The following is a 54,789-nucleotide window of genomic DNA, read 5'->3' on the forward strand; positions in this document are numbered from 1 at the left end:
CCAAGAAGCTCTTACGTTCGATGACGTATTACTCGTGCCCGGCTACTCCGAGGTCCTGCCCAAGGACGTCAGCCTCAGGACCCGCCTGACCCGCAACCTCTACCTCAACATCCCGCTCGTCTCGGCCGCCATGGATACCGTGACCGAAGCCCGCCTGGCCATCGCCATGGCCCAGGAAGGCGGCATCGGCATCATCCACAAGAACATGACCATCGCCCATCAGGCCTCCGAGGTGCGCAAGGTCAAGAAGCACGAGAGCGTGATCGTCAAGGATCCCGTCACCGTGGGCCCCAAGGCCAAGCTGGAGGACCTGCTGGCGATGGCCCAGGAGCACGGCTTCAGCGGCTTCCCGGTGGTGGAGGGCGAGACCCTGGTGGGCATCGTCACCGAGCGCGACATGCGCTTCCAGCCCAACCACGGCGACAGCGTCTCCGACATCATGACCCCCCGCGAGCGCCTGGTCACCGTGCCCGAGGGCACCGGCCTCGACGTGATCAAGGGCAAGATGCAGGAGCACCGCGTCGAGAAGATGCTGGTGGTGGACGACAGTTTCCACCTGCGCGGCCTGGTCACCTTCCAGGACATCGAGAAGGCCCGCACCTTCCCCCACGCCGCCAAGGATGCCGATGGCCGCCTGCTGGTGGGCGCGGCGGTGGGCACTGGCCCCGAGACCCCCGATCGCATCGCCGCCCTGGCCGAGGCCGGCGTCGATGCCATCATCGTCGACACCGCCCACGGCCACTCCAGGGGCGTGATCGACCGGGTCCGCTGGGCGAAGGAGCACTTCCCGCAGATCCAGGTGATCGGCGGCAACATCGCCACCGCCGCCGCGGCCAGGGACCTCGCCGAGGCCGGTGCCGACGGCGTCAAGGTGGGCATCGGCCCCGGCTCCATCTGCACCACCCGCGTGGTGGCCGGTGTGGGCGTGCCGCAGATCACCGCGGTCTCCAACGTCGCCGCCGCGCTCGAGCCCTACGACATCCCGCTGATCGCCGACGGCGGCGTGCGCTTCTCCGGCGACCTGGCCAAGGCGATCGCCGCCGGCGCCAGCTGCGTGATGGTCGGCGGCCTGCTGGCCGGTACCGAGGAGGCGCCAGGCGAGGTCGAGCTGTTCCAGGGGCGCACCTACAAGGCCTACCGCGGCATGGGCTCCATGGGCGCCATGGCCCAGAGCCAGGGCTCCGCGGACCGCTACTTCCAGGACAAGAACGCCGGCGCCGAGAAGCTGGTGCCGGAGGGCATCGAGGGCCGCGTCCCCTACAAGGGCGTGATGAGTGCCATCGTCCACCAGCTGATGGGTGGCCTGCGCGCCTCCATGGGCTACACCGGCTGCACCGACATCCAGGAGATGCGCACCAAGCCGGAGTTCGTGCAGATCACCGGGGCCGGCTTCGCCGAATCCCACGTGCACGACGTGCAGATCACCAAGGAAGCCCCCAACTACCGGGCGGGTTAACCCCGCCCGAGACGGAAGAAGGAAGAGGCCAGAGAGAAGAAACCCCTTCCTTCTTCACCCTTCCTTCTTCCTTCTGTCGTCCGTTTTCATACCGGCAGCTCGTGACACATCTCACAGCCGCTGGCATTGCAACCCCCGGTGGCCCATTCATGACCGATATCCACGCCCACAAGATCCTGATCCTCGACTTCGGCTCCCAGTACACCCAGCTGATCGCGCGCCGCGTGCGCGAGATCGGCGTCTACTCCGAGGTCCGCGCCTTCGACATCACCGAGGCCGAGATCCGCGAGTACGCCCCCAACGGCATCATCCTCGCCGGCGGCCCGGAGTCGGTCACCGAACTGGACTCGCCCCGCGCCCCCCGGTGCGTGTTCGAGATGGGCCTGCCGGTGCTGGGCATCTGCTACGGCATGCAGACCATGGCCGAGCAGCTGGGCGGCGCCGTGGAGGGCTCCCATGTCCACGAGTTCGGCTACGCCCAGATCCGCGTCGACGAGGAGACGGCGCTGTTCCGCGACATCTCGGACCATATCGACCACGAGACCGGGCGCAACCTGCTCGACGTGTGGATGAGCCATGGCGACAAGGTCGCCCGGGTGCCCGACACCTTCACCGTCACCGCCTCCACGCCGAGCTGCCCCATCGCCGCCATGGCCTGGGAGGAGAAGCGCTTCTACGGGGTGCAGTTCCACCCCGAGGTGACCCACACCCTGCAGGGCCAGCGCATCCTCGAGCACTTCGTGCTGGGCATTTGCCAGGCGGAATGTCTCTGGACCCCGGCCCAGATCATCGAGGACCAGATCGCCCGCGTGCGTGACCAGGTGGGCGACCGCCACGTGCTGCTGGGCCTCTCCGGCGGCGTGGACTCCTCGGTGGTGGCGGCCCTGCTGCACAAGGCCATCGGCGACCAGCTGACCTGCGTGTTCGTCGACAACGGCCTGTTGCGCAAGGCCGAGGGCGACCAGGTGATGGAGACCTTCGCCCGCCACATGGGCGTGAAGGTGATCCGCGTGGACGCCGAGGCGCAGTTCCTCTCCAGGCTCGAGGGCGTGGCCGACCCCGAGGACAAGCGCAAGATCATCGGCAACACCTTCATCGACGTCTTCGATGACGAGGCGAGCAAGATCGAGGGCGTGGACTTCCTGGCCCAGGGCACCATCTACCCGGATGTGATCGAGTCCGCCGCCGCCAAGACCGGCAAGGCCCACGTGATCAAGTCGCACCACAACGTGGGTGGCCTGCCCGAGACCATGAAGCTCAAGCTGGTGGAGCCGCTGCGCGAGCTGTTCAAGGACGAGGTGCGCAAGCTCGGCCTCGAGCTCGGCCTGCCCTACGACATGGTCTACCGCCACCCCTTCCCGGGGCCGGGCCTGGGTGTGCGCATCCTCGGCGAGGTGAAGAAGGAGTACGCCGACATCCTGCGCGAGGCCGACGCCATCTTCATCGAGGAGCTGCACAAGGCGGACTGGTACCACAAGACCAGCCAGGCCTTCGCCGTCTTCCTGCCGGTGAAGTCGGTCGGCGTGGTCGGCGACGCCCGCCGCTACGAGTGGGTCATCGCCCTGCGCGCCGTGGAGACCATCGACTTCATGACCGCCCGCTGGGCGCACCTGCCTTACGAGCTCCTTGAAACGGTCTCCAACCGCATCATCAACGAGATCACCGGCGTCTCGCGGGTGACCTACGACGTCAGCAGCAAGCCGCCTGCGACGATCGAGTGGGAGTGAAGTAGTAGGAGAGAGCGAACTTACTCATACTGACTGGCATCAGGGGTCTACCAAAGGGTAGGCCCTTTTTCTTTGCAATCCGTTACAAGGTCCGGTGTACTGGGGCTAAGGTCGCTGAGATGGCCGCCGATAATCATAAGCAAGGAACACGGGGACTATCGAAGGGAGGTGGCATGCAGGGCTATAACACTATGCCGAGCAGGGCGGTAGCCTGTGCGAGAGAGCATTAGGCGGGACAGCGGGATGCATAGGGCTGCCCTCCATCAGCAGCTGGCCCCGGAAGCTTGGCATCTCCCGGGGTTATCGCCGTCCAACAAGCTCATTTGTGCACTGATTCTGCTCGCTTCGCTGGCCGCCATCCTCGAGACCGAGCCGACCCTGCGCCGTCTGGTGCCGAGGCTGTTCTCTTCCCTCGAGGTGGTCTTCGTCACCCTCTTCATCCTCGAATACCTGCTGCGCCTCTATTCAGTAGGGGAAGACCCACGCTATCGCGGCATTGGCGGCCGCATACGCTATGTCTTCTCCATCTGGGCACTGATCGACTTGGTTGCCATCCTGCCTTTCTTCCTGGGTTTTCTCACCCATAGCAACGCCTTTTTGCTGCGGCTGCTGCGAATCCTTCGCATACTACGTCTTTCACGTCTGGGGCGATTCAGTCGAGCCTGGTCGGCACTGGCCGAAGCCCTGAAGGCCCGCATCCATGAACTGCTGCTCAGCGTGGGAGTAGCAGGTCTTTTGTTGTTATTTTCCTCTGCCTGCCTGTACGTGGTGGAAGCCGCCGATCAGCCCGAGGCCTTCGGCAGCGTACCAAGGGCCCTCTGGTGGAGCATCGCCACCCTGACCACCGTTGGTTACGGCGACGTCACGCCTATTACCGCCTTGGGCAAGGTGTTTGCCGGCATGACCGCCGTCGCAGGCATCGGCATCATCGCCATGCCCACCGGCATCCTAGCCGCTGCGTTCAGCGATGCCTTTCAAAATAAAGACAATATGCAAGGAGAGTGACCATGGAGCGTCCCGATTTCGCCAAGCGTGGTGATCCAGCCAGGCTGATTCCTGTCGTTGCCGATACCAACCGCGAACAACGTGCGGCCTCGGTACTGCTTGCTGCCCTGCGAGGGGTACATGAGTTCCGACAGCAGATGCTCCTGTCTCTGGGGGTGCGCGTGGGAAGCCGAGCGGTATTGGGTGCCTGGACGGAAATCGTGCTGGAAGCCGATCCCGGCGTGGCCAAGAGTGATCGCCCGGATGGGCTGATCGTGCTGCAGACGGGGCGCAAGACATGGAGTGCCCTGGTCGAGGCCAAGATCGGCAATGCTGAAATCGGCGAGGAGCAGCTCAAGCAATATCTGCAGCAGGCCAAGAAGCACAAGGTCGATGCGGTCATTACCATTACCAACCAGTTCGTCGCCATGCCCTCGCATCATCCGGTGAAGGTGCCAAAATCGATGCTCAAGGGCGTCGAACTCTATCACTGGTCCTGGATGTACGCGGTTACCCAGGCGACGCTGTTGCTGGAATCCGGTGAAATCCAATCTCCGGACCAACGCTTCCTGTTGGAAGAAGTGCTCCGTTACCTCGGTCACGAATCCAGCGGCATTTCCCGCTTCGATAGCATGAACCGGGAGTGGAAGGAGATTGTGGGCAAGGTCAAGAGTGGCGCCGTGCTGGGCAAGAGTACCGAGGAGGTGGAAAACACCGTCTCGAGCTGGCATCAGGAGCAGCGTGACCTCTGCCTGGTAATTAGCCGAAAGCTGGGCCGGCCCGTCAAGCTGAAGCTACCCAGGGCCCACCGTACCGACCCAGTCCAGCGGCTGAAGGATGATTGTGAGGTACTGGCCAAGGAGAAGGTGCTCAGGTGCTGCCTGGAAGTGCCAGATGCTGCTGCGGATCTGGAGGTAACGGCCGACCTGACCCTGCGAACCATTGTCTGCTCCATGCGGCTCTCCGCACCACAGGACAAGAAGCGCAGCACAGCGCGAGTGAATTGGCTGACTAAGCAGCTGGCCAAGGCCGAAACGGAGGGCATGTTTGTCAAGGCGGTTCGACCGGGCCGTGCCGAGGAGACCCAGGAGCCACTCGCCAAGGTGATCGAGGACGCGGCAGTGATGGAATCGCCGGCAACCAATGTGGTGCCCAGTGCCTTCGAGGTGTTCTATATGGCCGACCTCGGCCATCGCTTCTCCGGTAACAAGATATTTATTGAAGAATTGGAGAAGGCGGTGCCGCACTTTTATCAGCAGGTCGGACAAAAGCTCAGGGCTTGGGTAGCGCCCCCGCCCAAGCTGCAGCGGAGCGATCCAGTGCGGGAGAAAAGTGACACTGGAGACGATGACGTTGAGGCAAGGCAAGATGATAGGGAAGGGTGGGAAGCGGCTGAGTAGAGGTTCTGGCTGCCGCTGCGAATGCCACATCGCCCTGCACGTCGTGGAGATAATCGTTTTCAGTGGGGTGTTATCCCTTGTTCAGAATATATAAGAGAAAACAATGAAGAAATTTAGGGGTTCTACTTTATGCGCTTTATTATTTCTTATGCCGCAAGTTATTGCGCAAGAAGTTGTTAAAAACTCTGCTGGTGAAGAAATAATATTAAATGATGACATGACATGGGAGTATGTGCAGTCTGATGTGTATGATTTTGAAAAATCGGGTAGGGATGTCATCGGGTTTGCTATGATGGGGGATTTTGAAGCTGCATTGGAAGGTGCTGATAAAGTTGTAAATGCTGCGGATAGGGATATGCTTCTTTTGAATATTTGGAATTTTGCGATTATTGATTCGAACTGTGTTGTGCAGGAAAAAATCGTGGAAAAAATTAGTGATGCTGGTACCAAAGGGCTGTATTCATTAAATCTTAGGAATCTCTGTCCGGGCGAAGGGAAATGAGCTATGTGCTCTATTGAGTAGTGCTGCACGGTTGTTGGGATCTGCTTACAGTGACTGCTCTATCAGTTCCCTTGCCCTGGCTAGTCTGTTGCTATTTCCTTCTGCTATGCCGAAGGCGACTTCTTCGTTGGCTTGCCTTTGAAGCTCGACAGAATCGCCATGAATCGCATTGCTCATGCCTTCCTGGCAGGCCGATACAAGAAAGGCTAACGGCAGGATGAGGAATATCTCCTTCAGCATGCTATTGCTCTACCACCTGAATGGAAATCGTCTTGCTGGTGCTGGGGGAGTGCCCACCCTGGCGATGGGAATGCCATCCACCATGGCCGTGGACGCACCGGAAATAATGTGATGCGGCCCGTCCTTGCAGGAGCAGGCCACCTTGTCGCCGATCTTCGCCAGATCCATGGGGGATTCCTTGCTCCATCGCGATGTAGTGAGTTTATGGGCATTGTCCATGACCGTGCCACCCGTTGGAGCAATCGCCACATATCGCTTACGCGTAGGTAGGCGATTGTCCATACAGGCTGGTCTCAGGCGAAGGACATGGGGGCGGCCCCGGTTCCGAGAGCCTCCAATCCATCTGCGGTGGACCGACGTAAACACATCATTAGGGAGCCGACCGACGAATCACCACCCTGCGCCTGCTCATCCGCTTCAGCCGACGGATGGCCGTGTTGCTTTTCTCTGCGGCGATCGTGATCCTTCACGATCATCCCAGCGATCCAACAGGAAGGGAGGGTGCCATGAAACTCGATCTCTACCAGGTGGACGCCTTCGCCCGTCGCCCCTTCGAGGGAAATCCCGCGGCGGTATGCCCGCTGACCGAGTGGCTGGACGATGCCACCCTGCAGGCCATCGCGGCGGAGAACAACCTGTCCGAAACCGCCTTCTTCGTGCGCGAGGGGGCGGGGTATCGCCTGCGCTGGTTCACGCCCACGGTCGAGGTCGACCTGTGCGGGCACGCCACCCTGGCAAGCGCCTGGGTGATCTTCCACGAACTGGGCGAGGCGGGCGAGACGCTGTGCTTCGCCACCCGCAGTGGCGAGCTGCTGGTCAGCCGTACCGAGGAAGGCCTGGCGATGGACTTTCCCGCCAGGCGGCCCGAGCCGATGGCCGATCCCGAGGCGGTGCTGGCCGCCCTGGGCTTGGCGCAGGGCGACGTCGTCATGACCGACGACATTCTCGTCGCGGTGGAACACGAGGACATCGTCGCGGCGCTGGCGCCGGACATGGCCAAGCTGGCGGCGTTGCCGGGGCGCGGTGTGGTGGTCTCGGCGCCGGGGCGGGAATTCGACTTCGTCTCGCGCTGGTTCGGGCCCAAGGTCGGCGTCGAGGAGGACCCCGTGACGGGCTCGGCCCATACCACGCTGGCGCCGTACTGGGCCGGGCGGCTGGGCAAGACGAAGATGACGGCCCGGCAAGGGGGCACCCGCCAGGGGCAATTGACCTGTGACTGCCAGGGCGACCGGGTCATCCTCACCGGGCAGGTGGCCCCCTACCTGCGCGGGACGATTCGACTCTGAGGGACTGCCCTGACGACACCGCACCCTGGGCATCGGGATGTGGCCGGCTACTGAGTGTCCGTACACCGCACCGGTGCCGGCAGCCTGATCGGGGCGAGTGCCCTGGTCGCCGCCATGCGTCGACCCTGATGGCTGTCCACGGCACGCCACTGAGGCGGTGGGGCTATACCGGAGGGTTCTGCTGCGCTTTCAGCCGTGTTTCCACCTGGGCGATGATGTCGCGGCCGAGCTTGTGGAGCAGGGGTTTGGCAGCGAGGTTGACGGCCTTCTCGAGTGAGGGCGGCTGCAGGCTGTAGTCCAGCGTCAGGTGGATGCGGGTGCCTCCCTCGATAGGCGTCAGGAGGTACTCGCCCTGGTTGGGCACGCCGTTCACCGAGCGCCAGGCGAATCGCTCCGGGGGCAGGAACTCCGTGATTTCCACATCGAAGTCCAGTGGCACGCCTGCGATGCGTACCCGCCAGCGGTAGCGACGCTCCCCCAGGCGAACTATGGTGTCAATGGCGTCGCTGAAATCGGCAAATGTTTCCACTCGGCCGACGAGGGCGAACACTTCCCGTGGGCTGGCCGCGATATCGGCCTCGTGCTCGATGACGGGCATGGCCTTCTTCACCTCCGCAAGACAACGCGATGACAACGTAAGGGTATGACAACGTTCAGGACGAACGACGCGCCGGTCGACGGCGGAGCCCAGCTTCGGTCGCCGATCAGGGTGCTGGTCATCCTCGGGCACCCGCGCAGCGACAGCCTCTGCGGCGGCCTGGCGGATGCCTTCTGTGAAGGGGCCCGCGCCGCGGGCGTGCAGCTGCGCCGCGTGAATCTCGCGACGCTGGAGTTCGACCCCCATGTGCGCACCCCGTCGCCCAACGATCAACCCCTCGAGGACGACCTGAGGCTGGCGCAGGAGTTCGTCGCCTGGGCGGATCACCTGGTGTTCGTCTATCCCACCTGGTGGGGCGGGGCGCCCGCACTCCTCAAGGGGTTTCTCGACCGCATCATGGCGCCGGGGTTCGCGTTCCGGACCTGCGAGGGCGGGATCGGCTATCAGGGATTGCTGGCCGGGCGCTCGGCACAGCTCATCACCACCATGGATACCCCGCCGCTGATCCATCGGCTGCTCTATCGTGAGCCCGGCCGGAATGCCCTGGCACGGGCGACCCTGGGCTTCTGCGGCATTCGCCCGGTGCGCAGCCTGGTATTCGGTTCGGTCAAGGATGCCTCCTCGACGCAGCGCCAGGCCTGGCTGGCCCGTGCCCGCCACCAGGGCCGGCAGTTGGCGCGGGGCCGGATCACCCCCGCGGAGCGGTTGGGGCACAAGGCCGGCGCCTGGCTGCGGGCGCTGCGGCTGCAGTTCTACCCCATGACCTGGGTGGCCTATGCGGTCGGGGGGCTGGCCGCCGCGCCGACCGGGGGCGTATTCGGCAACCCGGTGTTCTGGCTGGGCTACCTCTGCCTGTTCCTGCTGGAGGTGGCCACCGTGCTGATCAACGAGGTGGTCGACCTGGGTACCGATCGGGCCAATCGCTTCTACAGCACCTTCACGGGGGGCTCCCGCGTCCTGGTGGAGGGCCGGCTGGGCCTGGGCGAGGTCAAGGCCGGGATCCTCGTTGCGCTGCTGGGCCTGGTGGGCGGCACGGCCTGGCTGCTGGCCGTGACGCCGGGGTCACCGCTGGCGGTGAGCGCCGTGCTGGGCGTGCTGGCGGTCCTGGCCATCGGCTACACGGCGCCGCCCCTGATGCTGAGCTATCGTGGCCTGGGCGAGCTCGATGTCGCGGTCACCCACAGCATCGGGGTAATGCTGTGCGGCTTCGTGTTCCTGGGTGGGGCCCCGGGCGACCCGCTGCCCTGGCTGCTGAGCCTGCCCCTGCTGCTGGGCATCCTGCCCTCCATCACGCTGTCGGGCATCCCGGATCTCGAGGCCGATGCCGGTGCCGGCAAGCGCACCCTGGCGGTGCGCCTGGGGCGCCGGGGCGCACTGCGGGTCGCGTTCGTCGCCACGCTGCTCGCCGCTGCCTGCGCCCTGGCCTGGCAGGTGACGGGGCTGGCGGGGGGAGCCTATGGCGGCATCGCCTGGGTGGTCGTTCCCCATGGCGCCTGGCTGGCCTGGCTGCTGGCCCGGCACCTCCGGGACGACCGCCCGCCCGGGCGGATCGATGGCCTGATGGGCGCCTCGCTGGGCTATGTGCTGTGGTTCGGGCTGTGGCCACTGTTCCGGTTGGCATGATCGCGCCCCGTCGGCCTGCCCTATGCCGAGGGTGAGTCTCCCGGCCACCGCCTGGCCAGCAGGGCCAGTCCGGCGGCCAGCATCGGCAGCCAGGCGCCCGGCGCTGCCAGCAGCTGCAGGGTGGCAGAGCTGACCAGGCACCACAGGAGGGGAATGACGAGCAGTATCCAGCCGTATCGCGCCGGTTGGACCAGGGCCGCTACGCCCAGGGAGGCGATGGCGAGCGGGTCCGGCGTGAGCCCGATGACTTCGGCACCCAGCAGCCCACGCCCGGTGGCCAGGGCCATGAGCGGGTGCAGGGCCAGGGCATGGACGAACAGCACGACCCCCAGGGCGCGTCGCACGCCCCAGCGCGTCGGCAGGTCGAGCCCGCCCTTCCAGGCGCCGAGGGCGATCAGCAGCAGCGCCTGCAGCACGAACAGCGGCACCAGGTAGCGGATTGCCCAGTTGATCGGCACGTAGCGCTGCCACAGGAAGGCCCAGGCCACGAAGCCCCAGCCGACGGCGAGCAGGGCGGTGATCAGGCGGGAGCTCCAGGGGCGTGGGCGCAGCAGGGCGAACAGCATCGCGCCGCCCAGCATCAGGGCGAGCGCCTGCAGGGGCCACAGCGCCTGGTTGTGCAGCACGAAGAGGCGCTCGTAGGTGCGCAGCGAGAACATCAGGAAGTCCTCGGGCCGGTAGGTCCACCATTCGCTCATCGGCTCGACTCGTTACAGGGCCCGGACGTGGTCGGCCATGCGTCGACGCAGCTCGGCGTCGGGCAGCGGCTCGCGGGCCGCGGCCAGGTTCTCGCGCACGTGCTCGACCCGGGTGGTCGCGGGGATGGCGCAGCTCACCGCGGGGTGGGAGACGATGAACTTGAGGATGAACTGCGCCCAGGTCCTGGCGCCGATCTCGGCCGCCCAGTCGGGCAGTGGCTCGCCCTCCAGGCGGCGGATCAGGCGCTTCTGCTGGAAGGGGCGGTTGGCGATCACCCCGATGCCACGCTCTCGCGCCAGCGGCAGCAGGCGTGCTTCGGCCTCGCGGTCGACGATGTTGTAGGTGAGCTGCACGAAGTCGATGTCGGCCTCGCGCATGATGCGTTCCATGGCCGCATGGCGCCGGCCGTGGGAGGTGGTGATGCCGATGTGGCGTACCTCGCCGGCCGCCTTCATCGCCTGCAGCGTTTCCAGGTTCGCCTCCCAGGCGACCAGGTTATGCACCTGCAGCAGGTCGAAGCGTGGCACGCCCCAGTCGTGCCGCGAGGCCGCGACTTGCGCAGGCCCCTCGCCGGGGCTGGAGGTCCAGACCTTGTCGGCCGCGTAGACGCGGTCGGTGGCGTCGAGCTCGGCGAGGCCATGGCCGATGGTCGCCTGGGAGGAGCCGTACATCGGCGAGGAGTCGATCATCCGCCCGCCGCCGCTGAAGAAGGCTGCCATCACCGCCGTGCACGCCTCGAGCAGTACCGGGTCGTCGCCGACGTTGAAGGTGATCCAGCTGCCGAGTCCCACCAAGGGCAGCGATTCCCCGATGCCGGGCACCTCGCGAGTCAGGATCTCGCCGGGCTCGCCGCCTGCGTCGAGCGGCGGCAGCACCGAGCCGGCCGCGAGGGCCAGCAGGCCGCCGAGCAATCTTCGACGCGACAGGGGCGGGGGGGCCGGAGACATGGGCACTCCTGGGGGGGCTTGCTGTGAGCAGTGTAGACGGCCTGCGAGAACGCGGGAGAGGCCCTCGCCGACCATCAGGCACCGGTCGAGCAGAGCCCGGCGGGGCGTGATGTATCATGGTGATCGTCGTTACCGGAGTGAAGGCCTTCCCCATGACACACCCCGACCGCACCGCCTGCCCCTGCGGCAGCGGCCGGCCGCTCGCCGGCTGCTGCGGGCGCTATCACGCCGGCGAGCCGGCACCGAGCCCCGAGGCGCTGATGCGCTCCCGCTACAGCGCCTTCGTGCTTGAGCTTACCGACTACCTGCTGGCGACCTGGCACCCGAGCACCCGGCCGTCGCGCCTGGAAGCGGACGCCGCGACCACCTGGAAGCGACTCGAGGTGCTCGAGAGCGGCGAGGAGGGCGAGCGGGGATGGGTGCATTTCCGTGCCACCTTCCGCGAGGGGAGGCGCTGGTCGGTGCTGGAGGAGTCGTCGCGCTTCGTGCGCGAGGCGGGGTGCTGGCGCTATCTCGATGGCAACCCCGCCGTCCACCGGCTCAAGCCCGGCCGCAACACGCCCTGTCCCTGCGGCAGCGGGCGCAAGTTCAAGGCCTGCTGTGGCCAAGCATGAGGGAGCGCCATATGATGATGCGACGACCATCGCTGCCGGTGCGGGTGGGCAGGGGCGGCTACGCGGGGCTTATCGGGAGAGCTCGATGAATGACGATGACAAGGTGACCCCCCAGGCGCCCAGGCTGCTGCATGACGAGCTGCCCGAGGAGCATGAAGACCCGCTGATCCGCTGGCTGCATGTCGTCATCCGTTTCGCCATCAAGGTGCTGGCGGTGATGATGGTGCTGGTGATCATCTGGGGCGTGCTGGACGTGGTCTACGTGCTTTATACCAAGTTCATCTCGCCGCCGGTGCTGCTCTTTGAAGTCGGCGATATCTTCGTGATCTTCGGTGCCTTCATGGTGGTGCTGATCGCCGTGGAGATATTCATCAACATTCGGCTCTACCTGGGCACCAATGTCCTGCCCATCCGGCTGGTCATCGCCACGGCGCTGATGGCCATCGCGCGCAAGGTGATCATCCTGGACATCGAGACCATCACCGCGGAGGAAATGCTGGCCATCGCGGCGGTCGTGCTGGCGCTCGGCGTGACCCACTGGCTGGTGGGCAAGCAGGAGTAGGGTGAGCCCCCGGGTCGAGGGCCGGGCCCTGATGGGCGGCGGCTGGCAAGGGGGCACGGTGAGTCGCCGGTTCCATGGGCTTTCGAGGGCATCACGTGAAATCCATCACCGAAGCACAGCAGCTCGATGCCGTCCTGGCGTCCCACCCCGCGGTGCTGGTGCTGTACGGCGGCCGGACGTGTGGCGTGTGCCAGGCGATCAAGCCTCGGCTCGAGGCAATGCTGGCCGAGGCGTTCACCGGGATGGCGGCCCGCTACGTGGATTGCCAGGCCGGGGCCGCGGCGCTGTGTGCGCAGCAACGCGTGTTCTCGCTGCCGGTGGTGCAGCTGTGGTTCGAGGGACAGCTGTTCGAGGAGTTCGTGCGGGTCTTCTCCATCGGCGATGTACGCCGTGCCATCCAGCGCCCCTATGCGGCGCTGTTCGACCAGGCGTGATCGGGCAGGCCTCCCCATTTTCTCCTGTGGCCCCCGGTGGCTATCTTGACAGGTGACGCCCGCCATTCCCGAACATCGCGGGTCGCCGCGTTCCGGTGGCCGCCGGCCTCGCGTCGGCCCCTCTTCTTCCGGCGTCATACCGACCAGGAGCCCATCACCATGAGCAAGCCCGTCATCGCCGACAACAAGCCCGCCAAGGTGACCCTGACCAAGGGCAAGGAGTATGCGTTCTGCCGCTGCGGGCGGTCCGCCAGTCAGCCGTTCTGCGATGGTTCCCATGCCGGCACCGGCTTCTCGCCCAAGAGCTTCGTGGCCGAGCAGGATGGGGATGTCTACCTCTGCCAGTGCAAGCACACCGCCGATGCGCCCTTCTGTGACGGCACCCACAAGCAGTTCGGCGCCGACCGGGTGGGCAAGGAGGGGCCCGGCGATACCGAGGAGGCCTCCGACAAGGCCCCGGAGGCCAAGGCCACCCGCGAAGAGCCCACGGTGGCGTTCATCCACCAGCTGGCCCGGGAGGGGCTCGAGCAGATGGGGCCCCACGGCCCGACCACCGCCATGGGGGTGCCGCGTCACACCCTGCCGCACTGGGACGAGCTGCAGATCATGGCCGCCCAGCTGGCGACCCAGCCCCTGATGGAGGACGCCGAGGTCGCCACCGAGCTGGTCATCGGCCCCGAGGCCGCCAAGCCGCTGACCCTGAGCATGCCGCTGTTCGTCTCGGACATGAGCTTCGGCGCCCTCTCCGAGGAGGCCAAGATCGCCCTCGCCCGCGGCGCCGAGCTGGCTGGCACCGGGATCTGCTCCGGGGAGGGGGGCATGCTGGCCGAAGAGCAGCAGGAGAACTCCCGATACTTCTACGAGCTGGCCAGCGCCCGGTTCGGTTACCGGGAGGCGCTGCTCGAGAAGGTCCAGGCCTTCCACTTCAAGGGCGGGCAGGGTGCCAAGACCGGCACCGGCGGCCACCTGCCGGGCAACAAGAACACCGGCAGGATCTCCGAGGTGCGCGGCATCCCCGAGGGCGAACCCGCCGTCTCGCCTCCCACCTTCACGGACCTGCACTCGGTGCAGGACTTCCGGCGCTTCGCCGACCGGGTGCGGGAGGTGACCGGCGGCATTCCGGTCGGCTTCAAGCTCAGTGCCAACCACATCGAGCGGGACATCCAGTTCGCGCTCGATGCCGGTGCCGACTACCTCATCCTCGACGGCCGCGGCGGGGCCACCGGGGCGGCCCCGGAACTCTTCCGCGACCACATCAGCGTGCCCACCATCCCGGCCCTGGCCCGTGCCCGGCGCCACCTGGATGACCAGGGCGCCAGCGGCCGGGTCACCCTGATCGTCACCGGCGGGCTGCGGGTGCCGAGCGACTTCGTGAAGGCCATGGCCCTCGGGGCGGACGGCATCGCCATCGCCAACAGCGCCATCCAGTCGATCGGCTGCGTGGCCGCCAGGATCTGCAACACCAACAACTGTCCCGCCGGTGTCGCCACCCAGCGGGCCGACCTGCGCCAGCGACTGGACGTCGACAAGTCCGCCCGCCAGCTGCAGAACTTCCTGGAGGCCTCCGTCTCGCTGATGCAGGTCATGGCACGGGCCTGCGGCCACGACAGCCTGAGCCGCTTCAACCGCGAGGACCTGGCCACCTGGCACCGGGAGATGGCGCTGCTGAGCGGGGTGCGCTATGCCGGTGTGCGGGATCCCGCTTCCTGAGGTCGGCGACGCTCGTCCAGGGCGCCTGTCGTCTCCGGCCCGCCCTGTCCGTCCAGGCAGCGAACGGCCACCATCCGGGGAGAGGCGGACATGCGGCTCAGGGTCATCGTGAAGGCAAGCGGGGAACCGGAGGCAGGAACTCCCGGAGGCGATGGGCAGGTACCACGAGGCACTGGTCGACGCCGCGCGTGGAACCTTAACAGGCTATCGTTTGTCAGACCGTGATTGTACAACCAGCCGCCCCTGTACGGGGCGCTGCACAGTCACGATGCCTGACAGGAGGCTTGATGAGCTATACCCCGCCGAAAGTCTGGAAATGGGAGAAGGCGAGCGGCGGCAAGTTCGCCAGCATCAACCGACCCATCGCCGGCCCCACCCACGAGAAGTCGCTGCCGGTGGGCAGGCACCCCTTCCAGCTCTACTCCCTGGCCACGCCCAACGGGGTGAAGGTCACGGTGATGCTGGAGGAGCTGCTGGCGCTGGGCTACCAGGACGCGGAGTACGACGCCTGGCTGATCGATATCGGCGAGGGGGACCAGTTCGGCAGCGGCTTCGTCGAGATCAACCCCAACTCGAAGATCCCGGCGCTGGTCGACCAGGGCGCGTCCAAGCCGATCCGGGTCTTCGAGTCGGGCTCGATCCTGCTCTATCTCGCGGAGAAGTTCGGGGAATTCCTGCCGGGCAGCCTCGCCAAGCGCACCGAGGTGCTGAACTGGCTGTTCTGGCAGATGGGCAGCGGTCCCTTCCTGGGCGGCGGCTTCGGCCACTTCTACGCCTACGCGCCGGAGAAGATCGAATACGCCATCGACCGCTACGCCATGGAGGCCAAGCGCCAGCTCGACGTGCTCGACCGCCGCCTGGCCGAGGTGCCTTACCTTGCCGGCGACGACTACACCATCGCCGATATCGCCTCCTGGCCCTGGTACGGCCAGCTGGCGCTGGGACGGCTCTATGACGCGGGCGAGTTCCTCCAGGTGCAGGAGTACGCACACGTGCAGCGCTGGGCCAGGGAGATCGACGCGCGCCCGGCGGTGCAGCGCGGGCGCATGGTCAACCGCACCTTCGGCGACCCGGCGATGCAGCTCCACGAGCGCCACGACGCCAGCGACTTCACCCACAGGACCCGGGACAAGCTCGAGTCCATGGCCTGAGGCGTTGCCGGGCGCGACATTGACGGGGCCCGGCACCGGTTGTGGTGTCGGGCCCTGTGCGATGGCCGATCCTGGGGTGCCGAGGCCGGCGAGGGGCAACCGGCGGCCGGTGACGACCGGCCCGGCGTGTCCCGGGAAGGGGGCTCAGTTGACCTGGGTGACCAATACCGGGGCGACGCCCCGATTGAGCATGCCGAGCTCCCGGGCCGCGCGCTTGGAGAGGTCGATGATGCGCCCCGGGACGAAGGGACCGCGGTCGTTGATCAGCACTTCCACTTCCTTGCCCGTGTCCGGACGGGTGACCAGCACCTTGGTGCCGAAGGGCAGGGTGGGGTGTGCGGCCGTCAGGGCCTGCTGGTCGAAGGGTTCGCCGCTGGCGGTGGTGGCGCCCTGGAAGTTGTCGCTGTAGAAGGAGGCGATGCCCTTCTCGGCATCGGCATCGTGCGCCTGCACGCTACCCGCCATGGCGATCGTCAGCAGGCCGGCCAGCCAGCAGGCAAGGGTCAGTCGTATTCGGGCTCCCATTGGGGTACCTCATGGTTCTCGTGCAGCGGATCGCGCGTCCATCGATGCGATGAGGTGCCGGTAGGCATCGGGATGGTAACCGCCCTGGCCGCCTCTGGCAACCCGGCGTGAAGATCGGCGGAGTTGGCGCCAGGATCACGCCATTTCAGCGAGGGAGGTCGCGTGCACGACAGTGGCGCGCCTGCCGACAGGCGCGCTCATCCCCGGCGAGACGGCCCCGGCGACCTGTGGCATTCTGGGGATTTCCCGCCGGAGAGGCCGATATGGCAAGCATCTTTACCCGCATCATCCAGGGCGAACTCCCGGGCCACTTCGTCCGCGAGGACGCGCATTGCGTGGCGATCATGACCCTCAACCCGATGAAACCCGGCCATGTGCTGGTGATACCACGCCAGGAGATCGATCACTGGGATGACCTGCCGCCCGAGCTGGCCGCCCACCTGATGCAGGTGTCACAGACGCTGGCCAGGGCGCTCAAGCGTGCCTTCCCCTGCGAGCGGGTGGGGATGCTGATCGTCGGTCTCGAGGTGCCGCATGTGCATGTGCACCTGGTGCCGATCGATGCGATGCAGGATATTCGGGTGGAGGGGCTGGACCAGGCGAAGGCCGAGGACCTGGCGGACGCCGCTGCGAGGATACGCGCCGCACTCGATTGACCCCTCCAGGCGGCGCTCCCGCACCCTGTCCCGGGTGGGCCGCTTGATTTTGTAGACGGACGGTCTATATTGGTCGCCATGACGACATCTTCCACCAGGCCACGCCGCGGCCGGCCGCCCAGGGTGCCCCGCGACGACCCGGACACGCGAGCCGCGCTGATCCGCGCCGGTACCGAGGTGCTCACCGAGCAGGGGTTCACCGCCTCCGGCATCGACGGCATCCTCAAGCGAGTCGGGGTTCCCAAGGGGTCCTTCTACTACTATTTCGACAGCAAGGAAGCCTTCGGCCGTGCCGTGATGGAGCACTACGGCGCCTACTTCGCCCGCAAGCTCGACCGTCACCTGCTCGATACCTCGCTGCCGCCGCTGGCACGCATCGAGGCCTTCGTGGCCGATGCCAGGGCGGGCATGGCCCGGCACGGGTTCAAGCGGGGTTGCCTGGTGGGCAACCTGGGGCATGAGGCGGCCGGCCTGCCGGAAAGCTACCGGGAGTGGCTGCTGGCGACCCTGGAGTCGTGGCGCCGGCGGCTGGCCCGGTGCCTCCGCGAGGCGCAGGCGGCCGGCCAGCTCGACGCCGCCGCCGACTGCGATACCCTCGCCGAGGCGTTCTGGATCGGCTGGGAGGGGGCGGTGATGCGGGCCAGGCTGGTGGGCGATGCCGCTCCCCTGGATACCTTCATCACCACCTACATGAGCGGGCTGCCGCGCTGAGACGGCGCCCGTCCGGTTTTTTCCGGGTAATTCGATAGACGATCGGTCTAAAAAAGGAGGCACCATGTTCGATGCGATTCTGATCGAGAAGAACGACGAGGGGCAGCAGGTGGGCGTACAGCGCCTGGACGAGGCTCAGCTGCCGGAAGGCGACGTCACCGTGCGGGTCGAGTGCAGTACGCTGAACTACAAGGATGCCCTGGCAATCACCGGCAAGGGGCCGGTGGTACGGAAGTTCCCCATGGTGCCCGGTATCGACCTGGCCGGTACGGTCGAGAGCTCGAGCTCTCCGCACTACCGGGAAGGGGATGCGGTCCTGCTCAACGGCTGGGGCGTCGGCGAAGGGCACTGGGGCGGGCTGGCGCAGAAGGCACGCCTGGACGGTCGCTGGCTGATTCCCCATCCCGCGGCCTTCACGGCACGCCAGAGCATGGCCATCGGCACGGCCGGCTACACGGCGATGCTGGCGGTGATGGCGCTCGAGCGCCAGGGCGTGACGCCGGACAAGGGCGAGATCCTGGTGACCGGTGCCAACGGCGGCGTGGGCAGCTATGCCATCGCGCTGCTTTCGCGGCTGGGCTACCAGGTGGTCGCCTCGACGGGTCGCCCCGACGAGAAGGCCTACCTCGAGTCGCTGGGTGCCGTGGAGATCATCGACCGGGCCACGCTCTCCGAGCCGGGCCGTCCGCTGGCCAAGGAGCGCTGGGCCGGCGCCATCGATGCCGTGGGTAGCCATACCCTGGCCAATGTCTGTGCCAGCACCCGCTACGGCGGCACCGTGGCGGCCTGCGGCCTGGCCCAGGGCATGGACCTGCCGGCCACCGTGGCTCCCTTCATCCTGCGGGGCGTGACCCTGGCCGGGATCGACAGCGTGATGCGCCCCTACGAGGACCGTGTCGAGGCCTGGCAGCGCCTGGGTGATCTGCTGGTGCCCGAGCAGCTGGAGGCGATCACCCGCTCGATCTCCCTGGAGGAGGCCATCCCCGTGGCCGGCGAACTGCTCGAGGGCAGGGTGCGCGGACGGGTCGTGGTCGAGATGGCGCGCTGAGCCGACTAGCGTTCCCGGCGGCGCGTCGTTCGCCCCCGCAGGTCGGTGAAGGCGGTCTCCAGTTCGTCGACACTGGTGATGCCCCGTATCACGCCGGTGCGCTGGCCCTGTGCATCGAAGAGCACGATGGTGACATGGTCGACCAGCTGCTCACTGGCGAACCGCGCTCCCTGGGTGGTGTTGATGTTCACCACGCGCCAGGCCGGTGGCTGTTCGATATTGGCCAGCGCCTGTTCGGCGTTGTCGCGCAGGCGGCGGCAGTCGGGGCAGCCCCGGTCGAAGACCTGCACCGCCACCGGCTCGCCGCTGCCGATCACGCTGAGGTCGGCCAGGGCGCGCGCGTCACGCTCCTCGACGATGAGCCAGGCCACCGGCACGGCGAGGAGCGCCAAGGCGATCAGGATGCCTCGCACCAGGCGGCGCGGGCGAAAGCGCCGGGCGCCGGAGCGGGGCTTGCGCGGGTGGGCGGTGGGCTTGCGACGCTTGTTCCGGGTCTTCGCCATGCGCGGCACCTCCAGCGGGAAAGGGGACCTTGCCCCTACAGCCTAGCCAATCCGTCCGGGAGGATGAGGGAATGGCGGTCCGCCGGGGCCGTGATCATCTAGGCTGAAGTGACGACCCGTCGATCCCCCGATGCGAGAGCGCTCCATGGATGACCCTGAACGCTATGCCTACCCCCACCGCGTGCTGCACTGGCTGGTCGCGGCCGTCCTGCTGCTGTCGCTGGCCAGCGGCCTCACCCTGGGCTTCCTCGGCTTCGAGGGTGCCATGGAGCGATTCGGTGGCCTCCTGACCGACCTGCTCTACACCGCCCACAAGACCTTCGGCGTGACGATACTCGCCCTGATGACGGTGCGGCTGGCCACCCGGCTGCTCTTCGTGGTGCCCGACCATGAGCCGCCCCTGCCTGCCTTCCAGAGGGTGCTGAGCAGCAGCGTGCACCACCTGCTCTACCTGGCCCTGCTGGCCATGCCGGTGCTCGGCTGGATGGCCACCGCCAGTGGCGGCTTTCCGGTGCAGTTCCTCCACTGGAACCTGCCGGGACTGATCGGCGAGGACGAGGCACTCTCCGAGCGGTTGTTCCTGTGGCATGGCCGGCTGGGCTGGGCGATCCTGGGCCTGGTGGTGCTGCATGTCGCCGGGGCGCTCTATCACTGGCTGATCCGCCACGATGGCGTGATGAAACGCATGAGCCTGTTCTGAACCGGGCGCCAGGACAGGCCCGCGTCGCGGGGCCACCAACGAAAACACCCCATTCGCCAGGAGCCGAATGGGGTGCGGTGACTGCCGGGCAGGTCGCGCCCTCAGTGTTGGCGTTCTTCCTCGAAGAGCTCCGCCTTGGCGTCGCGCATGACATCCTCGCAGGCGGCCTGGTGGGCGAGTTGCGTGAGCAGGCTCTGGGTCACGGCGAATCCCTTGCCCAGGCAGCTGTCGACTTCCTCGCGGCTCACTTCCGGGGTGACCTTGCAGTCAATCTTGATCGTTCTTCCGCCACCGTCCAGCCTGTCGGCAAAGCCCCTGATGCGCCAGGCGATGCGCTCTTTCCAGCTGGCTGATACCTCAGCGCCTTCGTTCACGCTAAACGTGCACTGCCATTCAGGTTTGTAGACCTTCATGAGAACCTCCGGTGCTGGCTTGGAAAGAATGATCGATCGTGGTGTGTACTCCGTATCCAAAAGCTGTTGCAGGGCCATCATACAGGCTTTCGGCCAGCGCGACAGTGCCCCGCACGTCGCCTGGAGAGGCAAGCCTGTGGACGTCAGGCGCGGTATGATGCGGGGCGTGACGTCAACGGCAAGCGCGAGGAGGGCCAGGTGGGTTCATCGATCGAGCGGTACGAGGACAGGCGCTGCCTGTGCGAACGGGCGGCAGTGGCGGCGCGCCTGCTGCTGGTCGCGGGCGTGCTCCTGCTGTTCACCGGCTGTGCCATGATGGCACCGTCGCCGCCCCAGCAGCAGACCAACATCTGCGAGATCTTCCGCGAGCAGCCGACCTGGTACGACTACGCCCGTGACTCCCAGGAGCGCTGGGGCACCCCCATTGCCACGCAGATGGCCTTCGTGCAGCGCGAGTCCTCCTTCCGCAGCCATGTCCGCCCGCCGCGCAAGCGCATCCTGGGCTTCATCCCGGGCCGTCGCCCCTCCTCCGCCCGGGGCTATGCCCAGGCCCAGGACCCGGTCTGGGGCGAGTACAAGGCCGATGCCGGCAGTACCCTCGCGCGCCGCACCCACATGAAGCATGCCACCGACTTCATCGGCTGGTACAACGCCCGCACGCACCGCCAACTGGGCATATCGCTGCACAACCCCGAGCACCTCTACCTGGCCTACCACGAGGGCGCGGGGGGCTATCGGCGCGGCACCTACCGCAGCAAGCCCCAGGTGATGCGAGCCGCCCGGCAGGTCAGCACCCAGGCGAGCCGCTACCACGCCCAGCTGGCCGCCTGCGAGGCCGAGTTCCGCTGTCGGCGCTTCTATCAGGTCTGGCCCTTCTGTCGGGCATGAGCTCCCGGGCAGCGGGAGGCCTTCATGCCACCGGCGAGGTGATCAGCCCGTAGGTCTCCGGCCGGCGGTGCAGGGCGAAGTTGAAGATATGCTCGCGGATCTCGCGGGTGCGGTCGAGGTCGCACTCATGAGTGATCAGCTCGTCTTCCTGGCTGGCGGCCATGGCGACGATCTCCCCGGTCGGGGCGATGATGCAGCTCTGGCCGAGCAGCTCGCAGCCCTCCTCCCTGCCGGCCTTGGCCACGCCCACCACCCACATGCCGTTCTGATAGGCACCGGCCTGCATGCAGAGGTGGTTATGGAAGCCCTGCAGGTGGTCGTGTTCCGGCACCGGGGGGTAGTGGATGGGGGTGTTGTAGCCCAGCATCATCAATTCGACGCCCTGCAGGGCCAGCATGCGGTAGGTTTCCGGCCAGCGACGGTCGTTGCACAGGGCCATGCCCATGGTGCCGCCGAAGGCCTGCCAGGCGCCGAACCCCCGGTCGCCGGGCTCGAAATAGCGCTTCTCCAGGTGCTGGAAGGGGCGCCAGGGCTCGTGCTGGGTGTGGCCGGGGAGGTGGACCTTGCGGTACTTGCCGACGATCCTGCCGCTGGCATCGACCAGGATGGACGTGTTGAAGTGGTGCGGCTGCCCGTTTTCCAGCGCCAGCTCGGCGTAGCCCAGGTAGAAGCCGATGCCGAGCTCGCGCGCGGTGTCGAACAGCGGCCGGGTCTCGGGGCCGGGCATCTCGCGCTCGAAGAAGGCGTCGACCTCGGCCTGGTCCTCGAAGTACCAGCGCGGGAAGAAGGTGGTCAGGGCCAGTTCCGGAAACACCACCAGGTCGGCACCGCGGCCGTGGGCCTGGTGCATCAGCGCCACCATGCGTTCGACCGCCTGGGTGCGGGTCTCGTGGCGGGTGATGGGGCCGAGCTGGGCGGCCCCGATGATCAGTTTTCGGCTCATGCGGCGTTCCTTGTTCGATTACTCGGCGAGGTCCAGCAGGACCTGCAGCAGCACGTTGGTACCCGCTTCCAGGTCCTCCGGTGCGGTGTACTCGTGAATGTTGTGGCTGATGCCATCGACGCTGGGGACGAAGATCATGGCAGTGGGGCAGACCCTGGCCAGCATCTGGGCGTCGTGGCCGGCGCCGCTGGGCATGCGCATCACGGAGTGCCCGAGCGCCCTGGCGCTGGCTTCCACGCGGTTGACCATCTCCGGGGCGAAGGGCACCGGGTCGAAGCGCGCCAGGGTGCGGTGCTCGACATCGATGCCCTCCCGCTCGGCCAACTGCTCGACGAACGCCTTCAGCTCGTCCTCGGCCTGCTTGAGCCGGTCGTTGTCGGTGTTGCGCAGGTCGACGGTGAAGCGGGCATGGTTGGCCACCACATTGACCAGGTTGGGCTTGATGTCCAGGGCGCCGACGGTGCCCACCTGATCGCCGCCAATGCGGTTGACCAGTTCGCGCACGAAGGCGCCGGTGGCCATGGCGGCGTAACCGGCATCCTGGCGCAGGCGCATGGGCGTGGTACCGGCGTGGTTGGACGTGCCGGTGAAGGTGAGCTCCTGCCAGGAGATGCCCTGGACCTTTTCCACCGCGCCGATGGTGATGCCCGACTCCTCGAGCACCGGCCCCTGCTCGACGTGTATCTCGACGAAGGCATGGACCTCGGGCCGGCCCACCGGCGCCTCGCCCCGCGCGCCGATGGCGTCGAGACAGTCACCCACGCGCTGGCCATCGATGCCCTCCGTGGCGCGCGCCTCCTCCAGCGACATGCCGCCGACATAGACCAGGCTGCCCATCATGTCCGGGGCGAAGCGCGCGCCCTCCTCGTTGGTGAAGAAGGCGATGCACAGGGGGCGGCGGGTGGTGATGCCTGCCTCGTTGAGGGTCTCGACCACCTCGAGCCCGCCCAGGACACCCAGGTTGCCGTCATAGATGCCGCCGGTGCGCACGGTGTCGATATGCGAGCCTGCCATCACGGGCGGGCCCGCCTCGGTACCGGGACGCAGGCCGAACGCGTTGCCCATGGCGTCGCTGGTCACCTCGAGCCCCAGCTCGTGCATCCAGCCGATGACCAGTTCGCGACCCTGGCGGTCTTCCTCGGTCAGCGCCAGGCGGCAGCAGCCGCCCCCCGGCAGGGCGCCGATCTCGCCGAGCCGCTCCAGGCGGCCGAGCAGGCGCTGGCCGTTGATTCTCAGTGTGTCATGCATGATCGCTTGCCTCCGCTTCTATCTCGGCCGACGGACGGCCGACCAGTTGCCGATAGACATCCTCGTCGGTGGCGCCTTCGCTGCCGATCAGCAGCACGCGGCTGTCGGGGCCGAGGCCGAGGGCCTCGCTCAGTGCCGGGTCCTGCCGGGCGATCAGCAGCCCGGCAAGCCCCGCCACGGCACTCTCGCCCGCCACCAGTGGCGCATCCTCGCCGACGCCTCGTGCCAGCAGCCTCATGGCCTCCACGGCTGCCTCGTCGCTGACGGTCATGAAGTCATCGATACCCTCGTCCAGCACTTCCCAGGCCAGCAGCGAGACTTCCCCGCAGGCCAGCCCCGCCATCAGGGTGTCCAGCTCGCCGGGGACGGCGGTGGGGCTGCCGGCGCGGGCACTCTCGTACAGGCAGGCGGCCCGGTCGGGTTCGACGACGATCACCCGGGGGCGATCGGGTCCGAAGGCCTCCCACAGCTGGGCCAGGGCCGCCGCGGCGAGCCCGCCGACGCCACCCTGCACGAAGCAGTGGGTCGGGGGGGCGGGGAGTTGCTGTACCGCCTCGTCGATCATCACGGTGTAGCCCTGCATGACATCGCGGGGCACCGTCATGTAGCCGGGGTAGGACGTGTCCGATACCACGTACCAGCCGTTGGCCGCGGCATCCCTGGCCGCCTGGCGCACCGAGTCGTCGTAGTTTCCCGGCACTCGCCGGACCTCGGCGCCGAACCGGGCGATGGCCTCCTCGCGGCCCCGGGAGACCGTGGCATGGAGGTAGATCACGCAGTTCGCACCGAACTGCTGGGCGCCCCAGGCCACCGAGCGGCCGTGGTTGCCGTCGGTGGCGCAGCACACCGTGATGCGGGCGGCCTCCTCACGGTAGCGGCCGGCGAGCAGGTCGGCGGAGTGGACACCTTCCGGCAAGTGCTCCTTGAGCAGTCGCAGCACGGCATAGGCGCCGCCCAGGGCCTTGAAGCTGTTGAGCTCGAACCGCTTGGCTTCGTCCTTGTAGTAGAGGTGGTCGATTCCCGCGGCCGAGGCCAGCCCGGCCAGGTCTATCAGCGGGGTGGGGGCATAGCCGGGCCAGGTGCGAATCTCGTCACGGGCATCGCGCATCGCTGCCTGGGAGAGGATGGCGCGCTGGCGCTCGCCGATGGGTACGCCGCGTCGGGCCCTGGGGTTGGCGAAGTGCCGGATGGCGTCGTGGGTCAGGAGCTGTTGCATGGCGGTCCTTGATGCGGGCTTTCGGGTCGATGGGGTCCGGTCGACCTCTTCGGGCCGACGGCGTCGGGTAGAGGGGCGGGGACCGGGGCCCCCGCCGGTCGGGTCTACTGCGAGGCGTTGTCGATGGCATCGAGGAAGGCGGTGAGCATCTCCTCGCCCTCGTCGCCGTACTTCTCGGCGATGACCTCCTTGACCGCCGGTTGGGCGGCCTCGCGGAAGGCCTCCATCTCCTCGGGGGTCAGGGCGTAGACCTCCATCTTCTCGGCCAGGTGTGGCAGGCCACGGTCCGAGGCCTCGATGATGCGGCTGATGCCGCGGCCGGCCACGATGGCCGAGCGGGCGGCGGACTCCACCACCTGCTGTTCCTCCCCGTCCAGGCTCTCCCAGAAGTCGCTGCTGACCACCCACACATAGGGAGCGAAGAGGTGGTTGGTCAGCGAGAGGTACTGTTGCACCTCGTCGAAGCGTGCGAAGGAGATGATCGGCACGGGGTTCATCTGGCCGTCGGCGACACCGGTCTGCAGTGCGGTATAGACCTCCGACCAGGCGATGGCGGTGGGCTGGCCGCCCAGTGCACTGATCACCTCCTGGTGGGTGTCGAGCCCCATGGTGCGGATCTTGAGCCCATCCATGTCGTCGGGGCTGCGGACCTGGCGCTTGGAGTTGGTGATGGCGAACAGGCCGCCGGAATCACCGAAGCCCAGTACCTTCAGGCCCGTCTTCTCCTCGATGTCGGTGGCGAGCTTGTCGCCGAAGGGGCCATCGAACACCTCGTAGGTAGTGGAGACGTCGGGAAAGGCGAAGGGCACGTCGAGCACGCCGATCATCGGATAGGCCGAGGCGAAGCCGCCCACCGAGTGGATGCCGGACTGCACCACGCCGGCCCGCAGCTGGCTGAGCACCTGATCGTCGTCACCCAGCTGGCCGTTGGGGTAGGTGTCCACGGTGACGGAGCCGTTGGTGCCGGCCTCCACCAGGTTCTTGAAGACCGTGGCCATGGCCCCGGAGGCGTTGTCGAAGGGATCGTCGTTGTTGAGGTGGTGAAGGCGCATTACCTTCTCGGCGTGGGCGGTGCCGGCCAGCGCCAGGCTGGCCGCGGCGATGGCAGTGATGAGGGAAGTCCTGAAACGCATCATGTCGGTTCTCCATCTTGTGCTTGTCGTTGGGATTGAAGCGGGTGCCTAGAAGCCCAGCAGGCGTGGCACGAACAGGGTCAGGTCGGGCCAGAAGGCGATCAGCATCAGGACACCGACCTGGACCAGCAGGAACGGCCAGAGCGAGGCGCTGATCCGTTCGATCTTCTCCCCGGTGACCGACGACAGCACGAACAGGCAGGCGCCGACGGGTGGGGTCATCAGGGAAATGTTGAGGGCGAGGATGATCATCACGCCGGCGTGTACCGGGTCCATGCCGATGGCCTTGGTCAGCGGCACCAGCACCGGGGCGAGGATGATCAGGGCGGCATTGATGTCCATGAACAGGCCGACGATCAGCAGCAGCAGCAGGATCATGCCGATGATGGCGCTGGGGTTGGAACTCAGCGCCAGGAAGCCGGAGGCGATCATCTGGGGCAGCTGCACGAAGGTCATCCACCAGCCGAGGATCGAGGCCGAGGCGATGATCAGGAACACCACGCCGGTGATGCGCGCGGTGCGCTCGAGCATGTCGATGATGTCGCTGAACTTCAGCGAGCGGTAGATCGTCGCGCCCACCACCAGGGCATAGAGCACGGCCAGGGCGGCGGCTTCGGTGGGGGTGGTGACCCCGCCGAGGATGGCGCCGAGGATCATCACCGGCATCAGGATCGCCAGCAGGCTGGAGCGGAAGGTGGAGAGGATCAGCTTCAGGCTGGGCCCACCCTCGGCCTTGGGCAGGTTCAGCCGGCGACCGAGGGCGGCGATCATGCACATGCAGAGCAGGGCGATCAGCAGCCCCGGCAGGATGCCCGCGGCGAACAGGCCGGCGATGGAGACGCCCATCAGCGAGCCGTATATCACCATCAGGTTGGACGGCGGGATGGTCGGGCCGATGATCGACCCGGCGGCGGTGACGGCACAGGCGAAGGAGCGCTTGTAACCCTGCTTCTCCATGGCCGGGACCATGGTGTTGCCGAAGGCGGCGGCGTCGGAGACGGCAGCACCGGTCATGCCGGAGAAAAGCACCGAGGCGACCATGTTGGAGTGGGCGAGCCCGCCGCGCAGGTAACCGACCAGCGCATTGGCGAAGTCGATCAGTCGGGCGGTGATGCCCGAGCGGTTCATGATCTCCCCGGCGAGGATGAACAGCGGCATGGCCATGAAGGTGAAGAGGTCCAGCCCCTCGAAGAAGCGTCGCGGGGCCATGGTCAGGAACTCGGGACCGCCCAGCTGCACCAGGCCGATGACGCCGGCGATGCCGAGCACATAGCCGATGGGCAGGCCGAGGACGAGCAGGCCGAAGAAGGCCAGGGCAACGATCATCATTGGGCGTTCTCCATCGGCAGCTCGATGGCCGCCACCTGGGGTGGGTGCAGCAGGTCACGCAGCATCACCACCAGGGTCTGGAAGGCGGCGAGGCCGGCCGATACCGGAACCGAGGCGAAGGGCACCAGCATGGTGATGCCGAAGATGGTGGCGAACTGGCTCATGCCCTGGACGGCCATGCCGATGCCGTACCAGGCGAGGAACAGGAAGAAGCCCAGGCCGATCAGGTCGAGCAGCAGCCGCATCAGCCGCTGCTTCCAGGGCGACAGCATGCTGAAGAGCATGACGAAGCCGATGTGCTCACGGCGGAAGACGCCCACCGGAATGGCCAGCAGGGCGGCCCAGATCATCACGTAGCGGGCCAGTACCTCGGTCCAGGTGACGCCCAGCTGCAGGCCGTAGCGCGACAGGATGCCGAACCAGACAATCAGTACCATCACGCCGACCAGTACGGCGCAGAGCTTGATGATGACGGTATCGAGCCAGTGGCCGGCGGCGAACAGGGCGCGCAGCAGGGGGTGGGGTGGGCGGGGTCTTGTGGTTGTCGTGGGCATGATGCCTCCCGAGGAGTAAACCTTGCCGAGAACGCGATGCGTGATCGGCATCCCACGATCAACTTGGAACAGTATTTTTATTTCGTCAAGTTAGTGAAAATTGAATTTCAACCTTTCCCGGCCCATGCCATCATGGTAAGCATGGACACCATGAAAGAGCCCCAGTCCCTAGAGGCGCGCATCCAGGCGCATTACGAAGAGCTGCCCCCGGCAGAGAAGCGGCTGGGCGACCTGCTGCTGGGCTTTCCCGGGGATATCGCCACCTACAGCGCCGGTGAGCTGGCAGAGGCCGCCGGAACCTCGCGCGCGGCGGCGACCCGCTTCTTCCAGCGACTGGGCTACAAGGATTTCAACGAGGTCCGGCTTCAGGTGCGTGAGGCCAAGCGCTGGGGTTCGCCGGTCTATCTTTCCTCGGCATCCCGACTCGACGGACAAGGCGCCGACAAGGTCATGCCGAGCCAGTCCGTGGCCGATCACCTGGATCAGGAAGTCGACAACCTGACCCGCACGCTGGAGGCGATCCGGCCGGATGCGCTGCGCGATGTGGTGGATGCCATGGCCGGCGCCAGGCGCGTGCATGTGGTGGGCTTTCGCAACAGCCGCATGCTGGCGCTCTACCTGCAGCGACAGCTGCTGTTGATGCGCCCCGATGTGTCGCTGCTGCCGCAGTCCGGACAGACCCTCGGCGAGGATCTGGTGGATATCGGCGAGCAGGACGTGCTGGTGATGATCGGCATGCGACGGCGGGTGGGTGCCGTCACGCGGATCATGGAGATCGCCCGGGCACAGGGGGCGAAGATCCTGCTCATCACCGACCCCTCGGCCACCCGGACCGCCCGGCTGGCCACCTGGACGCTGACCTGCCAGGTGCGCTCGCCGTCGCTGCTCGACAGCTATGCGGCCGCCATGAGCGTGCTGAACCTGCTCTGCTCGCTCCTGTTCCGGCGTGCCATGAAGGAGGGGTACGAGCGGCTGCGCCGGGTCGAGACCCTGCACGAGGAACTCGACGAACTCGATGCCTTTGCCTGGCTGACGGAGGAGTCCGGCCAGTGCCCGGACCGCTGAGCCGGATGACCTTCCGCCTCAGCGGTCGATCTCGCGCCACCCCTCATGGGCGCAGCTCAGGCAGCGGTAGTACGCCTCGTAGCCGCTCTCGCAATCTGCACACTCGCGGACGCTGCCCTTCTGGAAGGTGAAGGTGCGCAGCGAGCAGACCGGGCAGCGCTCGACCTCCTGGTGGGGAGCCCGGGGCGAAGGCTGCCGCGGGGGCGCGGCATTGGCCTGCGGGGCCGATGCCTCTTCCACGGCGCGTTCGATCTCGGCGGAAAGCTCCGCGGCCAGGCGGCGGGCCCGCTCGGCCTGGTCGCTGCCGGCGAGGTTCGCCAGCTCCGTGATCCGATCCTTGACGGACGTCAGCCTGGGCGTGGTATCGGCCATCTGGGCTCTCCTGCGAGTCGATCGTTTTCATGATGTTTCCGCATGAGCATAACCCCTGGCGGCCGACCGGGCACGGGATCGGTCAACGCATGCTCGGCCCCTGGGCGGGAGATGCCCCGGGCCGCCCGGTCCGCGAGACCCTGACTATACTGGGGTCAATCTCAACCGCCACGGGAGGTGTGCCATGGTTGCGCGTTTGGGTTGCGCGGTGATGGCCGGGCTGGTGGCCACGCTGGTCATCTCCATGTTCATGATCCTGCGCCTGTCGGCCGGGCTCATGCCCTGGTACAACCCCATCGAGATCATGAACCTGACCGCCCAGCGCGCGCTGGGCACCCCGAGCAGCATGTACGTGGGCTGGCTCATCCACTTCGCGGTGGGCACGCTGATCTGGGGCGTGCTGTTCGGCCTGATGGTATCCGACCTGCCCGGCAGTACCGATACGCGTCGCGGGCTGGTCTTCGGCCTGGGTACCTGGCTGGTGGTGATGCTCACGGTGTTTCCCATGGCCGGTTCGGGCTTCTTCGGGATGGGATTCGGCCTGGTTGCGCCCATCTCCACCCTGCTGGGGCATATCGTGTTCGGGCTGGTGCTGGGCGCCACCTACGGCTGGTTGCGACGACTCTAGCCGGCATGCCGACACTCCCACGGCGTCGTGGGAGTGTCGCTGTGCCGGTCGGCCGCCTTGCCCCGCGCAGCTTGCATTTCTCGTTCCGGCGTCGCAAGGGGAAGGGTCGTGACGCATCGCCATGACCTCGGCCCCGGTCAAGGCTCCTGGTCCTGCCCGGCGCCTGCTTCCGGCTGCGGCAGGGGGCCGGCGTGGAGCGCCAGCCAGACGGCCAGCCGTTCACGGAGCTCGTCGGCCGTCGGTCCGGCCTGATCCAGGATGTCGTGGACTCGATTGAAGTGCAGCAGCCGGATGCCGTGGACATCGGGCCTGAGATAGATGTCGGGCGGCTCGTTGAGCAACATCCGGCGGGTGATGGACTGCTGCATGATCTCGAAGGTCTTGAACAGCACGTCGGTCAGCCCCGCGGCCTCGCCCTCGACCGGTTCGCGATTGCCGGTCACGTCGACGGCGATGACCAGGTCGACCCGGCCCTGGAGCAGGTCGAAGGGCAGCGGGTTGGAGGTGCCGCCATCGATCAGCAGCTCCCCGTCCCGCCGCACGGGGGGGAAGAGCCCGGGCACCGCCATGCTGGCCTCGATGGCCGGAAAGACCTGGCCCTCGTCGAGCACCACGCTGTTGCCCGTCCAGTAGTCGGTGGCGACGAGGGCCAGCGGGATTCGCAGCTCGTCGAACGTCCTCACCTCGGTATGGGCGGCGAGGAAGCGCAGGAAGCCGCCGGAGTCGAACAGGCCGCCGTCGCCCAGGCCGATCTGCACCAGGTCCAGCAGGTCCAGTTCCGAATGGGCCAGCCCCGAGAGGGCATCGAGCGGCGAGCCGCCGAAGTCATCGAACAGGTCGAGGATCTCGTCGGCGGAGAGGCCCGCCGCATAGAGCCCGCCGATCACCGCGCCGATACTGGTGCCCGCGATGCGATCCGGCACGATGCCGAGTTCGTCGAATACCTGCAGCACGGCGATGTGCGCCAGCCCGCTGGCCCCGCCGGAGCCCAGCGCCAGACCGATGGTGGGGGGCGAAGGCGGGGGGGCGTCGGGCCACTCCTGCGCCGGGGCGGGAGCCGTGGCCAGCAGGGTGCCCGCCAGCAGCCCGGCGGCGAGCCTCGCACTCATGGTCAATCCCCGGGGCCACACTCCATGCAGCGTTCGGTGATCGCCGGGCCCAGCTGCAGGTTGGCGTTGAGGTTGCGCAATGCACCGCGCAGCCCCTCCTCGAGTACCGGGTGGTAGTAGGGCATCTCGAGCATCCGGCTGACGCTCAACCGCTGCTCCAGCGACCAGGCCAGCAGGTGGGCCATGTGCTCGACACGCGGGCCGAACAGTTCGGCGCCGAGGAACTGCCCCGAGCCGTGCTCGGCATAGAGTCGCATCATGCCGCGGTTCTCGCGCATCACCATGGCGCGCCCCTGGTCCTCGAAGGAGGCCTCGCCCGTGGCGATGCAGTCGCAGCCGCCGTAGCGCTGCTCGAGTTCGCCGCGGCTGGCGCCTACCGTGGCCATCTGCGGGTCGGTGAAGACGATCGCCAGCGGGACGTTGCGCAGGCCGGCGCGCAGTTCCGGGTAGCGTCCGGCGTTGTCGCCGGCGATGCGTCCCTGGGTATTGGCCTCGTGCAGCAGCGGCAGCTCCTGGTTGGCATCGCCGGCGATGAAGACGTGGCCGGGGCTGTCGTCGGCGTTGCGGCACTGCATGGTGAAGCGGTTGTAGTGCGGCACGCCCTTGTCGTCGATGGCCAGGCCGGCCTTCTCCAGGTCGAGCCGGTCGAGATTGGGGCGCCGGCCGGTGGCGGCGAGCAGGTAGTCGAAGCGCTCGGTGAGTCGCTTGCCGCTGTGGCGCTCGAGGAAGGAGATCACCACCTGGTCGCCGTCGCGCTCGATGGACTCGACCCTGGCGTCCGGGTCGACGTAGAACTCCTCGTTGAAGGTGTCATCCGCCAGCTCGCGCACGGCGTCGTCACGGAAGGGCCCCAGCGCACCGCCGACCCCGAAGATGCGCAGGCGCACGCCCAGGCGGTGCAGTGCCTGGCCGAGTTCCAGGCCGATCACCCCGGGCCCGAACACGGCGACCGATTCCGGCAGGTCGTCCCACTCGAAGACATCGTCGTTGACGACCAGCCGGTCGCCGGCGGCCTCGAAAAAGCCCGGCCAGGTGCCGCGCGAGCCGGTGGCGATGACGATGTTGCGAGCCCGGAGGCGGGTATGGTCGCCGACGACCAGGGTGTGCGGATCCGCGAAGCGGGCATCGCCCGTGATGCGGTCGGCCTCATCGATCCGCTGCATCGACTTGAAGACGCGCTTCACGAAGCCGTCGCGCTCGCGCTTCACGCGTGCCATGACGGCACCGCCATCGACCTCGATCTCGCCGCGGACCCGCACGCCGAAACCCTCGGTGTCGCGGGCATGGTGGGCGGCCTCGGCTGCGGCGATCAGCAGCTTCGAGGGCATGCAGCCCACCCGGGCACAGGTGGTGCCGTACTCGCCGCCCTCGATCAGCACCACGCTGTCGGAATGCTTCCTGGCGGCGTGCCAGGCGCTCAGGCCGGCGCTGCCGGCCCCGATGATGGCGATATCGACGTCACGTTCCTGCATCGTGTTCTCCTTCCGGAAGATGGCGGCCCGGCAACGGGTCCTGATGCAACACACTATGGCACAGCCGGGGACAGCCGCGCCCCTCCCCCGGGCGCGGCACCTTGACCCAGCGCAAGGGATGCGCGTTGACCGGGGTGGGGATCAGGGCTGGCGATAGAGGGCCAGGCGAATGCCGAAGCCGATCAGCAGTGAGCCGAAGCTCCAGCGCTGCAGGCGTTCCCGGGTCGAGCCATCGGCGAGCCAGCGCCGCAGCCAGCTGCCGGCGGTGGCGTAGAGCGAATCGAACAGGACCCCGATGCCGACCAGCAGCACGCCCAGCAGGGCGAACTGCAGCAGGATCGTGCCTTCGCCGGGCAGCACGAACTGCGGCAGGAGCACCGAACAGAACAGCAGCGACTTGGGGTTGAGCAGGTTGGTCAGCAGGCCACGACGCCAGGCCCTGCGGTGGCTGGCCGCGGGCCCTGGCGCCCCTTGCGTGCTCTCCCCGGGACGGCCCGCCCCCGAGAAAAGGAGCTGTACTCCCATCCACACGAGGTAGGCGGCACCCAGATAACGTACCGCGTCGAAGGTCCAGGGTGCGGTCTTGAACAGGGTGGCGAGGCCGAGCGCCGCCAGGGCCACATGGAGACCGCGGGCCATGGCCAGGCCGGCAACGGTGGCGAAGGCCTGCGAGCGCCCCTGCAGGGTGCCCGTTTGCAGCACCAGAATCATGTCCGGGCCGGGCAGCAGGTAGACCGCCGCCAGGGCACCGACGAACATCCAGAGTTCCATGCGCCTGTGCTCCGTCGTTGCTGGATCGACGCCAGTCTAGCGTCGAAGACGGCGGCAGGTCCTTGCGAAATCGGCCACTCGAGAGGGTATAGTTGGCACATGATGCCAACTGGAGTGAGGGTGCATGGAGACCATGCCAAGAAAGCAGCTGGACGAGATCGACCGCCGCATCCTGTCCGCGCTGCAGCGCGATGCCCGCCTCACCAATGTGCAGCTGGCCGAGGAGGTCCACCTGTCGCCGTCGCCCTGCCTTCGCCGGGTTCGCCAGCTGGAGGCGGCGGGGCTGATTCGTGGCTATCACGCCGAGCTGGACCGCGGCGGGGTGGGGTTCGGGCTGACGGTCTTCGTCGGCGTCAAGGTGGAGCGCCACCATGAGGACGAGGCCAACGCCTTCCGCGAGGCGATCGTCTCGCTGCCCGAGGTGGTCTCCGCCCACCTGGTGTCGGGGGAGTCGGATTTCCTGCTGCAGGTGGTGGTGGCGGACCTGGCGGCCTACGAGCGCTTCCTGACCGGGACCCTGCTGCGCCTGCCGGGCGTCAGCGACATCCGCAGCAACTTCGCCATCCAGACCGTCAAGGAGCACGGGCCGCTGCCGCTCACGCGGCTCGAGGACCGGGATACGCTGCCCGTCGGTCGACGCCCCTGACGCCTTCCATGGTCAGGAACCCTGGCCGGCATCGAGCCAGCCCAGGACCGCCGCGTGCAGTCGCCGGGCCTGCGCCTCGTCGAGCCCTGGTGCCGTCATCTCGTGGCCCGGCATGTCGGGGCCTGCTTCTGCCGGCATCTCGATGCCGATGATCCGGATGCCCGCCCGGAAGAGCCCCAGGGCCTCGACCAGCGCCAGGGTGCCCGACAGGTCGAGGCCGTGTGATGACAGCCGCGCGGCGGCCGTGGGGAGCTCCGCCGGCGCAAAGACCTTGAGGGTGCCGGGCGGCCCCTGGCCCCGCATGGCGTCGACCAGCAGCAGGCGGTCGCGTGGCGTCACCGCGTGGAGGAAGAGGTCGACGGGCTGGTCGAGTCGCGCGACCGTGAGATCATCGCGCTCGCACAGCGCATCGCCCAGCCACTCGGTGGCGAGCCAGCCCAGCCGGTCCCCGCCATGGGGCGAGCCTAGCCCGAAGAGATAGGCGTGGCCCTCGGGCCGGTCGTTGGCCCCGTCCTGCCTGGCCATGCCCGGCCCGGTCACGCCCGTGTCATTTCCGCGTGGCTTATTTTCGCAAGTCATTTTTTCGCAAGACATTGAAGTCCAGGAAGTGGGTGGCGCAGGAGATGCAGGGGTCGTAGTTGCGGATCACCATCTCGCCGTGCAGCCGCAGGGCATCGTCGTCGCGCTCCAGGCCGAAGCGGGTGAGGCTGGCTGCGAGGTCCTCCTCCATCCGCGCCTGGTTCTGGCTGGTCGGGGGGACGATGCGGGCCTCGACGACCCGGGCCTGCTCGTCCAGCGCATAGCGGTGCCAGAGGATGCCGCGGGGGGCCTCGGTGCAGCCGACGCCGACCCCGGCCCGGGCGGGCGCCTCGACACGGGGCTCGGCGGCGGGGTCGTAGTCCTCAGTGAGGCGCAGCGCCTCGGCGAGGGCGACATGCATCTCCACCGCCCGGGCGACGATGCTGTGGAACATGTTGCGGCTGGGAAAGCGCACGCCGAGGTCGTCGAGCAGCTGTCGCAGCTCCTTGGGCAGTCGGTCGAGGTTGTTGTTGAGCCGGGCCAGCGGCCCGACCAGGTAGGGGCGGCCGTCGAGCTGGGCGTGCAGGGCGGTGGAGTGGGGGACCTGGAACTCGCGGAAGTGCCGCTCGAAGTCGGCCGGGGCGATGTCGAGCCCCTGGTCGGAGACGATCCGACCCGCGGTGATGGGGTAGTCGTGGTCATGGCGCAGCGACACCGAGACGAAGTCCTGGTCGTCCTCGGGGATGGGGAGTCCGGCCGTCCAGGCGATCAGGTCGCGGGCCTCCTCGAGGCCTTCCGCCAGGTGCTCTCGAAGGGCCTCGATGGCCGCCTTGTCGGGGGCATGGAAGAAGCCGCCCGGACAGATGCCGACCGGGTGCACCGAGCGGCCGCCGAAGGTACGGATGATCTCGTTGCCGAGCCCCTGGAGCCGCAGGCCGCGGCGCACCTCGTCCGGGTAGTCCCGGGCCATCGCCGGGGCACTCTCGTACCCGAGGAAGTCGGGGGCGGCCAGCAGGTGGATGTGCAGGCTGTGGCTCTGCAGCCACTCGCCGCAGTACATCACCCGGCGCATCGCCTCCACCCAGGGACTCGGCGTGACGCCGAGGATCGACTCGATCGCCGCCACCGCACTCATCTGGTAGGCCACGGGGCAGATGCCGCAGATGCGGGCCACGCTGTCGATCACGTCCTGGGTGCTGCGCCCCTCGAGCAGCTTCTCGAACAGCCGGGGCGGCTCGAAGATCCGCAGCGACAGCGCCTCGATGCGGCCGGCCTCGATGCGGATGTCCAGGGCGCCCTCGCCCTCGACCCGCGCCAGGATGGGCACATGGATCTCGCCGGTTCGCGTGTCGTGACTCATCCCTGCTCCTCCTCGCTGCCCTGACGCTGGATGACCCGGGCCTGCCAGTCCAGGCCCTCGCTCCGGAACGGTTCGGCATGGCCGTTGATGAACAGCAGGCGCCGGGCGATCTCGTCGGCCGGCATGCCGGTATCGGCGAGGTGGGTGGCCAGTGCCGAGACGTTGGCCTGCACGGCGGGCCCGTAGCAGGCGTAGCAGTCGCGCTGCCAGCGGGGGCAGATCGCGCCGCAGCCGGTGCTGGTGACCGGGCCCATGCAGGGCTGGCCCTTGGCGACCATCACGCACACCGCCTGCTGGCGCTTGCACTCCATGCACACCGCACTGTGGTCGACCCGGGGCAGGTGGCCGGCCAGCAGCGACTTGGTGGCGCCGAGCACCTGTTCGCCGCTGACCGGGCAGCCCCAGAGCTCCAGGTCGACCCTGACGCTCTCGGCAATCGGGGTCGAGTCGGCGAGCAGGTCGATATGCTCGGGCTGGGCATAGACCCCGGACACCCACTCGTCGGCGTCGTGGAGGTTGCGCAGCGCCTGGATGCCGCCGGCAGTGGCGCAGGCGCCGATGGTGACCAGGTAGCGGCTGCGCTGCCGGATACCTTGCAGGCGTGCGGCGTCCTGGGAGGTGGCCACGCTGCCCTCGACGAAGGCGATGTCGACCTCGGCCTCCTCGTCGATCGGCCCGGCCTCGGCGAAGTGCAGGATATCGACGGTCTCGGCCAGGGCCAGCAGGGGCTCGCCCAGGTTGAGGAAGGCCAGTTGGCAGCCGTCGCAGGAGCTGAACTTGTGCACGGCGATGCGTGGGCGGCGGGTCGCGGTGGCCATGGTCAGACTCCCTTGTGCGACAGGTAGGGCGCCAGTTCCCGGCAGGTGAAGACCGGGCCGTCACGGCACACGAACTTGGGCCCCAGCTGGCAGCGGCCGCAGGAGCCGATGGCGCAGTGCATGTTGCGCTCCATGCTGAGCCAGATCCGCTCTTCCGGCACCTCCCGCTCGCGCATCGCCTTGATCACCGCCCGCATCATGCCCTCGGGCCCGCAGATGAAGACCGAGCAGCGCGCCGGGTCGAAGTCGATGCGCTCGAAGAACTGGGTCACCGGGCCGGTATGCCAGGGCCAGAAGGTATCGCCGGTATCGGCGGTCAGGTAGACCTCGACGTCGGGGTGCCGGCGCCAGGCGTCGTAGCGATCGCGCCAGATCAGGTCGTTGGAGTGCTTGACCCCCTGGATGATATGCATGCGGCCGTAGCGTCCGCGCCGGTGCAGCACGTACTCGATCAGCGAGACCGAGGGAGCGCAGCCCAGTCCGCCGGTGACGATCACCAGGTCGGTACCCTCGGCCTCCTCCGTGGGCCAGCCGCGCCCGTAGGGGCCGCGCAGGCCGAGCCGGTCGCCGACCTCGAGCCGCCCCAGGTTGCGGGTGACGGAGCCGACCTTGCGGATGGTGTGGTCGATCATCACCCGCTCGTCGGGGTCGGAGACGATGGAGATCGGGACCTCGCCCATGCCCGGCAGGTAGAGCATGTTGAACTGGCCCATCGTGAAGCGGTAGGCGGCCTGCACCTCGGGGTCGGTGAAGCGCAGCTGCAGGCTGAACATGTCCGGGGTCTCGTCCCTGCAGCCGACGACTTCGGCCTCGTGGGGGACCAGCGCGCTGGTCATGATTGGTCCTCCCTGTCGGGCGCCTTGGGGGGCGCGTTGTCGGGCGCTATCGACAGCGCCGCCAATTCCTCGGTCACGTCGATGCCCACCGGGCACCAGGCGATGCAGCGACCGCAGCCCACGCAGCCGCTGCGTCCGTACTGTTCCACCCAGGTGCCGAACTTGTGGGTCAGCCACTGGCGATAGCGCTGGGGCCGCTCGGCGCGGATGACGGTGCCATGGATGTAGCTGTGGTCGGGGTCGAAGCAGCTGCCCCACTGCCGGCCGTGCTCGGACGTCTTCCCGTCCAGGGAGAGCTCGTCGACGTGGGTCTGGCAGAAGCAGGTGGGACAGACCGCGGTGCAGTTGCCACAGGTCAGGCAGCGGTCGTTGAGGGTCTGCCAGTGGGGGTGGGCGACGGCCGCCTGCAGCATCTCCGGCAGCGAGCCGTCGGGCAGGCCGCGTGTCTGCTGGCGGGTGGCGCGCTCGACCCCGGCCTCCACCTGCTCGAGCTGGTCATGGCTTGCCAGGGTCGTCTCCAGGGTGTCGAGGATGGCCTGGCCCTCCTGGGTGTGGGCCTCCACCACGAAGCCGTCGTCGAGTTCCGAGAGCGCCAGGTCGAAGCCGTGCTGTGCCCGCGGGCCATCCCCGGTGGCGGTACAGAAGCAGGTGGCCGCGGAGCGCATGCAGTTGACGGCGACCAGGAAGAGGTTCTGGCGTCGCTCGCGGTAGTGCGGGTCCGGGTGGGGGTCATGCAGGAAGTGGCGGTCATGGACCGCCAGCGCCGCGAGGTCGCAGGCGCGTACGCCGATGACCGCCGTCGGCTGGGCCTCGGGGGGCTGCTCGCGGAACACCAGCCGGCCGTCGGGCTGTCGCTCGCTTCGCCACAGGGTCTCGCGAGGGGCAAAGGTCAGCGGCTTGATCGCCTGGGGGCCCGTGGCCCAGTCGAAGACGCGTCCGGAATCGGTGCGCTCGAGCCGGTAGTGGCCCGGGGCCTGGTCATCGATGATCCCGACAGGCAGCTGCTCCACCGCCGAGAGGGGTTCGAAGAGGATGGCATGATCGCGCACCCGGGGACCGATGACCTCATAGCCCGCCTCCACCAGCCGGTCGAGGAGTGACTGGAGGCGCTCGCGGGCGAGAAAGTGCCGTACCTTCATGGTGCCGTGTCCCCTTCAAAGGTCGTCAGGTGGCCGGTGCAGCCACGCTCAGCAGATGCGTGGCAGCGGGTCGTCCTCCAGCTCCTGCAGGAGGCGCTCGCCGCCCCACTCGTTGACCAGCAGCAGCCGGTCGTGGTGCGGGTCGAGTGTGCCGATCCGCTGCGCCCCTTGCCCCTGCGGCAGCGCCTGCCAGCGGCGCAGGGCCTCGTCGGCCTCGTCCTCGGCCACGATGGCGACCACCCGCCCCTCGCAGGCCAGATAGAGGGGGTCGTAGCCCAGCATGTCGCAGACGCTGCGCACGCTGCCGCGGATCGGCAGCTGCGGCTCCTCGAGCGTCACGCCGAGCCCCGTGGCCTGGATCACCTCGTGCAGCACCGTCGCCAGGCCGCCGCGGGTCGGGTCGCGCATGAAGCGCAGGCCGGGCATCGTCAGCAGCGCGCGGGTCAGGGGCAGTACGCTGGCGCTGTCGGAGGCCAGGTCGCCGCTCAGGCCGAATTCCTCGCGGGCCAGCATCACGGCAATGCCGTGGTCGCCCAGCGGCCCGCTGACCAGGATCGCATCCCCCGCACGAATGCCGCGGGTGCCGAGGGCCAGCCCGGCGGGCCGCGTGCCGATCCCGGACACGCCGAAGTAGAGCCCGCCGCAGAGCCCGCGCGGCAGTACCTTGGTGTCGCCGGCCACCACCTGGACATCGCAGGCCCGGGCGGCCTTGGCCAGGCTGGCAACGATCCGCTCGAGCGCCTCGAGCGGCAGCCCCTCTTCCAGGAAGGCGTTGAGGCTCAGGTAGCGCGGGGTCGCCCCGCAGACGGCGAGGTCGTTGACGGTGCCGTGCACCGCCAGGCTGCCGATGTCGCCCCCGGCGAAGAACAGCGGCTGCACGGTGACCCCGTCGCTGGTGAAGACCAGCTCGTGGTCGCCGGCCGGGAAGGGGGGCAGGATGGCGGCATCGGACAGCGGCGCCAGCCAGGGGTTGCCCAGCTGGCGGACGAACACCGCATCGATCAGCTGGCGCATGAGGCGTCCGCCGTTGCCGTGGGCCAGGGTGACGGTGGCCGTGTCGGGACCGGGCTGGGTCACTCACTCCTCCTCGTGCCGTGACAGTCGGGCCAGGCACTCCATGACCTGACCGACGCTGATCGCGGCGTCGTTGCAGGGCAGCCGTTCGTGCAGCAGCACCCTGAAGCCGTCCTCCTCCAGGGCTGCCACTGCCGCCCCGGTCAGTCGGCGATTCTGGAACACGCCGCCGGTCAGGCCGAGGGTCTCCACCCCGGTCGCATCCCGAGCCGCCCCCGCCTGCCGGCACAGCACCCGCACCAGGGTGGCATGGAAGTCCGCGGCGCGCCGTTCCGGGGCGAGGCGTGCGTCATGGAGGTGACGGATCAATGGGCGCCAGTCACAGCGTAGCACCCCGTCCGGGTCGCGTCGGTGGGGAAGCTCGAGCGGCTGGCCGTCGCCCTCGGCCAGCGCCTCGAGCCGCATGGCGGCCTGGGCCTCGTGGCTGACCCGGGACATCGGGACCAGCAGGGCCGCGGCGGCATCGAACAGCCGGCCCACGGCGGAACAGGCGGGGGCGTTGAGGCGCCGCTCCCAGGCCGCTCGCAGCAGGGCCAGCTCCTCGTCGGTGCCTTCGGCGACCGGCCCCTCGAGGCCGCTCTGCCAGCCCAGGGTGGCGGCCAGGCGCCAGGGCTCCCGGATGGCCGCCTCCCCGCCGGGCAGGGCAAAGGGCGCGAACGAGGCATGGCGTTGCCAGCGGCCGGGTCGACCGAGCAGGGCCTCGCCGCCCCACAGGGTGCCGTCCGGGCCCAGCCCGGTACCGTCCCAGGTGAACACCAGGGTCGGTTCCCGGAAGCGGCCGTGCTCCCCGCACAGGGCGGCGGCATGGGCGTGGTGGTGGGCGACCTCCCGGCACGCCAGGCCGCTGTCGCGGGCCCAGCGGCTACTGTGGTAGCCGCGGTGGGCATCATGCAGGACGAGCTCGGGGTGCACGCCATACAGCCCGGCCAGGGTCTCGATCTGCCGCGCGAAGGCCTGCTGGGTGCGCAGCGCCGACAGCTCGCCGATGTGCGGCGACAGCACCAGCCGCGCCTCCCAGGCCAGGCAGACCGTGCTCTTCTGCTGGGCACCCACGGCGAGGACGGCCCGGGGCAGGCGCCAGGGCAGCTCGAGCTCGAGGGGGGTGCTGCCCCGCCCCGGACGCAGCGGGCGGGCCTTGCCGGCGATGGGCCGCCGGACGCCGTCATCCACGGGGTGCAGGATGGGGCGGTCATGGTGCAGGAAGGCATCGGCCACCCGGCCCAGTCGCTGCTCCGCCATGGCCCGGTCGGCGATGATCGGCTCGCCGGCGACATTGGCCGAGGTGGCGACCAGCGGGCGCGCCAGGGCCTCCAGCAGCAGGTGGTGCAGGGGCGCATAGGGCAGCAGCACGCCGACCTCGCCGAGCCCGGGGGCGAGGCCCGCCTCGAGCCCGTGGTCGGCGCGCAGCGGGAGCAGGACCACCGGCCGCTCGTCGGCGAGCAGGGCCTCGGCGGCTTCCGGGTCCAGCCGGGCATGCCGGCGCACGACCTCCAGGCCATCCTCGCCCTGCCACGGGACCATCACCGCGAACGGCTTGTGCGGCCGATGCTTGCGCTCGCGCAGGGTCGCCAGCGCCGCCGGGTTGCCGGCATCGGCCATCAGGTGGTAGCCACCGACCCCCTTCACGGCGACGATTCGCCCGGCGTCGAGGGCCGTGATGGCGGCCGCCAGCGCCTCCTCGGGGGCCGTGAGCGTCCGGTTGCCCAACACGACCCCCTCTACAAACGTCAGCCGCGGCCCGCACTGCGGACAGCCGATCGACTGGGCATGGAAGCGTCGGCTGTGCGGGTCGTCGTATTCCCGCCGGCACTCGGGGCAGAGCGGAAACGCCTTGAGGCTGGTGCGCGCCCGATCGTAGGGCAGCCGCTCGATCACGCTGTAGCGCGGGCCGCACTGGTCGCAGTGGGTGAAGGGGTAGCCGTGGTGACGGTCCTGCGGGTCGTGCATCTCCGCCAGGCAGGCCGGGCACACCGGGGTGTCCAGTGGCAGGTGGATCGCGCCGCCCGGGTCACCGTCGCTCTGCCGGATCACGAACGGTCGGGCCGCGATCGGTCGGGCCGCGAACGGTCGGGCCGCGAACGGTCGGGCCGCGTTCGGTCGGGCCGCGTCCGGCGGGCTCAGCGCCACCGGGATCGTCTCGCGGCGAGCGAGGCGCGGACGCGCCAGCCGCGGCGCCTCGGCGAGCAGTGCCCGCTCGAAGGCGTCCAGCCGGTCGGCGCTTCCCTGGGCCTCGATCACCACCTTGCCACCGCTGTTGCGCACCTGGCCCGCGAGGTCCAGCCGGCTGGCCAGCCGCTGGACGAAGGGCCGGAACCCCACGCCCTGGACCACGCCGGCCAGCACCCAGCGTCGTGCCTCCTGGCCGGGGGCTCTCTCGATCGGGGCTGACTCACCAGGGTCAGTATCACCAGGGGCCGCGTCGACCGGGGTGGCGGCAATCCGCCCGGCGGGCGCTTCCTGCGACGGCCGGACGCCATGGCTCCACCAGATCCGGCAGGCGCCCTCCTCGGAGACCATGCAGGGGCCCACCGGGCTCTCCGGCCGGCAGGCGCTGCCGTAGAGTCGGCACTGCGGTGGCCGGATCCGCCCCAGCACCACCTCGGCGCAGTCGCAGCCGGGCGGCATCTCGCCGCGGCGTGCGTAGGCAGCCTCGAACACCTCGGGAAAGTGTCGGCGGGCATCGCGTTCGGCCAGGGGCGCCGTGCAGCCGTAGCCGGAGTCGGGCAGGGGGCCGATGCCGCGCCACTCGGCGTCGGTGACCTCGAACAGCTCGCCCATCAGCGCCTGTGCCCGACGGTTGCCGGCGGCGGTGACGCACTGCGGGTAGGCGTTGTCGAGCCGCGGGGCCCGGTCGAGCGCCTGCCGGAGTACCGCATGCAGGCCCGCCAGGATCAGGCCGGGGGTGAAGCCGGCCACGGCAGTGGGCAGTCCGTGCGCCTCGGGCACGAAGCGCCACTGCTCGGCGCCCATGATGGTGGCCACATGCCCCGGGGCGATCAGCGCATCGAAGCCCGGCGCGCCGTCCCCGAGCAGGTGGGCGATGGCCGGCCAGGTCTGGCGGGCGCTGAGCAGCAGCAGCAGGTTGTCCGGCAGGTCCGTGCGGGAGAAGAGGGCAGCGATCGGCGCCGTGGTCGTCTCGAAGCCGGCGGCGAAGAAGACCACTCGCTTTCCGGGATGCTGGCGGGCCAGCGTCAGCACCTCGCCGGGGGAGGCGACCGGGACCACCCGGCCGCCGAGGGCGCGGGCGGCCTGCAGGGAGCGCGGCTCCCGCCGGGGGGCATTGCAGGGGACGCGCACCATGTCGCCGAAGGTGGCGACGATGACGTCGTCCGCGAGGCTCAGGGCCACCGCGGCATGGATGTCCTCCTCGGGGCAGACGCAGACGGGGCAGCCGGGCCCGGGGATCAGTTCCAGGTAGTCGGGCAGCACCTTGCGCAGGCCGGCATGGGTGATGGTGCGCTCGTGGCCGCCGCAGACGTTCATGATCCGCAGGCGACCCGATGCCGGCCGGGGGAGGGCGCGGATCCGGTCCAGCCACTCGCCGGGGGTGGGGAGCGCCATGGTTCAGGCGAGGCCCCGGGGGCGAGACAGCAGGCGCGCCCCCTCGGCGGGAGGCGCCGGACGGAAGGCCGGTCGGCGCCGCTCGGCCAGGCCCGCCTCGAGCCATTCCAGCCAGGCGTCGAGCGGTCCCGAGCGGCTGCTCAGCGCCATCACCGGGGCGCCAGAGGCGAGCCGGTGCATGTGCGCCGCCACGGCGTCGACGTCGAAGTCGTCGAGGACCGGCAGCAGGTCGGTCTTGGTGACCAGCACCAGGTCGCTTGCGCGGAACATGACCGGGTACTTGAGCGGCTTGTCGTCACCCTCCGGGGTCGAGAGCAGGGTGACGTTGGCATGCTGGCCGAGATCGAAGCTCGCGGGGCAGACCAGGTTGCCGACGTTCTCGATGAACAGGAGGTCCAGGGCGTCCAGTGGCAGCGCATGGGCCGCGCGGTGCACCATGGCGGCATCCAGGTGGCAGGCGCTGCCGGTGGTGATCTGGACCGCGGGCACGCCCCGGGCGCGGATGCGCCGGGCGTCGTTCTCGGTTTCCAGGTCGCCCTCGATCACCGCCAGGCGGTAGCGGGCGCCCAGCGCCTCGATGGTGGCTTCCAGCAGGCTGGTCTTGCCGGCGCCGGGGGAGGACATCAGGTTGACGACCAGCAGCCCGGCACGGTCGAAGTGCTCGCGGTTATGGCGCGCGACCTCGTCGTTGTGGGCCTTCAGGCCCTCGAGGACCTCCACGGTATGGACGTCGTGCTCGTTCGAGGCGTGCTGCAGGTGATCGGGAATGGCGCAGCCGCAGGTCTGGCACACGATGAGGCTCCTGTTATCCGGTGGGAGGGAGAGGGGTGTCGGCGAGGTCGACGCTGACCAGCAGGAGTTCGTCGCCGCTGGTCAGCCGGGTCTGCCAGTGCCCGCAGCGCGGGCAGCTCAGGTCGTTGACGCTGGCCTCGGCCTCCTGAGCGCAGCGGGGGCAGTGTACCCGGACCGGGCAGCGGGTCATCTCCAGCCGTGCCCCCTCGGCGAGGGTATGGCGGCTGGCCAGCGGAAAGGCCTCGCGCATCAGCGCGGTCTCGACCCCGGAGAGCGGCCCGATGCGCAGACACACGCGGCGGATGCGCAGCGCCCCGTGCTCGGCGGCGACCCGGCCGGCCTGGCGGACCAGCGAACGACACAGGCTCAGCTCATGCATGGTCGAGGGCTCCGTCGTCCATCTCGTCGAGCAGTCGCCAGGTCGCCAGGGCCTCCTCGGGGTCCAGTCGCTGGAGGGCGTAGCCGACATGCACGATGACGAAGTCGCCCACGGCGAGGGCCTGGTCCTGGACCAGCATCAGGTCGATGTCGCGCTCGATGCCGCGGGAGGCCGCGCGGGCCGTGTCGCCGTCGATGCGGGTGATCTGCATGGGAATCGCCAGGCACATGATGCGCGTCGGGCCTCCTCGGCGGGTGGCGTGATGGTCGCAGGTGGCATGACACCACCCCCTGACACTGACTATAGGAGATGGGCGCCTTTCGGACATGTCCCGCCAGCCAACGGGGCCGCCGGCCGCGGCGGGGCGAGCAGTGAATGTGATGACGCCACCACCAGGCCGGGTGCTGCGCGCCACTTTCTGCTATGCTGCCCGCCTCCGATCATCGCTCCCACGGCCCCGGCCCGATGGCGCCCCCCCTTCCTCGCGCCTGTCCCGGTGCCAGCCTTCCCTTGCAGGTCTATCCACGTGTCTGATTCCTCTCCCGATTTCGCCACGCTGTCGCTGGCGCCGGAACTGCTGGCCAACCTCGCCTCGCTGGGCTATCACGCCATGACGCCGATCCAGGCCGAGAGCCTGCCGCCCATGCTGGCGGGCCGCGACGTGATCGCCCGGGCGAAGACCGGCTCGGGCAAGACCGCCGCTTTCGGCCTGGCGCTGCTGTCGCGGCTGTCGGTGGCGGACTTCCGGGTGCAGGGGCTGGTGCTCTGCCCGACCCGCGAGCTGGCGGACCAGGTGGCCGGCGAGATCCGCCGCCTGGCGCGCAGCCTGCCCAACGTCAAGGTGCTGACCCTGTGCGGCGGGGCGCCTCTCGGCCCACAGCTCGCCTCGCTGGCCCATGGGGCGCATGTGGTGGTCGGCACCCCGGGGCGGGTGGAGGAGCACCTGCGCAAGGGCTCGCTGGCCCTGGCAGCCCTCGAGACCCTGGTGCTGGACGAGGCCGACCGCATGCTCGACATGGGCTTCCAGGCCGCGATGGAGGCGATCATCGCCGCGACCCCGGCCCACCGCCAGACGCTGCTGTTCAGCGCGACCTACACGGACGGCATCCGGCGCATCGCCGAGGGGCTGATGCGCGACCCGGTGACGGTAGAGATGGCCGAGACCCATGACCAGGCCAGCATCCGCCAGCACGTCTACCGGGTGGCGGACGAGCCGGAGCGCCTCGACGCACTGCGCCGCCTGCTGCTGCACCATCGGCCGCGTTCCAGCGTGGTGTTCTGCAACACCAAGCGCGAGACCGACGAGGTCGCCGAGGCCCTGAACGACGCGGGCTTCAGTGCCCTGGCCCTGCATGGTGACCTGGAGCAGCGCGACCGCGACCGGATCCTGGTACTGTTCGCCAACGGCAGCGCCTCGATCCTGGTGGCGACCGACGTGGCGGCACGCGGGCTGGACATCGAGGCGCTGGATGCGGTGTTCAACTACCGCATCGCCCGCGAGCTCGAGGTGCATGTCCACCGCATCGGGCGTACCGGCCGCGCCGGCGGCTCCGGTATGGCCTGCACCCTGGTCACGGAGCAGGAGGCGTACCGGCTGGAGCGGCTGGTCGAGTTCCTCGGCGAACCGCTCGAGGAGGCCTCGCTGCCGCCGCGTGACGTGCTGGCCCGGGAGCCCTTCTTGCCGGCCATGGCCACGCTGCAGCTCGACGGTGGCAAGAAGCAGAAGCTGCGGCCCGGCGATATCCTCGGCGCCCTGACCGGCGAGGGGGGCATCGCCGGTAGCCAGGTCGGCAGGATCAGGGTGCTGGAGCGCAGCGCCTATGTGGCCGTGCGGCGCGACGTCGCCGCGGCGGCCCTCGACCAGCTGGGCAACGGCAGGCTCAAGGGGCGCACCTTCCGCGCCCGGCGCGTCAGCCGCTGACCGCAAGCCAAACGAGACACGCCCGCGGCATATCCAGCCGACGGGTTCTATGCCAACGTGGTGACATGAAGATACCCAAGAGATTGCAGCCGCTGGTCGACGACGGCCTGATCGACGCGGTCGAGAGCCAGCTGATGAGCGGCAAGGAAGCCCAGGTGTACGTGGTGCGCTCGCATGGCGAGCGGCGCTGTGCCAAGGTCTTCAAGGAGGCCAGGCAGCGCAGCTTCAAGCAGGCCGTGCAGTACCAGGAGGGACGCAAGGAGCGCAACAGCCGCCGCTCCCGGGCGATGGCCAAGAAGACCCGCTACGGCCAGAAGGAGCAGGAGCGGGCCTGGCTCAATGCCGAGGTCGATGCCCTCTACCGGCTGGCGGCGGCTGACGTGCGGGTGCCCAGGCCCCATGGCTTCGTCGACGGCGTGCTGCTGATGGAGATGATCACCGATCCCGAGGGCCTGACCGCGCCGCGCCTGGACGACGTCACCCTGACGGCCGACGAGGCCCGGGCCCATTACGCCAAGGTGATCGGTGACGTGGTGCGCATGCTGTGTGCCGGCCTGATCCATGGCGACCTTTCCGAGTTCAACGTGCTGCTCTCCGCCGACGGCCCGGTGATCATCGACCTTCCCCAGGCGGTGGACGCCGCCGGCAACAACAGCGCCGAGATGATGTTCGAGCGCGATGTCGACAACATGCGCCGCTACTTCGGCCGCTTCGCCCCGGAGCTGCTGGCCACCGATTACGGCAAGGAGATCTGGGCGCTCTTCGAGGCAGGGGAGCTGCATCCGGAAAGCCGGCTGACCGGCCGCTTCGCGCACGACACCGCCCCCGTGGATGTCGACGAGCTGATGACCGTGATCGACGACGTGCGCGAGGAGGAGGCCCACCGCCAGGCGGCACGCCACCGCGGCGACGAGCCCGGGGTCGAGGAGGCCGCCGAGGAGTGGCGGGAGTCCCGGGGGGAGCACTGAGCCCGGCGGCATTGCCGCGGGGCATCACGATGGATCCGGTGGAGCCCCCGCCGGCTCGGGCGGCAATGGCCGCCTGCCCAGGATCATGTCCGCCGCCTTTTCCCCGATCATCAGGGCGGCCGCATTGGTGTTCGCCGCCGGCATCGTCGGCATGATGGAGGCGTCGGCCACGCGCAACCCCTCGATCCCGTGGACCCGCAGCTGGTCGTCGACCACGCTGTCCGTGCGCTCCGCGGGTCCCATGCGGCAGGTCCCGATCGGATGATAGGTGGTGTTGCCGGTGTGGCGGGCATGGTCGAGCAGTTCGGCATCGCTCCGGGCTTGGTCGCCGGGCCAGACTTCCTGCTCGACATGCCGCGAGAAGGGGGCGCTGCCGGCCAGCTGGCGGCCGAGCCGCATGGCCGCCAGCAGGGCCTGGCGATCCTCCTCCTCGGCCAGGTAGTTCGGCTGAAACTCGGGCTGCGCGAAGGGATCAGCCGACAGGGCGCGGACATGCCCCCGGCTGGCCGGCCGCTGCTGCCAGCACGCGATGGTCGCACCGGGAAACCTGTCCAGCCCGCTCCAGACGCCTGCGGGATAGCTGGCGGGCGTGAAGGAGACCTGGATATCGCCGTGGTCCGAGCGCCAGAAGCAGTAGACCAGGGTCGGGGTCAGCGCCAGGGCGCCGCGCCGCCTGAAGGCGTAGCGGGCGACCTCCTTCACCAGCTTGAGGCCGCGCACGCGCTCGTTGATGGTCTCGATGCCGCGAATGCGCATCACCATCCTGGCCGCGTAGTGGTCGCAGAGGTTCTCGCCGACACCGGGGAGGGCGTGAACGAGGGGGACGCCGATCCGCTGCAGCAGGCCCGGGGCGCCGATGCCCGACAGCTGCAGCAGGTGTGGCGACGCGATGGCGCCGCCACAGAGGATCACTTCCCGGTTCGCGAGAACCACATGGTCACGGCCGTGCCGGTGGTAGCGCACGCCGACGGCGCGCCGGCCCGCGAAGAGGACCTGCAGGGCCCGGGCCCGGGTGCGTACCTCGGTGTTGCCGCGCTTCATCGCCGGATAGAGGAAGGCCCGTGCCGGGCTGACCCGGCGCCCCCGATGGATGCTGCGCTGGACGTAGGCGATGCCCTCCTGGGAGGCCCCGTTGTAGTCGGGGTTGCGCGGAATGCCGAGTGACTCGGCCCCGTCCATGAAGGCGTCACAGAGGGGATCGGGCTGGTCGATGTCGGTGATGGTGAAGGGGCCGGTTCGTCCCCGATAGCGGTCATCGCCGTCGCCGATACGCCCTTCGCAGCGCTTGAAGTAGGGCAGCAGCTCCGCGTAGCTCCAGCCACTGTTGCCCAGCGCCGCCCAGCCGTCGAAGTCGGCGCGGTGACCTCGGGTATAGACATGCCCGTTGATCGATCCCGACCCGCCCAGTGTCTTGCCCCGCGACTGGATGATGCTGCGCCCTCCCGTCCCCCAGCTGGGCGCCGTGCGATACATCCAGTTGATGCGGGGGTTGTCGAGGGCATGCACCACGGCGGCCGGGACATGGATGGACGGGTGACGGTCGGGTGGGCCGGCCTCGAGCACGCAGACCGAGCCCTGGCCCGATTCCGACAGCCGGCCGGCGACCACCGAACCGGCGCTGCCCGCACCGATGATGACGTAATCGAAGCGATCCGCCATGGCTAGAGGCGGATGCCGACATTCTTGGTCTGGACATAGCCGAGCAGGGCTTCCTGCCCCTTCTCCCGGCCATACCCGGAGCGCTTGGTGCCTCCGAAGGGAGTCTCCACGCCGCCCGTCCACCATTCATTGACATACACCTGTCCGGCGACCAGGCGGTCGGCCGTCCAGTGGGCCAGCCTCAGGTCGTTGGTGTAGACCCCGGCCGCCAGGCCGTAGTCGGTGCCGTTGGCAATGGCGACGGCCTCCTCCGGGGAGTCGAAGGGGAGGACCACGACCACCGGGCCGAAGAACTCCTCCTGGGCGATCCGCATCTCGGGACGCACCCCGGTGAAGAGGGTGGGTGCCATGAAGTGTCCCGGCATGCCGGCCAGGCGCGATCCGCCGGTGACCAGTGTCGCGCCCTCCGCGACTCCGATACGGCAGAGCGACTCGACCCGATCCAGTTGCCGCGCGGAAATCAGGGGGCCCATGTCGCAGCCGTCGATGCCCGGGCCGACGGAAAGGGTCTCGGCCGCTTCCTTGAGCCGTGCCACCAGGTCGTCATGGATCGAACGGTGCACGATCAGGCGGGCGCCGGCCGAGCAGATCTGTCCGGCATGATGGAAGATCCCCCGCGCGGCGCTTCTGGCCACCTGCTCCAGGTCCGCGTCCGGATAGACGATGGCGCCCGACTTGCCGCCCAGCTCCATGATGCACGGAATGATCCGTTCCGAGGCGGCCCGCAGCACGCTCCTGCCGGTCTCGACGGAACCGGTGAAGACGATGTGGTCGATATCGCCATGCGCGACCAGGCTGGCGCCGGCATCATGCCCGTAGCCGCAGAGGATGTTGACGGCCCCCCGGGGGACGCCGGCCCGTTCGCACGCCTCGGCAAACAGGAAGAGGCTCAGCGGGGAGTCCTCCGGCGACTTGAGGACCACCGTATTGCCGGTGAGCAGGGCACAGGTGATGGAGCGCGCCCCCACGGGGAGTGGCCCGTTCCACGGCACGATCTGGGCCGAGACCCCGAACGGCATATGGGTGGTGTAGTCGAGCACCCCCTCGCCCAGCGGGATCTGGCGTCCCTCCAGCTTGTCGGCCATGCCGGCGTAGTAGTCCAGGTAGCGCTGGGTCAGGGCGACATCGCCGTAGCCCCGCTCCACTGTCTTGCCGTTGTCGAAGCACTCGACGGTGGCGATCTCGTCAGCCAGCTCGCCGAGCCGGAGGGACACCTCCCGCATCATCTCGCCCCGCTGATGAGGGCGCATCTCCGCCAGGCTCCGACTCTCGAAACAGCGTCGTGCGGCTGCCACGGCCCGATCCACATCGGCGGGCTGGGCGCGGGCGACCTCGGCAATGGGGGCGCCCGTCGCCGGGTCGGTAACGACGATGCGCTCGTCTCCGGCGCCATCGACCCATTCGCCATCGATGAAATTCTTCCAGTACGGCCTGATGCTGGTCACTGTCTCCCCCATGGTACCGGCCTGCCCGGCACAGCTGTCGAATCTGGTCACTCACGACATCATTGCGAGTCGGCGAACCCTTGGCGAATGCCGGTTCGGGATCGGATCATGCGTGATTTGCATGCGTATCGGGCTCGGGTCATGATTCGATGCTCAACAGGCCGGTCAGGCCGGGTCATGCCGGAGTCTCGTGCGATGGAAATCAAGTGGCTGATGGACTTCCTGTCCCTGGCGGATACGGGCAATTTCTCCCGCTCGGCGGAGTCTCGGGCCACCACCCAGCCCGCCTTCAGCCGGCGCATCAAGGCCCTGGAAGAGTGGGTGGGCGCCCCGCTGTTCGACCGTGGCAAGCAACCCATCACGCTGACGCCGGCGGGCGAACGCTTCCATCCGGTTGCCGAGGGCGTGCTGCGTCGGCTCTTCCAGGCCCGCGACGAGATTCGCCAGATCGGCCAGTCGAGCGAGAATACCATCTCGTTCTCGTCCACCCACAGCCTCTCCCTGACCTTCTTCCCCGACTGGATCCGGCATATCGAGGAGCGGGTCGGCGTGCTGCTGATCCGCCTGGATTCCAACCAGGTGGGCAGCTGTGTGCAGTCGCTGTTGCGGGGCGAGTGCCACTTCATGATGTGCCATACCCACCCCTCGGTGGACATCCCGCTGCCCGAGGACCGTTACCAGTCGGTGAAGGTCGGCGAGGATCGCCTGCTGCCGGTCTCGGCACCGGACGAGCAGGGGCGGCCATCGCAGCCGCTGCCGGGCTCGGCGGCAGCGCCACTCTCGTATCTGGCCTATGCGGAAACCTCCGCCATCGGGCGCGCCGTGGATTTCATGCTGGCGCACCATCCCGCACGCCCCGCCATGCAGCGCGTCTTCGAGACTCACCTGGCGGCCGTGCTGAAAACCATGGCCCGCGACGGGCGAGGCCTGGCGTGGCTGCCCGAGAACCAGATCCTTGCCGAGCTGGAGGCGGGAACGCTGCTGCTGTCGGGAGACCCGTCCTGGTACATTCCCGTCGACATCCGGGTGTTTCGCCCTCGCGAGCCCCTGCCCCATGCCGCGGAAGCGTTCTGGTCGGTGATCGGCGATACCGCTCCGGCATCGGACTAGGCCGAGGCGGCATTGGGTGCCGGGAAAGGCCCCATGTAAGCTGTGATCTCCATCACAAGGGGATCGATCAGATGACGGGGACTACTTCGCGGCGTGTCGCCATCCTGGGCCTGATGCTCGAAAGCAACCGTTTCGCCCCGGTGACCACCGAGGAGGACTATCTCAACCGGGTCTATCTGGCGGGTGATGAAATCCTGGCAGACCTGGGAAGTTCCGACCCCAAGCTGCCCGCGGAGATCCGTGGGTTCAGCAGTACCATGAATTCACGCTGCGACTGGACGCCTGTCCCCATCCTGGTGGGCCTGGTGGAGGCCGGAGGCCCGCTGGATCATGACTTCTACCAGGCGACCCGCGACGAGATGAAGCGTCGTCTCGAAGCCGCCATGCCCCTCGACGCCGTCTACATCGCCAACCACGGCGCCATGATCACCACCGAGGAGTATGATCCGGACGGCGAGATCTTCGCGATGGTCCGCGCCATCGTCGGCGCCGAGGTGCCCGTCGTGGCGACCCTGGACCTGCACGGCAACGTCTCCGAGCGCATGGTCGAGGCGGCCGACGCCATCGTCGCCTACCGCACCAATCCGCATGTGGACATGCGGGATCGCGGGATGGAGGCGGCCGGCATCCTGCTGGAGATGTTCGCCGGCATGCGTCCGGAGATGGCCTTCATCCGCTTGCCACTGACGCCGCCGACGGTGACCCTGCTGACCGAATCCGGCCCCTACGCCGACATCATCGACTACGGTCAGGCCCTGATCACCGAGGCGATCGCCAATGTCTCCATCCTCGGTGGCTTTGCCTTCGGCGATACGCCGAAGAACGGGATGGCCATTCTCGTGACCGCAAGGGACGATGCCGAGGCCGCCAGGGCCGTGGCTCGCCGGGTCGCCCGCAAGGCCTGGGATGACCATGAGCGCTATGTGCCGCACCTGACCTCGCTGGAAGAGGCCGTGGCCCGGGTCGTGGAGGTCGGAGAACAACCCCGGCTGCCGGCCCTGATCCTCGCCGATGTGGCCGACAACCCCGGTGGCGGGGGGCGGGGCAACACGATGTGGATTCTCGAGGCCCTGCACCAGGCCGGCGCCACGGGGGTGGTGGTCGGGGTGATCCACGACCCCGAGCTGGCCCGCGAGGCCCATGACCTGGGGGAGGGCGCTGCATTCAGTGCGGTCTTCAACCGGACCGAGCCCGATGATTTCTCGCGACGCTTCGAGGTGCCCGCCAGGGTGACCTGCCTCAAGGACGGGGACTGCGTCGGTCGACGGGGGTTCTATGCCGGACGGCGCATGAACCTGGGGCCGACGGTGCTCCTGGACCTGGGCGGGATTCAGGTCGTCGTGATATCGATTCGCACCCAGTGCGCCGATCCGGTGTTCCTGGAGATGATGGGGCTGGACATCGCCAGGGCCCGAGCCGTGGTGGTGAAGTCCCGAGGCCACTTCCGGGCCGGCTTCGACGAGTTCTTCGCCCCGGATCAGGTCATCGAAGTCGATACCCCGGGGCTGACGTCGCCGATCCTGACGCGGTTCGATTTCAGGTACCTGCCACGCCCCGTCTTTCCCGTCGACGCCCAGGTCGCTTGGCAGTTGCCGGCATGAGTCAGGCCATGCGCACTGCCTACCTGCGTGATCACTGTATCAGGATACTCGATAGTGTCGGCACATCTATACGCCAGCGGCATCGAGCTATCATGTCTTTGCATTCGCCATGTGGCCATAATGCAAATAACCTGTAGTTGTGACCGAGAAAGCCCGCTTTCCTACAATAAACAATGGGGATAAAAATGAACAAGTTCCTGAAGTGGACCGTGACAGTCGCCGCCACAGCCGTCGTGCTGGGAGCGGCAGGTCCTGCGATGGCCAAGACCATCAAATTCGGCATGAATGCCCCCCAGGGCGACAACCCTGAATGGAATGCACTGGTCGCCTTCAAGGATCACGTCGAGTACAAGACCGAAGGTGACATCACGGTTCAGCTCTTCCCGAGTGCCCAGCTCGGTGCCGAGCGTGCCTGCGCGGAGCAGGTGCAGCAGGGTGCCGTCGAGGTCTGCCTGGTGGACACCGGTGCACTGGCCGGTTTCTACAATGATATCCAGGTGCTTTCGATTCCCTACCTCTTCAAGTCATCGGCGCATGCCTGGTCCGTTTTCGAAAGCCCCTTCTTCAAGGATCTGGCCGAGGATATGCGGCAGGAAACCGGTATTCGGGTCATGTCCTGGGGCGAGAATGGCTTCCGTGACTTCACCAACAATGTACGTCCGATCCGCACGCCCGAGGATCTCAGGGGGCTGAAGATTCGGGTCATGGAGAGCCCCGTTTTCATTCGCTTCGTCGAGTCGTTCGGAGCTGCAGCGACGCCAATGCCTGGCTCGGAGATCATCATGGCTGCCAAGCAGGGGGTCATCGATGGCCAGGAGAATCCCGCCCAGGTCAATTACGATTACAACCTGATGGACGTGCAGAAATACATGTCCACCGACGAGCACATTCTCGGGGTTCATGCCTATATCATCAACGATGCCTTCTTCGAAGGGCTGAGTGATGACGAGAAGGCGATAGTGCTCGAGGCGGCGACCCTTGCCGCGAACATCGAGAACACCCAGAAGCTGGCAGGCGCAAAGAAGTATATCGACCTGATCAGGGACAAGGGCGTGGAAATCCACATGACCACCATGGACGAGAAAGCCGCTTTCGCGGAAGTGTCCCAGGAGCCGGTACTGGAATACCTGAGGGAGCAGGTCGGCGAGGACCTGGTCCAGAGCTTGATGGACACCGCCGCCTCCTATGAGCCTGCCCTCTATGGGCGATAGGAAGTTCGCAGCGAGCCCGTGAACCGATGGCCAGCGGGGGTGGGAGGCATGCACTGCCTCTCCCCCCTCTCTTGTTGCTGAAGGCGTCTATACCACCATGATGGATGATTCCGCTTCGCCAGTGGCCCCGACTCCCCGTCAACACCATCAGGAGACATCCGGCATGAAGGGACGCGTCTTCAAGCTTGCCATGGGGCTTACCCATGTCACTGAGGCCATCTCCGCCATCATGCTGGTCGCCATTATCCTGATGAACGTGGCCCAGGTGTTCTTCCGCTATGTGCTGGTGGACCCGCTCTCGTGGAGCGAGGAGACCATGCGCTACACCACCACCTGGATGGTCATGCTGGCCGGCAGTGCCGCCCTGTTCCGCGGGGAGCACATGGTGATCAGCCTGTTCACCAGCGTGCGCTCGCCACTCTTCCGTCGACTGATACACCTCTCGGTGCTGACCTGCATCGCCGGCTTCTGCCTGCTGTTGATGTGGGAGGGCTTTCCGGCGGCCATCAACAACATGCGGCAGATGGCGCCTG

At 68.1% G+C, this 54,789-nt stretch carries 55 protein-coding genes (2 of these 55 running past the window's edge); 26 read left to right on the forward strand and 29 right to left on the reverse strand.

The genetic code is table 11. The features are described 5' to 3' along the window. The 5 genes from guaB to ACOMD9_RS03340 all read left to right on the forward strand — a co-directional run. On the forward strand, positions 1-1,456 hold the 3' portion of the coding sequence (gene guaB / locus ACOMD9_RS03320) for an IMP dehydrogenase (RefSeq protein WP_421412129.1). The gene continues 14 nt to the left of window position 1, outside the view; only the last 1,456 of its 1,470 coding nucleotides appear in the window; the start codon falls outside the window, past its left edge; it ends in the stop codon at positions 1,454-1,456. 149 nt (positions 1,457-1,605) lie between these two features. Then, positions 1,606-3,183: a glutamine-hydrolyzing GMP synthase gene (gene guaA, locus ACOMD9_RS03325; RefSeq protein ID WP_421412130.1), complete on the forward strand. Its 1,578-nt coding sequence runs from the start codon at positions 1,606-1,608 to the stop codon at positions 3,181-3,183. 243 nt (positions 3,184-3,426) lie between these two features. Next, positions 3,427-4,188: a potassium channel family protein gene (locus ACOMD9_RS03330; RefSeq protein ID WP_421412131.1), complete on the forward strand. Its 762-nt coding sequence runs from the start codon at positions 3,427-3,429 to the stop codon at positions 4,186-4,188. Positions 4,189-4,190: 2 nt separating this feature from the next. Next, entirely contained in the window at positions 4,191-5,567 is a 1,377-nt protein-coding gene (locus tag ACOMD9_RS03335) for a hypothetical protein (protein ID WP_421412132.1), read from the forward strand. A gap of 103 nt (positions 5,568-5,670) precedes the next feature. Next, positions 5,671-6,069 (forward strand): DUF3157 family protein, encoded by a 399-nt coding sequence (locus ACOMD9_RS03340; protein WP_421412133.1) that lies wholly within the window; start codon positions 5,671-5,673, stop codon positions 6,067-6,069. Between the two features lie 45 nt (positions 6,070-6,114). Here the strand turns inward: ACOMD9_RS03340 and ACOMD9_RS03345 are convergent, their stop codons facing one another. Further along, entirely contained in the window at positions 6,115-6,309 is a 195-nt protein-coding gene (locus tag ACOMD9_RS03345) for a hypothetical protein (RefSeq protein WP_421412134.1), read from the reverse strand. Between the two features lie 506 nt (positions 6,310-6,815). Between ACOMD9_RS03345 and ACOMD9_RS03350 the strand changes: the two genes are divergently transcribed. Then, positions 6,816-7,595 (forward strand): PhzF family phenazine biosynthesis protein, encoded by a 780-nt coding sequence (locus tag ACOMD9_RS03350; RefSeq protein WP_421412135.1) that lies wholly within the window; start codon positions 6,816-6,818, stop codon positions 7,593-7,595. Between the two features lie 163 nt (positions 7,596-7,758). Here ACOMD9_RS03350 and ACOMD9_RS03355 read toward each other — a convergent pair whose 3' ends face one another. Then, a complete protein-coding gene (locus tag ACOMD9_RS03355) occupies positions 7,759-8,193 on the reverse strand; it encodes an SRPBCC family protein (RefSeq protein ID WP_421412136.1) in 435 nt (144 codons plus the stop codon). A gap of 45 nt (positions 8,194-8,238) precedes the next feature. Here ACOMD9_RS03355 and ACOMD9_RS03360 point away from each other — a divergent pair, with 45 nt between their 5' ends. Further along, on the forward strand, positions 8,239-9,816 hold the full coding sequence (locus ACOMD9_RS03360; protein ID WP_421412137.1) for an NAD(P)H-dependent oxidoreductase: 1,578 nt from the start codon (positions 8,239-8,241) through the stop codon (positions 9,814-9,816). A 20-nt stretch (positions 9,817-9,836) separates the two neighbouring features. Here the strand turns inward: ACOMD9_RS03360 and ACOMD9_RS03365 are convergent, their stop codons facing one another. Together ACOMD9_RS03365 and ACOMD9_RS03370 are read right to left on the reverse strand one after the other, a co-directional pair. Next, positions 9,837-10,514 carry a DUF6064 family protein gene (locus ACOMD9_RS03365; RefSeq protein WP_421412138.1) on the reverse strand — a complete coding sequence of 226 codons (678 nt, stop codon included), beginning with the start codon at positions 10,512-10,514 and terminating at the stop codon, positions 9,837-9,839. Positions 10,515-10,526: 12 nt separating this feature from the next. Beyond that, positions 10,527-11,462: an aldo/keto reductase gene (locus ACOMD9_RS03370; protein ID WP_421412139.1), complete on the reverse strand. Its 936-nt coding sequence runs from the start codon at positions 11,460-11,462 to the stop codon at positions 10,527-10,529. Between the two features lie 116 nt (positions 11,463-11,578). Between ACOMD9_RS03370 and ACOMD9_RS03375 the strand changes: the two genes are divergently transcribed. The 5 genes from ACOMD9_RS03375 to yghU all read left to right on the forward strand — a co-directional run bounded on the left by ACOMD9_RS03375 (position 11,579) and on the right by yghU (position 15,933). Then, positions 11,579-12,076 (forward strand): YchJ family protein, encoded by a 498-nt coding sequence (locus ACOMD9_RS03375; protein ID WP_421412140.1) that lies wholly within the window; start codon positions 11,579-11,581, stop codon positions 12,074-12,076. Between the two features lie 85 nt (positions 12,077-12,161). Continuing rightward, positions 12,162-12,638, forward strand: a complete 477-nt coding sequence (locus tag ACOMD9_RS03380) for a phosphate-starvation-inducible PsiE family protein (RefSeq protein WP_421412141.1) — start codon at positions 12,162-12,164, stop codon at positions 12,636-12,638. Between the two features lie 95 nt (positions 12,639-12,733). Further along, positions 12,734-13,072 (forward strand): thioredoxin family protein, encoded by a 339-nt coding sequence (locus ACOMD9_RS03385; protein ID WP_421412142.1) that lies wholly within the window; start codon positions 12,734-12,736, stop codon positions 13,070-13,072. A 159-nt stretch (positions 13,073-13,231) separates the two neighbouring features. After that, complete coding sequence (locus ACOMD9_RS03390) at positions 13,232-14,782, forward strand: glutamate synthase-related protein (RefSeq protein WP_421412143.1); 1,551 nt, start codon at positions 13,232-13,234, stop codon at positions 14,780-14,782. 287 nt (positions 14,783-15,069) lie between these two features. Further along, complete coding sequence (gene yghU, locus ACOMD9_RS03395) at positions 15,070-15,933, forward strand: glutathione-dependent disulfide-bond oxidoreductase (RefSeq protein WP_421412144.1); 864 nt, start codon at positions 15,070-15,072, stop codon at positions 15,931-15,933. Positions 15,934-16,077: 144 nt separating this feature from the next. Here the strand turns inward: yghU and ACOMD9_RS03400 are convergent, their stop codons facing one another. Further along, entirely contained in the window at positions 16,078-16,398 is a 321-nt protein-coding gene (locus ACOMD9_RS03400; RefSeq protein WP_421412288.1) for a septal ring lytic transglycosylase RlpA family protein, read from the reverse strand. Between the two features lie 323 nt (positions 16,399-16,721). On the opposite strand from ACOMD9_RS03400, the gene ACOMD9_RS03405 reads away from it, so the two are divergent. From ACOMD9_RS03405 to acuI, 3 genes are all read left to right on the forward strand, one after another. Next, on the forward strand, positions 16,722-17,114 hold the full coding sequence (locus ACOMD9_RS03405; RefSeq protein ID WP_421412145.1) for an HIT family protein: 393 nt from the start codon (positions 16,722-16,724) through the stop codon (positions 17,112-17,114). Between the two features lie 78 nt (positions 17,115-17,192). Continuing rightward, positions 17,193-17,825 carry an acrylate utilization transcriptional regulator AcuR gene (gene acuR, locus ACOMD9_RS03410; RefSeq protein WP_421412146.1) on the forward strand — a complete coding sequence of 211 codons (633 nt, stop codon included), beginning with the start codon at positions 17,193-17,195 and terminating at the stop codon, positions 17,823-17,825. A 64-nt stretch (positions 17,826-17,889) separates the two neighbouring features. After that, positions 17,890-18,873, forward strand: a complete 984-nt coding sequence (gene acuI, locus ACOMD9_RS03415; protein ID WP_421412147.1) for an acrylyl-CoA reductase (NADPH) — start codon at positions 17,890-17,892, stop codon at positions 18,871-18,873. Between the two features lie 5 nt (positions 18,874-18,878). Here the strand turns inward: acuI and ACOMD9_RS03420 are convergent, their stop codons facing one another. After that, entirely contained in the window at positions 18,879-19,376 is a 498-nt protein-coding gene (locus ACOMD9_RS03420) for a thioredoxin domain-containing protein (RefSeq protein ID WP_421412148.1), read from the reverse strand. 145 nt (positions 19,377-19,521) lie between these two features. Here ACOMD9_RS03420 and ACOMD9_RS03425 point away from each other — a divergent pair, with 145 nt between their 5' ends. Further along, entirely contained in the window at positions 19,522-20,076 is a 555-nt protein-coding gene (locus tag ACOMD9_RS03425) for a cytochrome b (protein ID WP_421412149.1), read from the forward strand. A gap of 101 nt (positions 20,077-20,177) precedes the next feature. Here ACOMD9_RS03425 and ACOMD9_RS03430 read toward each other — a convergent pair whose 3' ends face one another. Next, complete coding sequence (locus ACOMD9_RS03430) at positions 20,178-20,489, reverse strand: hypothetical protein (RefSeq protein WP_421412289.1); 312 nt, start codon at positions 20,487-20,489, stop codon at positions 20,178-20,180. Between the two features lie 255 nt (positions 20,490-20,744). Here ACOMD9_RS03430 and ACOMD9_RS03435 point away from each other — a divergent pair, with 255 nt between their 5' ends. Further along, positions 20,745-21,377, forward strand: coding sequence for a transglycosylase SLT domain-containing protein (locus tag ACOMD9_RS03435; protein ID WP_421412290.1), 633 nt, complete (start codon positions 20,745-20,747; stop codon positions 21,375-21,377). Positions 21,378-21,399: 22 nt separating this feature from the next. On the opposite strand, the gene ACOMD9_RS03440 is transcribed toward ACOMD9_RS03435, so the two are convergent. The 6 genes from ACOMD9_RS03440 to ACOMD9_RS03465 form a co-directional block, all read right to left on the reverse strand. Next, entirely contained in the window at positions 21,400-22,320 is a 921-nt protein-coding gene (locus ACOMD9_RS03440; RefSeq protein ID WP_421412150.1) for an N-carbamoyl-D-amino-acid hydrolase, read from the reverse strand. A gap of 18 nt (positions 22,321-22,338) precedes the next feature. After that, positions 22,339-23,568, reverse strand: coding sequence for a Zn-dependent hydrolase (locus ACOMD9_RS03445; protein WP_421412151.1), 1,230 nt, complete (start codon positions 23,566-23,568; stop codon positions 22,339-22,341). Beyond that, positions 23,561-24,784, reverse strand: coding sequence for a diaminopropionate ammonia-lyase (locus ACOMD9_RS03450; RefSeq protein WP_421412152.1), 1,224 nt, complete (start codon positions 24,782-24,784; stop codon positions 23,561-23,563). The genes ACOMD9_RS03445 and ACOMD9_RS03450 overlap by 8 nt, the downstream gene beginning before the upstream one ends. Before the next feature lie 104 nt (positions 24,785-24,888). Then, positions 24,889-25,920 (reverse strand): TRAP transporter substrate-binding protein, encoded by a 1,032-nt coding sequence (locus tag ACOMD9_RS03455; protein WP_421412153.1) that lies wholly within the window; start codon positions 25,918-25,920, stop codon positions 24,889-24,891. 45 nt (positions 25,921-25,965) lie between these two features. Continuing rightward, positions 25,966-27,246 carry a TRAP transporter large permease gene (locus ACOMD9_RS03460; RefSeq protein ID WP_421412154.1) on the reverse strand — a complete coding sequence of 427 codons (1,281 nt, stop codon included), beginning with the start codon at positions 27,244-27,246 and terminating at the stop codon, positions 25,966-25,968. Further along, a complete protein-coding gene (locus tag ACOMD9_RS03465; RefSeq protein WP_421412155.1) occupies positions 27,243-27,800 on the reverse strand; it encodes a TRAP transporter small permease in 558 nt (185 codons plus the stop codon). The genes ACOMD9_RS03460 and ACOMD9_RS03465 overlap by 4 nt, the downstream gene beginning before the upstream one ends. A 150-nt stretch (positions 27,801-27,950) precedes the next feature. Here ACOMD9_RS03465 and ACOMD9_RS03470 point away from each other — a divergent pair, with 150 nt between their 5' ends. Continuing rightward, positions 27,951-28,865 carry a MurR/RpiR family transcriptional regulator gene (locus ACOMD9_RS03470; RefSeq protein ID WP_421412156.1) on the forward strand — a complete coding sequence of 305 codons (915 nt, stop codon included), beginning with the start codon at positions 27,951-27,953 and terminating at the stop codon, positions 28,863-28,865. Between the two features lie 18 nt (positions 28,866-28,883). On the opposite strand, the gene ACOMD9_RS03475 is transcribed toward ACOMD9_RS03470, so the two are convergent. Next, positions 28,884-29,237 carry a hypothetical protein gene (locus tag ACOMD9_RS03475; RefSeq protein ID WP_421412157.1) on the reverse strand — a complete coding sequence of 118 codons (354 nt, stop codon included), beginning with the start codon at positions 29,235-29,237 and terminating at the stop codon, positions 28,884-28,886. A 184-nt stretch (positions 29,238-29,421) separates the two neighbouring features. On the opposite strand from ACOMD9_RS03475, the gene ACOMD9_RS03480 reads away from it, so the two are divergent. After that, complete coding sequence (locus tag ACOMD9_RS03480) at positions 29,422-29,865, forward strand: DUF6789 family protein (protein WP_421412158.1); 444 nt, start codon at positions 29,422-29,424, stop codon at positions 29,863-29,865. Positions 29,866-30,002: 137 nt separating this feature from the next. Here the strand turns inward: ACOMD9_RS03480 and ACOMD9_RS03485 are convergent, their stop codons facing one another. The 3 genes from ACOMD9_RS03485 to ACOMD9_RS03495 form a co-directional block, all read right to left on the reverse strand. Further along, entirely contained in the window at positions 30,003-30,974 is a 972-nt protein-coding gene (locus tag ACOMD9_RS03485; RefSeq protein ID WP_421412159.1) for a patatin-like phospholipase family protein, read from the reverse strand. Positions 30,975-30,976: 2 nt separating this feature from the next. After that, the gene (locus ACOMD9_RS03490) at positions 30,977-32,446 is read right to left on the reverse strand and encodes a dihydrolipoyl dehydrogenase (protein WP_421412160.1); all 1,470 of its coding nucleotides are present in this window, start codon (positions 32,444-32,446) and stop codon (positions 30,977-30,979) included. A gap of 141 nt (positions 32,447-32,587) precedes the next feature. Next, positions 32,588-33,217: a LysE family translocator gene (locus ACOMD9_RS03495; RefSeq protein WP_421412161.1), complete on the reverse strand. Its 630-nt coding sequence runs from the start codon at positions 33,215-33,217 to the stop codon at positions 32,588-32,590. A gap of 133 nt (positions 33,218-33,350) precedes the next feature. Between ACOMD9_RS03495 and ACOMD9_RS03500 the strand changes: the two genes are divergently transcribed. Further along, on the forward strand, positions 33,351-33,863 hold the full coding sequence (locus ACOMD9_RS03500) for an Lrp/AsnC family transcriptional regulator (RefSeq protein WP_421412162.1): 513 nt from the start codon (positions 33,351-33,353) through the stop codon (positions 33,861-33,863). A 12-nt stretch (positions 33,864-33,875) separates the two neighbouring features. On the opposite strand, the gene ACOMD9_RS03505 is transcribed toward ACOMD9_RS03500, so the two are convergent. The 10 genes from ACOMD9_RS03505 to ACOMD9_RS03550 are packed head-to-tail and all read right to left on the reverse strand — an operon-like array spanning position 33,876 to position 44,570. Further along, a complete protein-coding gene (locus ACOMD9_RS03505; protein WP_421412163.1) occupies positions 33,876-34,388 on the reverse strand; it encodes a hydrogenase maturation protease in 513 nt (170 codons plus the stop codon). 37 nt (positions 34,389-34,425) lie between these two features. Next, positions 34,426-35,742, reverse strand: a complete 1,317-nt coding sequence (locus ACOMD9_RS03510; RefSeq protein ID WP_421412164.1) for a Ni/Fe hydrogenase subunit alpha — start codon at positions 35,740-35,742, stop codon at positions 34,426-34,428. Then, positions 35,739-36,560: an NADH-quinone oxidoreductase subunit B family protein gene (locus tag ACOMD9_RS03515; RefSeq protein WP_421412165.1), complete on the reverse strand. Its 822-nt coding sequence runs from the start codon at positions 36,558-36,560 to the stop codon at positions 35,739-35,741. The genes ACOMD9_RS03510 and ACOMD9_RS03515 overlap by 4 nt, the downstream gene beginning before the upstream one ends. Positions 36,561-36,562: 2 nt before the next feature. Then, positions 36,563-37,396 carry an FAD/NAD(P)-binding protein gene (locus ACOMD9_RS03520; RefSeq protein WP_421412166.1) on the reverse strand — a complete coding sequence of 278 codons (834 nt, stop codon included), beginning with the start codon at positions 37,394-37,396 and terminating at the stop codon, positions 36,563-36,565. Continuing rightward, a complete protein-coding gene (locus ACOMD9_RS03525; RefSeq protein ID WP_421412167.1) occupies positions 37,393-38,535 on the reverse strand; it encodes a 4Fe-4S dicluster domain-containing protein in 1,143 nt (380 codons plus the stop codon). Before ACOMD9_RS03525 ends, ACOMD9_RS03520 begins: the two co-directional genes overlap by 4 nt. Before the next feature lie 48 nt (positions 38,536-38,583). Beyond that, entirely contained in the window at positions 38,584-39,612 is a 1,029-nt protein-coding gene (gene hypE / locus ACOMD9_RS03530; protein ID WP_421412168.1) for a hydrogenase expression/formation protein HypE, read from the reverse strand. Beyond that, positions 39,613-43,170 (reverse strand): carbamoyltransferase HypF, encoded by a 3,558-nt coding sequence (gene hypF, locus ACOMD9_RS03535; protein WP_421412169.1) that lies wholly within the window; start codon positions 43,168-43,170, stop codon positions 39,613-39,615. It abuts the gene before it with no gap. Between the two features lie 3 nt (positions 43,171-43,173). Beyond that, a complete protein-coding gene (gene hypB, locus ACOMD9_RS03540; protein ID WP_421412170.1) occupies positions 43,174-43,962 on the reverse strand; it encodes a hydrogenase nickel incorporation protein HypB in 789 nt (262 codons plus the stop codon). Between the two features lie 13 nt (positions 43,963-43,975). Then, entirely contained in the window at positions 43,976-44,341 is a 366-nt protein-coding gene (locus tag ACOMD9_RS03545) for a hydrogenase maturation nickel metallochaperone HypA/HybF (RefSeq protein ID WP_421412171.1), read from the reverse strand. After that, entirely contained in the window at positions 44,334-44,570 is a 237-nt protein-coding gene (locus ACOMD9_RS03550) for a HypC/HybG/HupF family hydrogenase formation chaperone (protein WP_278031784.1), read from the reverse strand. Before ACOMD9_RS03550 ends, ACOMD9_RS03545 begins: the two co-directional genes overlap by 8 nt. Before the next feature lie 297 nt (positions 44,571-44,867). Here ACOMD9_RS03550 and dbpA point away from each other — a divergent pair, with 297 nt between their 5' ends. Together dbpA and ACOMD9_RS03560 are read left to right on the forward strand one after the other, a co-directional pair. Beyond that, entirely contained in the window at positions 44,868-46,262 is a 1,395-nt protein-coding gene (dbpA, locus tag ACOMD9_RS03555) for an ATP-dependent RNA helicase DbpA (RefSeq protein ID WP_421412172.1), read from the forward strand. 65 nt (positions 46,263-46,327) lie between these two features. Next, the gene (locus ACOMD9_RS03560; RefSeq protein WP_421412173.1) at positions 46,328-47,230 is read left to right on the forward strand and encodes a PA4780 family RIO1-like protein kinase; all 903 of its coding nucleotides are present in this window, start codon (positions 46,328-46,330) and stop codon (positions 47,228-47,230) included. A gap of 24 nt (positions 47,231-47,254) precedes the next feature. Here the strand turns inward: ACOMD9_RS03560 and ACOMD9_RS03565 are convergent, their stop codons facing one another. Further along, positions 47,255-48,889 (reverse strand): GMC family oxidoreductase, encoded by a 1,635-nt coding sequence (locus ACOMD9_RS03565; RefSeq protein ID WP_421412174.1) that lies wholly within the window; start codon positions 48,887-48,889, stop codon positions 47,255-47,257. 2 nt (positions 48,890-48,891) lie between these two features. After that, complete coding sequence (locus ACOMD9_RS03570; RefSeq protein WP_421412175.1) at positions 48,892-50,385, reverse strand: aldehyde dehydrogenase family protein; 1,494 nt, start codon at positions 50,383-50,385, stop codon at positions 48,892-48,894. A gap of 144 nt (positions 50,386-50,529) precedes the next feature. Between ACOMD9_RS03570 and ACOMD9_RS03575 the strand changes: the two genes are divergently transcribed. From ACOMD9_RS03575 to ACOMD9_RS03590, 4 genes are all read left to right on the forward strand, one after another. Next, positions 50,530-51,444, forward strand: a complete 915-nt coding sequence (locus ACOMD9_RS03575) for a LysR substrate-binding domain-containing protein (protein ID WP_421412176.1) — start codon at positions 50,530-50,532, stop codon at positions 51,442-51,444. Positions 51,445-51,515: 71 nt separating this feature from the next. Continuing rightward, entirely contained in the window at positions 51,516-53,045 is a 1,530-nt protein-coding gene (locus tag ACOMD9_RS03580) for a M81 family metallopeptidase (protein ID WP_421412177.1), read from the forward strand. 185 nt (positions 53,046-53,230) lie between these two features. Next, a complete protein-coding gene (locus ACOMD9_RS03585; protein WP_421412178.1) occupies positions 53,231-54,256 on the forward strand; it encodes a DctP family TRAP transporter solute-binding subunit in 1,026 nt (341 codons plus the stop codon). Between the two features lie 163 nt (positions 54,257-54,419). Continuing rightward, positions 54,420-54,789: the 5' portion of a TRAP transporter small permease gene (locus tag ACOMD9_RS03590; protein WP_197567824.1), read on the forward strand. It continues 137 nt past the right edge of the window; only the first 370 of its 507 coding nucleotides appear in the window; the start codon lies at positions 54,420-54,422; its stop codon lies off the right edge, out of view.

The sequence above is a fragment of the Halomonas terrestris genome (assembly GCF_049166755.1).
Lineage (GTDB): Bacteria > Pseudomonadota > Gammaproteobacteria > Pseudomonadales > Halomonadaceae > Halomonas.

Excerpts from the sequence above, each read along its gene's own strand:
- ACOMD9_RS03440 (WP_421412150.1), bottom strand. The coding sequence starts at position 22,320 with ATGAGCCGAAAACTGATCATCGGGGCCGCCCAGCTCGGCCCCATCACC.
- ACOMD9_RS03355 (WP_421412136.1), bottom strand. The coding sequence starts at position 8,193 with ATGCCCGTCATCGAGCACGAGGCCGATATCGCGGCCAGCCCACGGGAA.
- ACOMD9_RS03480 (WP_421412158.1), top strand. The coding sequence starts at position 29,422 with ATGGTTGCGCGTTTGGGTTGCGCGGTGATGGCCGGGCTGGTGGCCACG.
- ACOMD9_RS03490 (WP_421412160.1), bottom strand. The coding sequence starts at position 32,446 with ATGCAGGAACGTGACGTCGATATCGCCATCATCGGGGCCGGCAGCGCC.
- ACOMD9_RS03510 (WP_421412164.1), bottom strand. The coding sequence starts at position 35,742 with ATGAGTCACGACACGCGAACCGGCGAGATCCATGTGCCCATCCTGGCG.
- ACOMD9_RS03525 (WP_421412167.1), bottom strand. The coding sequence starts at position 38,535 with ATGAAGGTACGGCACTTTCTCGCCCGCGAGCGCCTCCAGTCACTCCTC.
- yghU (WP_421412144.1), top strand. The coding sequence starts at position 15,070 with ATGAGCTATACCCCGCCGAAAGTCTGGAAATGGGAGAAGGCGAGCGGC.
- ACOMD9_RS03500 (WP_421412162.1), top strand. The coding sequence starts at position 33,351 with ATGCCAAGAAAGCAGCTGGACGAGATCGACCGCCGCATCCTGTCCGCG.
- ACOMD9_RS03445 (WP_421412151.1), bottom strand. The coding sequence starts at position 23,568 with ATGCATGACACACTGAGAATCAACGGCCAGCGCCTGCTCGGCCGCCTG.
- ACOMD9_RS03550 (WP_278031784.1), bottom strand. The coding sequence starts at position 44,570 with ATGTGCCTGGCGATTCCCATGCAGATCACCCGCATCGACGGCGACACG.
- ACOMD9_RS03405 (WP_421412145.1), top strand. The coding sequence starts at position 16,722 with ATGGCAAGCATCTTTACCCGCATCATCCAGGGCGAACTCCCGGGCCAC.
- ACOMD9_RS03345 (WP_421412134.1), bottom strand. The coding sequence starts at position 6,309 with ATGCTGAAGGAGATATTCCTCATCCTGCCGTTAGCCTTTCTTGTATCG.
- ACOMD9_RS03390 (WP_421412143.1), top strand. The coding sequence starts at position 13,232 with ATGAGCAAGCCCGTCATCGCCGACAACAAGCCCGCCAAGGTGACCCTG.
- ACOMD9_RS03520 (WP_421412166.1), bottom strand. The coding sequence starts at position 37,396 with ATGACCAGCGCGCTGGTCCCCCACGAGGCCGAAGTCGTCGGCTGCAGG.
- ACOMD9_RS03380 (WP_421412141.1), top strand. The coding sequence starts at position 12,162 with ATGAATGACGATGACAAGGTGACCCCCCAGGCGCCCAGGCTGCTGCAT.
- ACOMD9_RS03575 (WP_421412176.1), top strand. The coding sequence starts at position 50,530 with ATGGAAATCAAGTGGCTGATGGACTTCCTGTCCCTGGCGGATACGGGC.
- ACOMD9_RS03335 (WP_421412132.1), top strand. The coding sequence starts at position 4,191 with ATGGAGCGTCCCGATTTCGCCAAGCGTGGTGATCCAGCCAGGCTGATT.
- ACOMD9_RS03375 (WP_421412140.1), top strand. The coding sequence starts at position 11,579 with ATGGTGATCGTCGTTACCGGAGTGAAGGCCTTCCCCATGACACACCCC.
- ACOMD9_RS03360 (WP_421412137.1), top strand. The coding sequence starts at position 8,239 with ATGACAACGTTCAGGACGAACGACGCGCCGGTCGACGGCGGAGCCCAG.
- ACOMD9_RS03565 (WP_421412174.1), bottom strand. The coding sequence starts at position 48,889 with ATGGCGGATCGCTTCGATTACGTCATCATCGGTGCGGGCAGCGCCGGT.
- ACOMD9_RS03430 (WP_421412289.1), bottom strand. The coding sequence starts at position 20,489 with ATGAAGGTCTACAAACCTGAATGGCAGTGCACGTTTAGCGTGAACGAA.
- ACOMD9_RS03495 (WP_421412161.1), bottom strand. The coding sequence starts at position 33,217 with ATGGAACTCTGGATGTTCGTCGGTGCCCTGGCGGCGGTCTACCTGCTG.
- ACOMD9_RS03340 (WP_421412133.1), top strand. The coding sequence starts at position 5,671 with ATGAAGAAATTTAGGGGTTCTACTTTATGCGCTTTATTATTTCTTATG.
- ACOMD9_RS03465 (WP_421412155.1), bottom strand. The coding sequence starts at position 27,800 with ATGCCCACGACAACCACAAGACCCCGCCCACCCCACCCCCTGCTGCGC.
- ACOMD9_RS03460 (WP_421412154.1), bottom strand. The coding sequence starts at position 27,246 with ATGATGATCGTTGCCCTGGCCTTCTTCGGCCTGCTCGTCCTCGGCCTG.
- ACOMD9_RS03505 (WP_421412163.1), bottom strand. The coding sequence starts at position 34,388 with ATGGCCAGGCAGGACGGGGCCAACGACCGGCCCGAGGGCCACGCCTAT.
- ACOMD9_RS03515 (WP_421412165.1), bottom strand. The coding sequence starts at position 36,560 with ATGGCCACCGCGACCCGCCGCCCACGCATCGCCGTGCACAAGTTCAGC.
- ACOMD9_RS03330 (WP_421412131.1), top strand. The coding sequence starts at position 3,427 with ATGCATAGGGCTGCCCTCCATCAGCAGCTGGCCCCGGAAGCTTGGCAT.
- ACOMD9_RS03420 (WP_421412148.1), bottom strand. The coding sequence starts at position 19,376 with ATGGCGAAGACCCGGAACAAGCGTCGCAAGCCCACCGCCCACCCGCGC.
- ACOMD9_RS03475 (WP_421412157.1), bottom strand. The coding sequence starts at position 29,237 with ATGGCCGATACCACGCCCAGGCTGACGTCCGTCAAGGATCGGATCACG.
- ACOMD9_RS03545 (WP_421412171.1), bottom strand. The coding sequence starts at position 44,341 with ATGCATGAGCTGAGCCTGTGTCGTTCGCTGGTCCGCCAGGCCGGCCGG.
- ACOMD9_RS03585 (WP_421412178.1), top strand. The coding sequence starts at position 53,231 with ATGAACAAGTTCCTGAAGTGGACCGTGACAGTCGCCGCCACAGCCGTC.
- ACOMD9_RS03450 (WP_421412152.1), bottom strand. The coding sequence starts at position 24,784 with ATGCAACAGCTCCTGACCCACGACGCCATCCGGCACTTCGCCAACCCC.
- ACOMD9_RS03400 (WP_421412288.1), bottom strand. The coding sequence starts at position 16,398 with ATGGCGGGTAGCGTGCAGGCGCACGATGCCGATGCCGAGAAGGGCATC.
- ACOMD9_RS03580 (WP_421412177.1), top strand. The coding sequence starts at position 51,516 with ATGACGGGGACTACTTCGCGGCGTGTCGCCATCCTGGGCCTGATGCTC.
- ACOMD9_RS03370 (WP_421412139.1), bottom strand. The coding sequence starts at position 11,462 with ATGTCTCCGGCCCCCCCGCCCCTGTCGCGTCGAAGATTGCTCGGCGGC.
- hypF (WP_421412169.1), bottom strand. The coding sequence starts at position 43,170 with ATGGCGCTCCCCACCCCCGGCGAGTGGCTGGACCGGATCCGCGCCCTC.
- ACOMD9_RS03485 (WP_421412159.1), bottom strand. The coding sequence starts at position 30,974 with ATGAGTGCGAGGCTCGCCGCCGGGCTGCTGGCGGGCACCCTGCTGGCC.
- ACOMD9_RS03560 (WP_421412173.1), top strand. The coding sequence starts at position 46,328 with ATGAAGATACCCAAGAGATTGCAGCCGCTGGTCGACGACGGCCTGATC.
- ACOMD9_RS03350 (WP_421412135.1), top strand. The coding sequence starts at position 6,816 with ATGAAACTCGATCTCTACCAGGTGGACGCCTTCGCCCGTCGCCCCTTC.
- guaA (WP_421412130.1), top strand. The coding sequence starts at position 1,606 with ATGACCGATATCCACGCCCACAAGATCCTGATCCTCGACTTCGGCTCC.
- ACOMD9_RS03455 (WP_421412153.1), bottom strand. The coding sequence starts at position 25,920 with ATGATGCGTTTCAGGACTTCCCTCATCACTGCCATCGCCGCGGCCAGC.
- ACOMD9_RS03470 (WP_421412156.1), top strand. The coding sequence starts at position 27,951 with ATGAAAGAGCCCCAGTCCCTAGAGGCGCGCATCCAGGCGCATTACGAA.
- ACOMD9_RS03425 (WP_421412149.1), top strand. The coding sequence starts at position 19,522 with ATGGATGACCCTGAACGCTATGCCTACCCCCACCGCGTGCTGCACTGG.
- ACOMD9_RS03365 (WP_421412138.1), bottom strand. The coding sequence starts at position 10,514 with ATGAGCGAATGGTGGACCTACCGGCCCGAGGACTTCCTGATGTTCTCG.
- acuR (WP_421412146.1), top strand. The coding sequence starts at position 17,193 with ATGACGACATCTTCCACCAGGCCACGCCGCGGCCGGCCGCCCAGGGTG.
- acuI (WP_421412147.1), top strand. The coding sequence starts at position 17,890 with ATGTTCGATGCGATTCTGATCGAGAAGAACGACGAGGGGCAGCAGGTG.